Raw genomic sequence first — 54,516 nt, 5'->3', positions numbered from 1 at the left:
TACATATCAATCATGCATCTCAATTGTTTCGCTACTTTCATGTCACCAGCGCACGAATTTCAATTCTCACCAATGGGCAGGTTTACAAGTTTTTCACCGACCTGGACGCCCCCAACAAAATGGATGAGAAACCCTTCCTTGAGCTGGATCTGCTTGATATCGACGAGTATTCAGTGCCGGAGCTGACCAAGCTGACCAAGTCGTCCTTTGATGTCGAGTCGATTATCAGCGCGGCAGGCGAATTGAAATACGTTAGCCAGATCAAAAAGGTGATCGCCTCTCAGGTCAGCGAGCCTGACGATGACTTCGTCAAAGTATTTGCCTCGAGGGTCTATGAGGGGGTGATTACGCAAAAAGTCCGTGAGCAGTTTTACGAGTTGACTCGAAAAGCGGTGGGGCAATTTCTCAATGACCAGATCAATGACCGTCTCAAATCGGCCATGAGTGGAACCCTTCAGCCATCCCTTTCCACTGCCTCTACCTCTGGTGTGGGTAGCCCGGATAATGCTGAGGCAGATGTTGCGGGCGATAAGGTGTTGACGACGTTGGAGGAGCTTGAGGGGTATCACATCGTGCGGGCAGTGGTTCGCTCGGTGGTCGATGCCAAACGTATCGTTCAAAGAGACACTCAGAGTTACTTCGGTATCTTGCTTGACGATAACAACCGAAAACCGATCTGCCGGTTGCACTTCAACCGCTCACAAAAGTACATCGGGATTTTTGACGAGGACAAGAACGAGACCCGTCATCCGATCAGCTCAGTTGATGAAATCTACGAGTACTCCGAGCAGCTGAAAAAGACCGTCGGGTATTACGACTAAACATCTGCATTTGGTATGAGTTAAAAAAACCGGTGTTTTACGCCGGTTTCTTTATGTCTGACTCATTCCGTCAGCGTCACCTTGATCTCCCGCTGGAAGTACCCCAGCACCTGACACTCGGTGTTGACCAGCATGAAGCTGATGGTGCAGGTTTCGACGCCGGGTTTGAGGTGGGTAACGCGCCAGAAGTGATCGTCGGCCTGGTGGGTGACCGGCTGGCTGGGATTCTCCGGATCGAGGGCCGGGACGCACTGGCCTGGCTTGACCAGCAACTCGGGCGGCGACAGTACTCCGGCGGTGCCAATGGCGATCTTGTAGATCACGACGCTGTGCTCGGCGCGCAGGGCGATGGTGCGGCCACGAATCTGGAAGGCCTGGCCGATGCTGGCGACGATGCGCAATGTGCCGTTGGTGCTGCTGGCGTCTGGCAGGTGGGCGCCACCGAGGGCGAAAATGAAGCCCTGATCGATGGTGGTCGGATCGTCCGGTGTCTGGCTCGGTTGCGGGTAGCGCGAGAGTAGCGTCTCGGCGTCGACGATGAGTAACAGATGGGCCAGCACTGTTGCTGGAACTGAAGAGTCGGTGGACATCACGCTTTCCTTTCATGATGTTGGCGAGCAGCAACGGCTCCAGCTTGGGTGAGACATCCTGTTTCAGCCGGGGCGCTCGCAGGGCGGGTTGGCCCCTTGTCGCCAAGGGGCCGCTTGCATCAGTTGCGAATGGTGATGAACGGATCCCACGAGCAGCAACCGACGATCTGGCAGTTACGGTCCACGATCAGGAAGTTGAAGTGGTAGGTGACACTGCCGCAGGCCAGGGTTTCGGACGACCAGTAGTAGTTGTCCACTTTCTGACAGCTTGGCACCGACGGGTTGCTGGTGTTGGGGACGGCCACGCAGGCGGTGGCCTTGCGTGGAGTCGGGGTGGAAATCAGGTCGTTGCCCTGGCCACCGATGAACTTGTAGAACACCACCGCGGTTTCGAAACTCTGCGACAGGCTGGTTTCGCGCCAGCGGATCAGGTCGCCGACCTGGGCCTTGAGGTTGAGCTCACCACCGGCCTGGCCGCTGACGACGTTGTTCTGGTTGGTCACCATATAGACATGGTTGACGTCGATCAGCGTCGGCGCAGCCGGGTTCTTGCTGATGTTCGGGTAGTTTTTCAGGATGGTTTCAGTGTCGATCGAAACGAGAATATCCGTGACTCGAGACATGGTGAAGCTCCTTTTCAGAGTAAGTGTCCGGCGTCTGCCAGAGACAACAACGTGAATGCCTTGCGGCCGTTGCATGTGCGCACTTCCTTGCGGAACCCGTCTGTCACGGATACGAGCTGGCCTGGCTCCCTGCCTACTGTCTGACGGCCCGGGTTCCTTCCAACAGGCCGCGCCTGGACTATAGATCGCCCCCAGGAACTGTCAAAAAGGACAGCCTTGCTCGCGACAGGCGGTCATTTTTTGGCATAAGTACCGGCCGATTGGCGATAAGAAAGCGCCCTTCAAGAGCCGTTTGACGGATTGGCCTCAGCCGCCGATTTCCCGCAGGAATGCCGCTTGTGCCCGTGGGCAGGTGAGGATGCTGTAGCGCGTGGTGCGTGAGACTTTTTCGTCGCGAAAGCGCTGGTACACCGGCTGGAATACCCTGCGATCCAGGTTCGGGTGCTCCGCGTTCAGGTAGGTCTCGCAGAGCCGGTCGTAGTCCTGCTGCGAGATGAACCGCTGGAACCAGAAACGGTAGAAGTAACCCAGCAGGAAACCCAGGCTGAAGTCGCGGTCGAGTACCGAGTGGGCGCAGCACTCGAAGTCGATCAGGCGCAGCCGGCCATCGGCGGCCAGCAGAATGTTCTTAGGGTGTGGGTCCATGTGCACGAAGTCGTCGTCGAGCATCTGGCCGAACAGGCGAAAGATTTGCGGCAACAGCGTTTGCGCCTGCTCGGGATGGGCGAGCAACTGGTCGTCGACGCTGCGATGGTCCGGCCAGAAACCCACCAGCAAGTACTCGTCGCGCAGGAACGGAAAGCGCCCCTTGTAGCCGAATGCCGAGACCTGGGGCGAGAGGGCGGATTTGGCCGACACCACCGACAGGTTGATGAATTCATTGGTCAGGTCGTGCAGGCCGAAGCTGCGCTTGAGCCCGAGGAAGTTCTGCAGCTGCTTTTTCCAGTGGGTCAGGCGGTTGTGCTTGAGCACCCATTGGCGTTCGCCTTCGAGCAGGAACACGCCCCGGGTGTCTTCCGGGATATCCAGCGTCGGATAGTGCTCGGGCGATACAAAAAAACGGCGGATCAGCGGGGCCAGTTCCTGTCGATGGGAGGGATCGAAATGGAAGGTGATGCCATCGATCCGCTGCCGATGCAGCGTCCGGGTGAGGCTCCTGAGGTGAAGCATGTGGGGCTCCTGGTTGTGGACTGCGAACGAGGGGGAGCGGTGAACCGGCGCTGGGGCGCGAGCCGCAAGGGCGCGCATCATAATTCAACGTGGGCCCGGGCGTTGGCGAAATTCACCCGGGGGCCTTGTGTGCCCTGGCTAGAACACCGCCGCGGTTTCGAAGCTCTGCGACAGGCTGGTTTGGCGCCAGCGGATCAGACTGCTTTATCGACGAACACACACCTTCACACTCGAAAACAGAGTTTTTCTGGAGGGCCCTGGTACTCGGGTTTACCGTGGCTTGAGGAGCGCGACACAGGGAGCGCGAGCAGGCTCAGGAGTGAACACAATGTCCAGCGTTACCCAGTCCCGTGCGGTCGCTCTCTATCATCAGGCAGAAGACCTTTTTTTCTCGGCCATTTCACAACAGAACTGGCATTTTGATGACAGCCTTGCGGCGTACTGCACGGGGGTCGTCGCCAGCAGCCTGAACCTGCTGTTCGTCAAGCGACCGGGGCCGGATCTGGCGTCGGGGCTGCTTGCAGGCATCGGGTTTCTCGAGCGCGCGGGGCTGCCTTTTTGCGTGGTCGTGCACGATGAGCTGGTGGCGCAGGTCCGTGGCCTGCTGCTGGAGCAGCATTGGTTGGAAGGCGATAGAACCACGTCGATGTGGGTCGATCTGAGCGTCCATGAACTGCCACCGGATAGGGCTGCGCGCTTCGACATTCGCCGTACCGATGAGCAACTCGAGGATTGGGCCGGACCGGTGGAAAGTGCTTTCGAGTCGGGCGATGCGGGAGCGGGGCAATACCTGGCCCGGCACCGAGTGGCGCTGCAGAACGGCCAGCCGCTGGTGCATTTCACCCTGTATGAGCAGTCGCTGCCCGTCAGTTCGCTGACCCTGTCGTTGGGGCAGGCGGTGGCGCGTCTGGATGACATCGGCACCCGACCCGAGTACCAGGGCCGGGGCTACGCCAGCGCATTGATTCGACAGGCACTGGCGTATGCGAAAAACCAGGGGATGAGCCTATGTGTGCTGGAGGCCTCCCAGGAGGGGCTGTCGATCTACCGCAAGGCGGGTTTCGGCACGTTGTTCGAGTACACGACCTTCTACCGCGAGTGAGCAGAGGTGGGCAAACACCTCGCTCAATGCGCGGCATTCTGCCGGAACTGCCGCGGGCTGACGCCGGTCAGGGCCTTGAACTGGCGGCTGAAGGCACTGTGGTCGGTGTAGCCGCACTGCAGGGCGACATCGGTGATCGGCAGCTCGCCCTGCAGCAGGCGCGAGGCATGTTCCAGGCGCACCTTGTGGATCATCTGGCGCGGGGTGAGGTGGAAGATGCGCTTGCAGTAGCGTTCCAGCTGGGCGATGGACAAGTCGGCGATATGGGTCAGGTCGTCCAGGCGAATGGCTTCGTTGTAGTGCTCGCGGATATGCCGGTCCACCGCGGCCAGGCGTTCGTAGGCCGGGTGGGCATCGCGGGCGGCCTGCAGGTCGAGGGAGATGCCGGCCATGCCGATGATCCGCCCGTCGCGCCCGTGCAGCGGCAGTTTGTGGGTCAGGCACCAGCCGGGCTCGCGGCTGCCGTACAGGTGCAGTTCCAGCTGGCCCTTGATGGTGATGCCCTGGCGCAGCACGCGCTGGTCCTGCTCGGTGTAGACCGGGCCGAGCACCGCGGGAAACACCTCGGCCGAGGTCTTGCCCAACAGCGGCGCGACGTTCTTGAAGCCGCAGCGCTGGGCCAGGGTCAGGTTGGCGCTGAGGTAGCGGGCCTGCAGGTCCTTGATGAAAAACACCGCGTTGGGCAGGGTGTCGAGCAGTGGGAGTACCAGGGCCATGCTGTCCAGGAGGGCGTGGATGTCCTCGGGCCGATGGCTGGCGATGGCGTCGGGCAGGTGGTGCAGCTGAGCGGTGTCGATCATCGAGGGCTGCTCTTTTCAGGGGGCAGGGCGCGCCCCGCGACTGTGGGTCTATTCGTCGATCCTTGACGCTGCCGGAGCGTTGCCCGGCCTGGGGCTCATTTCATGCTGGGCGTCGGTAACTCCATCAGCAAGGTTTCGATCCGCGCCGGCACCAGGGGCGGCCTGGGTGTCGGCGGGTTCCAGCCGAACAGGGCCTGGGCCGCGGTGGCGCAGACCCGCCCCTGGCAGGCGCCCATGCCGCAGCGGCTGTGCAGCTTGGCTTGGTTCCAGTCCGCCTTGCCCGCCACCGCAGCGTAGGGCACATCCTCGCAGCGGCACAGCAGCGTATCAGGTCGCGCCAGGCGCAGAAGCTGCGGTTTGAGGGCGAAGGTTTCACGTACCCGGTCGGCGAAGGCCTGCCAATGGGCCCGGCGATGAGTCAGGGCGACGGCCTGTCGAGTCTGTCCGCTGGCGACCAGCCCGGCGATCTCGCCTTCGATCCTCGCCAGTTCGCTACCGCCGACCCCGGTGCATTCGCCCGCCGCGTAGACCTGGGCGAGGCTGGTGCCCTGGTAGCGGTCCACCGCGATGGCATTGCCCTGCAACTGACAACCCAGATGGCTGGCCAGGGCGGTGTTGGGCACCAGGCCGAAACCGCAGGCGAGGCGCTCGCAAGGGATTTCCCGAATCTGTTGGCCCTGCTGGATGCGCACCGCTTCCAGGCGCTGTTCGCCCAGGGCTTCGAGCACATGGGCGTTGCAGCGATAGGCCAGGGTCGCCAGCCCGGCGGCCTGGCCGAGCTTGGCCGGCCAGCGCCAGAGCCCGGCGGCGAAGGGCGCCAGGGCGCTGATGGGCGCCTGTTCCACCACCGCCTCGACCCGGGCGCCGGCCTGGCGGGCGCTGGCGGCGCTGGCCAGGAGCAGCGGCCCGCTGCCGGCGATGACCACCCGCTCGCCCGCCACCGGCAGGCCGTTTTTCAGCAGGGCCTGCAAGGCCCCCGCGCCCGTCACCCCGGGCAAGGTCCAGCCGGGGAAGGGCAGCAACAGTTCGCGGGCGCCGCAACAGAGGATCAGGCTCCGGTAGCGGACGAGCAGCGCCTGTTCGGTATTTTCCAGCAGCAGGGTATTGGCCCCGGCGCCGGCCACCACCCGGGTGCCCGGCAGGTAGCGCAGCCGGGGATGCTCCAGCACCTGCAAGGCTTCGCGCACGATAGCGCTGGGTGTGGCGCCGGGCCCCTGGCGCCAGATCTGGCCGCCGGGGCGCGGGTTGTCATCGAGCAGGACGATGGACTGTTCGCTGCGGCTCGCCGCCCTGGCCGCCGCCAGGCCTGCCGGGCCACTGCCGACGATCAGGATGTCGCAGTTCAGGTGCTGTGGGCTCATGGCGTGCGCTCCACGTGCATGCCTTCGCGGCACAGGGTCTGGCAGGCCAGTTGCCGCCGGCCGTCGATGGTCATGCGGCATTCCTGGCAGATGCCCATGCCACAGAAGGGCGCCCTGGGCTGGCCAGTGCAGGAGGTTCGGGTGCGCTCGTCGCCGCTGGCGGCGAGGGCGGCGGCCACGCTCAGGCCAGCGCCTACGCTCAGTGCCTGATGGTCCAGGTAGATGATCATGGGGCGGTTCCAGTCAGAGGGACATTCAGCTTGGGAAAGCGTTCGGGCCGGTAAGGATGGGCGTCGATGTCCGGGCGTTCGCCGAGCATCAGGCTGGTCAGCAGGCGGCCGCTGCCGGGGGCGGTGGTGACGCCCAGGCCTTCATGGCCGACCGCCAGCCACAGGCCTTTTTCCTGGGGATGTTGGCCGAGGATCGGCAGGCCGTCCGGGGTGGCGGCGCGAAAGCCGGTCCAGGCGCGGATGCCGTTCAACTGCGCCAGCGCCGGCAGATAGCTCACGGCCCGTTGCAACATCGGTGTCAGCACCTCGAGCTCGATGGCCGGGTCGAGGCTGTCGAACTGCCGGGACGAGCCGATCAGCAATTGCCCGGTCGGCCGCGGCTGCACATTGAACGCCACCGAGGTGCCGTTGCTGGCGTGGGCGCTGGCGGCGTAGCCGAGTTCCACCAGCTGGTGGGACACCTGTCGCGGGTAACGATCGGTAATCAGCAGGTGGCCCTTCTTCGCTCGCAACGGCAACTCCGGCAGCAGCTCGCGCGCCGCCAGACCATTGGCCAGTACCACGTACTCGGCCCGCAATACCCGGCCGTCCTCCAGTTCCACACGCTGGGCGGCGACGGCCCTGACGGTGGCGCGCTCGCAACGGATCCCCGGCGTCTCGTGCAGCAGCCAGTGGGCGGTGGCCGGGGCGTAGAGGATGCCGTCGCCGGGGATCTTCAAGGCCCCGCCAAGACCGCTGCGCAACATGGGTTCGAGTGCCGCCAGGGTGGCGCTGTCGAGCAGCTCGCCGGCCACGCCCTGTCGGGCCAGGGTGGCCTGTTTGGCCCGGGCCAGGTCCATTTCCACGGCGTTCGCGGCCAGCCACAGGGTGCCGCAATTGCGGTAGGCGCAGGCGGCCGGCAGGCGGGCGCGCAACGAGTTCCACAGGTTGATGGAGTAGTGACTCAGCGCCAGTTCGGCGCTGTTGTCGTCCATCGCCACCAGGTGCCCCATGCCTGCGCCGGTGGCGCCGCCGCTGGCGTTGTCGAGCACCCGCACCCGCAGCCCGCGGCGGGCCATTTCGTGGGCACAGGCGGCACCGACTATGCCGCCACCAATCACCAGGACATCGGCTTCGGCCGGCTCGCTCACGAGACGATGCCCCAGGCGAAGGGGTCGCTGTCTTCGATCAGCAAGGTGGCTTCGGCGCTGATATGGGCGCTGCCGCGAATGGTCGGGACTATCTGTTCGTCCACCTGCTCGTAGCTGGCGCTGAACTGGCTGCCGATCACGCTGGCCTGGCGCCAGGTCGCGCCGGGGGCCAGTTTGCCGTCGGCGGCCAGGCAGGCCAGCTTGGCGCTGGTGCCGGTGCCGCAGGGTGAACGGTCGTAGGCCTTGCCGGGGCACAGCACGAAGTTGCGGCTGTCGGCGCGCTCGTCGTCGGCGAACAGCTCGATATGGTCGATCACCCCGCCGTCGGCGCCACGGATGCCGGCGGCCTCCAGGGCTTCGCGCACGGCCCAGGTGTAGTGGGTCAGGGCCTCGACGTTGTCCAGGGCGATGCGCTGGCCATGCGCGCTGATCAGAAAGAACCAGTTGCCGCCCCAGGCGATATCGCCGCGCACCTGGCCATGGCCGGGCAGTTGCAGTTCGACGCCGCTGCGATAACGGTAGGCCGGCACGTTGCGCACGCTGACCGAGAGGTCGTCGTGCAGGGTGGCGCTGACGGTACCCACCGGGGTTTCGATGCGGTGCACGCCGGGGGCGATGCGGCCCAGGTGATAGAGCGAGCGCACCAGGCCGATGGTGCCGTGGCCGCACATGCCCAGGTAACCGCTGTTGTTGAAGAAGATCACCCCGGCGCAGGCATCCGCCGCCTGGGGCTCGCAGAGCAAGGCTCCCACCAGCACGTCGCTGCCCCGTGGTTCCAGCACGCAGGCGGTGCGCCAGTGGTCATGGTGTTGTTGCAGGACGGCCAGCCGTTCAGCCATCGAACCGCTGCCCAGATCGGGAAAGCCGTCGACCACCAGGCGAGTCGGCTCGCCCCCCGTATGTGAATCGATGACGTTTATTTTTTTCATGGCAGCACCTGACGGAAAGGGCCTACAGATTCACCCGGGAAAGGGCCGGATCGCTTGTCGGTTTTCTCTGCGGCGGATGACGAAATCGGCACAGCGTGGCTTCCCGCCAACCCTGTAGCCGCTGCCGAGGCACGAGGCTGCGATCGGCTGCGCAGCAGTCGTAAACCTGGCAATTCGGTCTGTCAGGGATACCGAGGACACAGGGCTGGCGGCCGCTTCGCGCCCGATCGCAGCCTCGTGCCTCGGCAGCGGCTACGGGTGTGCGGTGGGGGTGTCGGCGCAGGGAACAGCGCGGGGACGGTCCGGGGCGATTGGGCAAATATGCCGATTTCGTCTTGCTCGGGGAGGAAAAACCTCAAGCTGCGAGGCGGCGAAAGGCGGAATCTGTTTTTCGTTTTCAACGCCTGTCGGCCCCGACCGACTCACTAACAAGGACAACACCATGAGCCGTAAAGCCATCCACTGGAGCGGGGTATTCCCTGCCGTCAGCACCCAGTTCAAACCTGACTTTTCCCTGGACCTGGACGCCACCCACACCGTCATGCGCAACCTGGTGGCCGACGGGGTGTCGGGCCTGGTGGTGTGCGGCACCGTGGGCGAAAACACCTCGTTGAGCACCGCGGAAAAACTCTCGGTGATCGAGGTCGCCAAGGACGCCGCCGGTGGTCGCGTGCCGGTGATCGCCGGGATCGCCGAGTTCACCACCGAGTTCGCCCGTAACACCGTGCGCGAAGCGGCCAAGGTCGGCGTCGACGGGGTGATGGTGATGCCGGCCCTGGTGTATTCGGCCAAGTCCCATGAAACCGCCGCGCACTTTCGCGCCATCGCCACCGGCACCGACCTGCCGGTGATGGTTTACAACAACCCGCCGATCTACAAGAACGACGTCACTCCGGACGTGCTGATCGCCCTGCAGGACTGCGAAAACATCGTCTGCTTCAAGGACTCTTCCGGCGATACCCGGCGCTTTATCGACCTGCGCAATGCCGTGGGCGACCGCTTCGTGCTGTTCGCCGGCCTGGACGACGTGGTGGTGGAAAGCATCGCCGTCGGCGCCGAAGGCTGGGTCTCCGGCATGTCCAACGCCTTCCCGAAAGAGGGCGAGACCCTGTTCCGCCTGGCCAGGGAAAAACGCTTCGAAGAAGCCCTGGCCCTGTACCGCTGGTTCATGCCGCTGCTGCACCTGGACGCGCGTCCGGACCTGGTGCAGTGCATCAAGCTCTGCGAGGAACTGGTCGGCCGCGGTTCCTCGATCACCCGTCCGCCACGCCTGGCCTTGCAGGGCGAAACCCTGGCCGAGGTCAAGGCGATAGTCGCCAAGGCCCTGGCCGAGCGCCCGGCATTGCCGGACGTCGGTCTGTAAGCCACGTCGCCGGGCGTTCCCTTGCCCTGGGCGCGCCCGGCGCCTTGCGAAGAACAATCACTGTGTTTCCCCGCGTCGGCCGCCTGTGCGCAGGCGGCCGGGGCGAGATTCGCTCTGCCTATTCCAATAACTCAATAAGAAGGCGCGCCTATGTCAGGCCAAGGCAAATTCAAGAAACAGCTTTCTCTGGTTGACCTCACTTTCATTGGCCTGGGGGCGATCTTCGGCTCCGGCTGGTTGTTCGCCGCCAGCCATGTCTCGGCCATCGCCGGGCCGGCGGGGATCTTCTCCTGGCTGCTCGGCGGTTTCGCCGTCCTGCTGCTGGGCATCGTCTACTGCGAACTGGGCGCGGCACTGCCACGAGCGGGCGGGGTGGTGCGTTATCCGGTGTTCTCCCACGGGCCGCTCTTGGGCTACCTGATGGGCTTCATTACCCTGATCGCGTTTTCCAGCCTGGTGGCCATCGAGGTGGTGGCGGCGCGGCAATACGCGGCGGCGTGGTTTCCGGGGCTGACTCACGCCGGCTCCAGCAACCCGACCCTGCTCGGCTGGCTGGTGCAGTTCGCCTTGTTGTGCCTGTTCTTCTGGCTCAACTACTCCAGCGTCAAGACCTTCGCCAAGTCCAACAACCTCATCAGCCTGTTCAAGTTCGTGGTGCCGCTGTTGGTCATCGGCGTGCTGTTCAGCTTCTTCAAACCGGACAACTTCCATGTCCAGGGTTTTGCGCCCTTCGGCTTGTCCGGCATCGAAATGGCGGTGTCCGCCGGCGGCATCATCTTCGCCTACCTGGGCCTGACCCCGATCATTTCCGTGGCCAGCGAAGTGCGCAATCCGCAGCGCACCATTCCCATCGCGCTGATTCTCTCGGTGCTGCTGTCGACCCTGATCTACGGCCTGCTGCAACTGGCGTTCCTCGGCAGCATCCCCACTGAGATGCTGGCCAACGGCTGGAGCAGCATCAGCAAGGAATTCTCCCTGCCATACCGCGACATCGCCCTGACCCTGGGCGTCGGCTGGCTGGCCTACCTGGTGGTGGCGGACGCGGTCATTTCCCCCAGCGGTTGCGGCAACATCTATATGAATGCCACGCCGCGGGTGGTGTACGGCTGGGCGAAAACCGGGACCTTCTTCAAGATCTTCACCCGCATCGACGAGCAGTCCGGCATCCCGCGCCCGGCGCTGTGGCTGACCTTCGGCCTGTCGGTGTTCTGGACCTTGCCGTTCCCGTCCTGGGAAGCGCTGATCAATGTGGTGTCCGCGGCCCTGGTGCTGAGCTACGCGATTGCCCCGATCAGCGTGGCGGCGCTGCGCAAGAGCGCGCCGGACCTGCCGCGGCCGTTCCGGGTCAGCGGCTTCGGCGTGCTGGGGCCGGTGTCCTTCGTCATCGCCGCGCTGATCGTCTACTGGTCCGGCTGGAGCACGGTGTCCTGGCTGCTGGGCCTGCAGATCCTGATGTTCTTCATCTACCTGGGGTGCAAGCGCCTGGTGCCGACCGACCACCTGAGCCTGGGGGAGCAGGTGCGCTCGTCCCTGTGGCTGATCGCCTTTTACGCCCTGACCATGGTCATTTCCTGGCAGGGCAGCTTCGGCGGCAGTGGCAGCCTCACTCACCCCTACGACACCCTGGCCGTCACCCTCATGGCCCTGGGCATCTATTACTGGGGCGCCAATACCGGCGTGCCGAGCAGCAAACTGGTGCTCGAAGGGGCAGACGAATGACTGCTGTTCAGCTCATCCACTCAGATCACGCCATTTATTCAGGGAGATAACCCTATGCCTGTAACCGGACAATTGCTGATCGGCCAAACCCCCGTGCGTGGCGCCCACGGCGCAGTGCAGGCCCTGGCCGCCGCCACCGGCGAGGTCCTGGCACCGAGCTTCGGCGGTGCCGGGCCGCAAGACCTGGAGTGCGCCTGCGCCCTGGCCGATGCCGCGTTCGACCGCTATCGGGAAACCAGCCTGGAGCAACGGGCGGCGTTTCTGGAGAGCATCGCCGGCAACATCCTCGCCCTGGGCGACGAGCTGATCGAGCGCTGCATGGCCGAGACCGGCCTGCCCCGGGCCCGCCTGGAAGGCGAGCGCGGGCGCACCGTTGGCCAGTTGCGCCTGTTCGCCGCGGTGGTGCGCGACGGCAGCTTCCTGGAGGCGCGTATCGAGCCGGCCCAGCCCGAGCGCCAGCCCCTGCCCAAGGTGGACCTGCGTTTGCGCCAGATCGCCATCGGCCCGGTGGCGGTGTTCGGCGCCTCGAACTTTCCCCTGGCGTTTTCCGTGGCCGGCGGCGACACCGCCTCGGCCCTGGCCGCCGGTTGCCCAGTGGTGGTCAAGGCGCATTCGGCGCACCTCGGCACTTCGGAGCTGGTGGGGCAGGCGATCCAGCAGGCAGTGCACAGCCACGCTTTGCCGGAAGGGGTGTTTTCGCTGCTGTTCGACTCTGGCCGCAGCATCGGCCAGGGGCTGGTGGCGGATCGGCGGATCAAGGCGGTGGGTTTTACCGGTTCGCGCACTGGCGGCGTGGCGCTGATGAAGATCGCCGCGGCCCGTGAGGAACCGATCCCGGTCTATGCCGAAATGAGTTCGATCAACCCCGTGCTGCTGTTGGCCCATGGGCTGGCCGAGCGCGGCGCCGATATCGCCAGGGCCTTTGTCGGCTCCCTGACCCTGGGCGCCGGCCAGTTCTGTACCAACCCCGGGCTGGTCCTGGCGGTCGACAGCCCACCGCTGCGGGCATTCGAAGCCGCGGCGGCAGCGGCGCTCAAGGAGGCACCCGCGCAGACCATGCTCACGCCGGGCATCCATGCCAGCTACCGCCAGGGCGTCGAGCGGCTGCTGCAGCATTCCGAGGTGGAGAGGCTAGGGCAGGGCCATGACGGCGAGCGCTATCAGGCCCGAGCGGCCTTGTTCGCCACCTCGGCCGAGGCCTTCATGGCCCGGCCGCAGTTGCGGGAAGAGGTCTTCGGCCCGGCGTCGTTGATCGTGCGTTGCCGGGATACGGCGCAGATGAAGGCGCTGGTGGAGGGTCTGGAAGGTCAACTGACCATCGCCCTGCACCTGGGCGACGCCGATCATCCCCAGGCCCGTGAGCTGCTGCCATTGCTGGAGCGCAAGGCCGGGCGCCTGCTGGTCAACGGTTTCGGCACCGGGGTCGAGGTCGGCCATGCCATGGTCCATGGCGGTCCGTTCCCGGCCACTTCCGACCCCCGCACCACCTCGGTGGGCAGCCTGGCGATCCAGCGGTTCCTGCGTCCGGTGTCCTACCAGGACCTACCGCCAGGGTTGTTGCCACCGGCCTTGGGCAACGACAACCCGCTGCGCATCCCGCAACGCCTCAACGGCCTGCGTCCGACCTGAGCCGCCACCTATAGCCGCCGAAGGCTGCAGGCCTTCGGCGATCTCACTGTCAAATTCCTAGGGCCAGGAGTCTCCATGTCCGATCTCGTCACCCTTTCCCTCGCCGACGTCTATGCCCTGTCCCTCAAGGTCCTGACCCGTCACGGCCTGTCCGACGCCCATGCCCGGGCCATTGCCGAGGTCATCACCCAGGGGCAGCGCGACGAATGCCATTCCCACGGGGTGTACCGCCTGCTGGGTTGCGTGCGTTCGGTACGCGAGGGCAAGGTCGACCCGCTGGCCGAGCCGAGCCTGCGCCAGGTTTCCGCCGGCGTGCTGGAGGTGGATGCGCACTACGGTTATTCCTTGCTGGCGTTCCAGACCGGTCTTCCGTTGCTGGCGGAAAAGGCCCGTCGCCAGGGGCTCGCGGCCATGGCGATCAAGCGCTGTTTCCACTTCTCGGCGCTGTGGCCGGAGGTCGAAGCCATAGCCGCCGCGGGGCTGGTGGGCATCGCCATGAACCCCAGCCACAGCTGGGTGGCGCCGGCCGGTGGCAGCAAGCCGGTGTTCGGCACCAACCCGCTGGCCTTCGCCTGGCCGCGGCCCGGGGGCCAGCCGTTCGTGTTCGACTTCGCCACCAGCGCCATCGCCCGGGGCGATATCGAACTGCATGCGCGGCAGGGCAAAGCCATCCCCGAGCATTGGGCCATCGATGCCCAAGGCCGAGCCACCACCGATGCCCAGGCCGCCCTGCAAGGCGCCATGCAAACCTTCGGCGGCCACAAGGGGTCGGCCCTGGCGGCGATGATCGAACTGCTGGCCGGCGCCCTGATCGGCGACCTCACCAGCGCCGAGTCCATGGCCTTCGACGCCGGCGTCGGCGCCGCGCCCTGCCATGGCGAGTTGATCCTGGCGTTCGACCCCAAGGTGTTTCTGGGGGAGGACTACCCGCAAGGCCTGGAGCGCGCCGAACGACTGTTCACCGCCATCACCGCGCAAGGCGCCCGGTTGCCGTCGCAGCGACGCTTCGAGGCCCGGGCCCGCAGCGTGCAGCACGGCGTGCACATCCCTCGGGCGCTGTTCGATGATATTCAGGCGTTGTTGGACCAATAGTCGCGATTCTTATCGCGAGCTTGCTGGCGATAAGGTCGTTACAGACGTTGGTGTACCCAGATTAACGGTCTCTTGTTGAAGGCCGCTGTTATCGCGAACAAGCTCGCCTACAGAGAGGTGCCGTGACCGTTCAACAAGTGATCGTTTCAGTTTCAGGCTATGAATGGACGTCTTCTGGAATCGGCATGCCAATACAACGCTCGAATATCAAACTCAGAGGGTGATCATCACCGTGGAATGAGCTGATGTTGGCTGCAATCCACTCCTGTTGATCAACCGCCCACCAATCGATTTGATAGCCGGCGTTGACAATGATCCATTCGAAAAGGATGCGCTGGGTTCGCCCGTTGCCTTCTCTAAAGGGATGTAGGACGTTGAGCGTTCCGTAAGACTCGGCGCAGGCAATGATCAGGTGTTCACGTGAATAACCTTCAAACCAGCCTGCTGTCCTGAGCCGACTGAATTCTCTGGTCGCTTCCGGTTCGATGCGTTCCGGGATACAGAACTGATTGCCACCCTTACTTATCTTCACGGTTCTCAGTTCGCCTGCCCAACTGTAGATCTGCGAAAACAGCGTGTGATGGATGTCTTTCAAGGTTGCCAGGCTGTAGGGCGGCTCCTGGAATTCGAACTGCGTTGCGCACTTCTCGGTGAGATAACGTTCAGCCTCGTTGAGGTCTTGCTCGTCACGTAAATCCAGAAGGTTTTTCAGGACATCGGTTCCCGGGTAGCAATCCGGGTCATGGCCAACACCGTACTTGTCAATATTCACGCTTTGAGTTGTTGAACGGCTTTGAGCGCTGCTTGGCGGGAGGGCAGTTTGCATTCCTCATCGTTGATCGATGCGGAGAAACCTTCAAGGCGCAAACTGGCGCTGAAGTTGGATTTACGGTGCTTGGCGAAGTAGGCTTTTTTAGCTTGAAAACTCAGCTTTTCCATATCAGGCCCCTCTGTGCGAGTGATGTGAAAGTATAACCGAGCAGAAGTTACTTCGTTGCTATCGTTCATCGCTCGTATCAATCATTACCGAATACGGATATCCAGTTGATGAACCTGCATTTCGAAACCCCCAACCTGCTGCTGCGTCCACGCACCCTGGAACACTTCGAGGACTGCATCGCCATGGACCTCGATCCGCAGGTCACCCGTTACCTTCCTGGCTCCTGGGATGGCGGTCAGTGGCACCGCGATTTCGTGCGTTCGCGCATGGAACGCGACTTCGGCGAGTCCTGCGGCTATTGGGCGATCTTTGCCAAGTCCGCGCCGCAGGCGTTTCTCGGTTGGATATCGTTCATTCCCTACGAGGGCGTCGGCCCCGAGCTGGAAATGGGCTGGCGCCTGGTGCGGCGGGCGTGGGGCAGGGGGATTGCGTCCGAGGCGGCCGGGCGCATCGTCGAGCATGCCTTTCTCGGGGCCGGGGTCGAACGCATCGTGGCCGATGCCCATGCCTTGAACGAGGCCTCGCTGGGGGTGGCGCGCAAGCTCGGTTTTCGTTTTGTGCGCGATGGCGAGTTCGACGGGCTGCCGAGCAAGTTCTTCGAGATGACCCGGGCGGATTTCGTCGCGCGCAGGTCTTGATCTTGCGCTTGTGACTCCCCGCTGGTCGCCACTTCACGGTCGTCCTGTGCCTGCTGCTTTCAGGTTCAGCAAACAGACAGTCGCGAACTGCTAAAACAGGCCCCACGCCTGGCAGGAGCCGGGTGGTTGGAGGGGGCGTCATCAGCGGTTCAGAGGTCGGCGATTACGCCGGGGAGGCAGCATGTTGTTACGTTACACGGCTCTGGTGGCGGTGGTCGTAGTGGCCTCCGGATGTGTGCAGGAACGGGTGGTGCATGAGCGGCGCGTGGTCGAGCGCGAGGCGCCGGTGGCCTACGTCGAGGTGGTTGCGCCGCGGCCGCCGCCGGTACGGGTCATCGAAGTCGAGCCCATGCATCGCCCGGGTTATGTCTGGTCCCGGGCTTACTGGCACTGGGATGGCCGGCAGTATGTGGCGATCCATGGGCACTGGGAGACCTTACGTCCCGGTCACCATTATGTGCACCCGTACTGGGAGCCTCGCGGCGACGGCTGGCACCTGCATGCGGGTGGCTGGGCAGGTTGAGCACAGGCCAGCCCTGAAAAACGACCCGTACGGGTCGTTTTTCTTGCCCGGCAACTGCTGCTGGACTCAGGAGCGCCACGGGCCCTCGGGCAGTTCGACCTGGCGCTCCGCCGCCGCCAGGGCAGCCCGCAACCCTGCCTTATCCAGCGGGAAGCAATACGCCGGTTTGGCCCGTTCGAAGCGCCAGCTGTCCGCCAGGCTGCCGCCATCCACCGCGTCGAACCCCAGCTCGTCCAGCAGTTGCACCGCCTGCGCCTTGGCCTGGGGGTCATCGCCGGCGATGGGTAGGGCACGGCGATCGGGGGCGCCACCGGGGCGGGTGTCGGTCAGCAGGTCCTGGGCGAGGATGGCATTGAACGCTTTCACCACCCTGGCGCCCTCCAGGTGCTCGGCGAGCAACTGGCTGGTGGTGGTTTCAAAGCGGTCCAGGGCCTCGATCCGGCCGTCGCGGTCCGGGTAATAGTTGTTGGCGTCCAGCACCGTCTTGCCGGCCAGCAGGGCCGGGGGCAGGCTGCGGTAATGGGCCAGCGGAATGGCCACCACCACAAGTTCTGCAAAACCTATGGCGTCTTCGACGCTGCCGATGCGGCTGCCACGGATACCGCTGGCCACGCTGCTCAGGGTCTGTGGGCCGCGGGAGTTGCTGAGCATCACCTCATGCCCCGCCGCCAGGGCCAATTGCGCCACGGCGCGCCCGATGAATCCTGCTCCGATAATGCCGATACGCATGTCCATGCTCCGTTGAATAGGTCGAGCAGCTATGATGATTCGCTACTGAATGGCGATAAATAAGCGCCTGGTACTTGGTCTTGTTACTGGGAGTATTGAATGATGGATCGTCTCACCAGCATGGAGGCCTTTGTCGCCGCCGCCGAAAGTGGCTCCTACGCCCGGGCGGCGACCCGCCTGGGGCTGTCGCCGCAAATGGTCGCCAAGCATGTGACGGCCCTGGAGCAGCGGTTGGGCGCGCGCCTGCTCAACCGCACCACGCGCCGGCAGAGCCTGACCGAGCTGGGCAGCGCCTACCTCGAACGCTGCAAGCACATCCTTGGCGAAGCCCGGGCCGCCGATTCGCTGGCGCAGATCATGCACGCCACGCCCCGGGGCAAGCTGCGGGTCAGCGCGCCGGTGACCTTCGGTTCCTACAGCCTGATGCCGTTCGTCACGGCGTTCTTGCGCGAGCATCCGGAGGTGGAGATCGACCTGCACCTCACCGATCGCTACATCGACCTGGTGGAGGAGGGCTACGAAGCGGCCTTTCGCATCGGGCCACTGGCCGACTCCAGCCTGACCGCCCGGCCGCTGGCACCTTATCGCCTGATCGCCTGCGCCGCTCCGGCCTATCTCGAGGCCCGGGGCACGCCACGGGTGCCGGCCGATCTCGAACAGCATGAATGCCTGGGGTACGCCTACTGGTCGCGGCCGGCGGACCGTCACTGGCAGTTCCACCGCGATGGCCAGATGCATGAGGTGCAGGTGCGCAGCCGTCTGCAGGTCAACGAGAGCCGGGCCCTGCTGTCGGCGGCTGTGGACGGCTTCGGCATCGTCCTGGGGCCGGCGGACTTTCTCGAGCCAGCACGGGCGGCGGGGGAGTTGGTGCCGTTGCTGCCCGGTTATGAAGCGCCGAGTCGCGCCATGCATCTGCTGTACCGCGCCGACCGGCAGATGACCGCCAAGTTGCGGCACTTCATCGATGCGGCGATCGCTCGGTTTGGCGCCCGAGCTTCCGCCGAAGATCCCCGGAGCGCTCTAGATCAAAGGTCTTGAGGTTGTAGCTTTTTTGTAAACAATACCGTTCGTCCGACGGATGGGTTTGGCAATCGCCTGCCCGTCAGTCATTCTGGGGACCTGGATGTCGTAATGCCACTATCGCATCCAGCCCGCCGCCTCCCCCCGAGTCTCCCTGCGAATAGGTTGTTTATTGTGATGATCGCGTTATCCCGGCCTGAGGTTGTGTATGCCCGATAAGGCGGTTGCCGAGGAACGGCGCCTGGCCGCCCTGCATGCCCTGGAGTTGCTGGACACCGCCAGTTGCGAGCATTTCGACCGGATCTGCCACATGGCGGCCGAGTACTTCAGGGTGCCCACCGCCTTGATCACCCTGGTGGACCGCGATCGTCAGTGGTTCAAGTCGCGGGTCGGCTTCGAGGCGTCGCAGACGCCGATCGACCAGTCGTTCTGTGCGTTCACCGTGCAGGGTCGCGACGTGCTGGAGGTGCGCAACGCGGCGCGCGATCCACGTTTTTGCAACAACCCGTTGGTGGCTCGCGAGCAGGGTATCCGTTTCTATGCCGGGGCACCGTTGCTGACTTCGTCCGGGTATGCGATCGGCTGCCTGTGCATCATCGACAAGTCCGAGCAGCAGCTGAGCATCGTCGAGCGCCAACAGTTGCGGGACATGGCGGCGATGGTCATGGAGCAGGTCGAGCAGCGTCAGCGCCAGCGGCGTCGCGACCCGGTCAGCGGCCTGTGCAATCGCGAGCAGTTCCAGATCGACCTGCGGGACCTGGCCGAACATCATTCCGGCGAAAAACGCGTGCTGGTGCTGATCGATGCCCTGGACATGCAGGTGGCCCACGAACTGACCCTGGCCCTGGGGCTGGCGCCTTTCGAGACGCTCATCCGTTTTCTCGCGCTGCGCCTGAAGGCGTACCTGGGGCGGCATGTGCGGGTCTACCAGGTGTCGGTCAAACGCTTCGGCTTTCTATTGCCGGCACCGACGCGGGGGCTCGATCAATTGCTCGACGCGTTGGTCAGCCGCTTGCGCCGCCAGCCGCCGGGGCTGGGGTTCCCCATGATCCCCACAGTCTGCGCCGGAACCGTGGCGTTCGAGATCGATCCGCAGGCGGTGGACGATGTGCTGCGCAAGGCCATGTTCGCCCTGGAACTGGCCATGGCCAGGCGCAGTTTCTGGGCCCATTACGATGCCGGGCGCGATCACGCCCAGCGCCGGGCGTTCAACCTGGCCTCGGACCTCAAGGATGCCTTGCGCACGGGGCAGATCTACCTGATGTTCCAGCCGCGCTTCGCCCTGCCCGATGGCGCCCAGGTCAGCGCCGAGGCCTTGCTGCGCTGGGAACATCCGTGGCTGGGGCCGATCTCGCCGGCCGAGTTCATTCCGGTGATGGAGCGCAACGGCCTGATCCATCACGTGACCCGTTGGGTCGTCGATACGGTGTTGAGCCAGTTGCGCACCTGGCACCTGCCCGAGAGCTGCAAGCTGTCGATCAATCTGTCGCCCAGGGACTTCGAAGACCAGGACATCGCCGAGGTCATCCGCTGCGCCTGCAAGCTGCATTGCATCGATCCGCGGCGGCTCGAGGTGGAAATCACCGAAGGCGAGTGGCTGCGCTCCAACCCCAAGGTGCTGGCGCAACTGACCCGCATCCGCGACCTGGGCATGGACGTGGCCATCGACGATTTCGGCAGCGGCTACAGCAACTTCGCCTACCTGCATCAGATTCCGGCCAACGTGGTGAAACTCGACAAATCGATGATCACCGACCTGGAACGCAACACCCAGCATCAGAAGATCACCCGGTCGATCATCAGCCTGGCCCGGGAATTGGGTTATCGCACCGTGGCCGAGGGCATCGAGAGTTTCAGATGCCTGCAGATGCTGCATGCGTTCGGCTGCGACGAGGCCCAGGGCTATTTCCTCGCCAGGCCGATGCTGCAGGAGCGGTTCCTGGCCTGGAGCGCCAGCAACCGTTTTCCGTTGCGGCCTTGTGTCCAGGGAACGCCTGCCGTCCACCCGGGGCAATGAAACGCCCACAAAAAAACCGGTCGCTGAGGACCGGTTTTTTGATTGCATCCCTCGTCGGCAGGGCCTGACGCGGGACTTGAATGAAGTGGAGCGGGTGAAGGGAATCGAACCCTCGTTATCAGCTTGGGAAGCTGGAGTAATGCCATTATACGACACCCGCTCGGAGCGGCTGACTTTGTACCAGAAGTACGCGCCGATTTGAAGTTTTTCTTTGCCGGGTCTGCATTTGCGGGTCGGCGAAGGGGCAGGCAGGCGCCCACTCCGTCAACGCGGTGACAGGGCGAAGAACGCCCGACTGTCTGTCGCGAGCTAGCGCGCTCCTGTGGCAGGGAGCGGTTTGCTCGCGATGACGTCACTTCAGATAGCCAGCGCATGAAGGCCTTGCAGGTAGTGATAACGCGGGCGGCTTTCATGCTGGGTCGGCTTGAGAAAACCCAGCAGCGCGTTGCGGCTGTCCCGGCAGGCGGCCTTGTGTTCCATGTCGAGGAAGTGCCCGGCGGCCTGGATGGTGGTGAAGGTCGAATGCCGCACATGGTTGCCGAACAGCTTGGCGTCGTTGGCGCAGGTGTATTCGTCCCATTCACCGTTCATGAACAGCACCGGTACGTCGATGTTCTTCGCCGCTTTGATGTAGCACTGCCGATCGCTGTTGAGCACATGGCTGATGTGGAAGTGCATCTGCCCGTATTCGTGTTCGGCCAGGCTGCTGACGTGGCGATAGTTGAAGCGCTTGAACAACGACGGCAGGTGCTTGCCGATGGTCTCGTTGACCAGGTGCCCGACCCGTTGGCGGTCCAGGTTGCCGAGGTAACCGACGCCGCGTTCCAGGTAGTCGCGCATCGGCTCGTTGATCACCGGCGAGAACGAACTGATCACCGCCTTTTCGATACGCCGCGGGCGGTGCGCCAGGGCGATCAGTGTCGGCGCGCTGCCCCAGGAAAAGGACATCACGTGCTCGGCGGCGAAGTGGTCGATCAGCTCCAGCAGGATTTGCCCCTCGATCTCCTTGGTGAGCATTTTCTCGTGCTTGTTGTGGGCTTTCGAACGACCGGCGTAAGGCTGGTCGTAGAGCACCACATTGAATTGCGGGTGCAGGTTTTTCACGGTCTGGGCAAATGACGCAGTGGTAGCCAGCGAGCCGTTGACCAGGATGATGGTCTTTTCTGCGGCATCTGCGCGATAGAACTCCGTGTAAACCCGATACTGACCTTGTATATCCAGCACAGCGATTTCTGGCCTCATGTCATAAGACTCCTGGCAAGCGGGTATGCGCGCATCCGAGGGTGCACGAGATTTGTGACAGGTAGGCATATGCCTGGAATCTTTTGGCCCATGTCGATCCGTGACAGCTGGTCGACGGGTGTTGTTATAGGCGGGCGATTTGCCGGAATGCAGGAATGAGCACAGGAGGCTCGAACGGCAAAAGATTTCTTAGAAGTATGTTCGTGACTCATCGGTCACATTTCGGCCGACGGACTGATTCAAGCAGGGAGTCGGCTGTCTCGCAAGTGCCGTTGGTAAATTGTTCTACAACTTCGGCTGAATGGTCATGGAGTCGTCGATGGCTTACAGCGGCTACCGAAATTGTCGGCGCTCAGATCCAGTGGATTTCTTCATCGCTCAGCGGCCGGTACTCGCCGGGCGCCAGGTTTGCATCGAGGGTCAGCGGCCCCATGCGTTCGCGGTGCAGGCGCAGCACCTTGTTGTCGAAGTGGCCGAACATGCGCTTGACCTGGTGATAACGCCCTTCGACGATGCTCAGCCGCGCGCACCGCGGGCCGAGAACCTGCAACTCGGCGGGCAGGGTGGTGAGGTCCTCGAAGGCGAAATACAGCCCCCGGGCGAAGGTCTCGGCGTATTCCGGGCCGATGTCCCGTTCGGTCTCGACGTAGTAGCGCTTCGGCAGCTTGGTCCGCGGCTGGGTCAGGCGCCGCGACCAGCTGCCGTCGTTGGTGAGGATCAGCAGGCCGGTGGTGTTGTAGTCCAGGCGTCCGGCGATATGCAGTTCGTGCTTGTCCGGTTCGTCCAGCAGATCGAGCACCGTGCGGTGTTCGGGATCGCGGGTGGCGCTGACGCAACCCATGGGTTTGTGCAGCATGAAATAACGCGGCGGCTTGCCGGCCTGCAGCACTTCGTCGTCGAGCTCGACCCGGCTGAATTCCCGGACCTCGGCATGGGGGTCGCCGACCACCTGGCCATCGATACGGATGCGCTTCTGCACCAGCAACAGGCGTACCTGCTGACGGTTGAAACGGGGCAGGTTACTGAGGAAGCGGTCAACGCGCATGGCTATCGGCAGTCGGGCAAAGGCCGCGCATCTTACGGGATCGGCCGGGCGGCCGCTTGCAGTTGCGCCTCGACCTGGGCGCAGCGCGGGCACAGGCAGGAGCGATCGCGCAGTTCCGGCGGCAGGGCCTGGAGCACCGCCGGGTCGATGCTCACGCCATAGCACCAGCAGGCCCGGTCGGCGGTGCGCGGGTCGGCCAGGGTGCAGTCGTTGCGGGCGCCGCAGGCGGGGCAGAGGTTGGGGCTGTTCATGGTCGGATCATTCATGGCTGGAGTGGGGCATTTCCACGCAGGTCCGGTTACGCCCGGTCTGCTTGGCACGATACAGCGCATGGTCGGCCCGTGACAGCAGGCTGTGCAAGGTGTCGTCGGCCTGCAGCGTGGTCAGGCCGATGCTGACGGTCAAGTGCAGGGTCTTGTCTTCATAGGCATAGCGTTGTCGTTCGATCAGCAGGCGGATCTTCTCGGCAATCTTCAGCGCCGTGGCGCTGTCGGTGTCCTTGAGCAGCACGATGAACTCTTCGCCGCCCCAACGGCAAACGATATCGGACTGCCGCAGGCAGCTCTGCAGGTGCCGGGCGAACCCGCTCAGCACCTGGTCGCCGGCGAGGTGGCCATGGGTGTCGTTGAGGCGCTTGAAGTGGTCCAGGTCCAGCAGCAGGGCGGTCAGCGGCTCGGGTTCACGCAGGGCCTCGTGCATGGCCTGGGCCGCCAGCAGGTCGAAGCCGCGGCGGTTGGGCAGGCCGGTGAGGCTGTCGAGGGTGGCCTGGGCTTCGATCCTGCGCTGGTAGCGCCCGATCACGCGATTGAGCAGGACCAGCACGATCAGGGTGATGACCAGGCAGATCAGCAGGTTGAGGTACAGCGAGCGGCGGATGTCGCCCAGGGCGCTGTCTTCGCGCTTGTCGACGAACAGGTACCAGTTCAGCTCGGGAATGAAGCGCACGTTGAGAAAGTGCCGCTGGCCCCGGTCGCCGTATTCGTAGTCGCCGCTGTGGGGCTCGGCCAGCCTGGCCTCCAGGTCGTGCAGGGTGGCCAGTTCGCGCACCGGCTGGCCGACCCGGGCGCCCTGCGGGCCGCCTTCGGCCCCGGTGAGGACGATCCGGCCCTGGGTGTCGACGAAATACACACTGCGCTGATAACGCTGCTGGTAGCGGTCGATCAGCTTGACCACCGCGTCCACGCTCAGGCCGACACCGGCGACGCCGATGAAGTTGTTCTGGTAGTCGTAGACTTTGTAGTTGATGAAAAACGTCAGGTTGTTCTGGTTGGCCTGGTCCGGATCGACATTGATCTCGTACGGGGCGGCCATGTCGCGTACGCGGAAATACCAGACGTCGCGGGGGGTATCGGGGGCGATTTTTCTCAGCACGCCCGTGGCGTGGTAGTAGGTCAGGGTGCTGTTGGAGACGAAGAAGGCGGTGTAGGCGCCGTAGTGGGTCATCACCTCGTTGAGGTAACGGGTCATCTGCCCGGGGTCGCGTTCGCCGCCCACCACCCAGTCGCGCATGAAGGTATCGCGGGCCATCATCGAGGAAATCAGGATCGGCCGTACCAGGTCTTTCTGGATCTCCGAATACACGGTGTCGGAGGTCAGCGGCAGTTCGGTGTTGACGATGTTGTCGCGGATCGAGGTGCGCGAGACGTAATAGCTGAGAAACGAGGTGGCCAGGAAACCGCAGCCCAGCAGTGCGATGAGCGTGACGAGCAACGAGCGTCGCGAATACAGGGGGGAACTCAGCGGCATGGCGACTCCGTGGCAGTGACCCGTTGCAAGCATTCTAGTGTCGGCGCCGCTGAATAGCTGCGTCATTTACCCAGGAACGATACGGCGCCCGAGGCAGGCTTTTCATGACCGCTGTCCCTGGCGATCGGCGGGTGAAAGAGGGGCATTTACCGGCTGCATTCCGCCTGCGGATTTGCCGTCGCCCAACCCTCTGCAGGGGGCGTGGCCGATCGACCCTCGATGGGCTGGAGACCTTTGAATACGGGCCTTTCATGGATCCAAAATCCCTCGTGGCGACTTGTATCAAGGTGTAACAGAAAACGCACCGGAACGGGTTTTCGCGGTCAGATATTTCGTCAGCCAGAACATCCTTGGCTGCCGCCGGCCAGCGTCGCTGGCATGGCTCTTCTGCGGTCCAGGAGGCCGCCATGTATCGTCGAATTCTGCTCACTGCGTTCCTGGGGCTGGCTCTTTCTGCCTGCGTTCCCTACTACGAGGACGGTTACTACAGCTCTGAGGTCTATACGACACCGGCGCCGGTCTACTACGGCGGCTCCTACTATTCTTCCGGGCGCGGCTATTACTACGCACCGCGTTATTACCAGCCAGCGCCTCGCTACTATCAACCAACGCCTCGCTACTACCAGCCCAAGTCCTATCAACCCAGGTACTACGAGCCCAAGTACTACCAGCATCAGTACCAGATGGCACCGCGTTACTATCAGACGGCGCCGCAGACCCGTGGCTGGGACGGCCATCGCCAGGGCTGGGGCAACGATGATCGGCGCTACGACGGTCGCCGTGACCATGATGGCTGGCGTGGCGGTCGAGACGGGGGCGATCGCGGGCACGACGATCACCGCCGTGACCGTAACGACCGCTGATTGGCGGACCACCCACAAGCGGCGCCTGGAGCGCCGCTTTTTCATGTCGTTGCTTCAGAACTCCGACAGGTCCGCCAAGGGGTGACGGCCTTCCCAGGCCTTGTGGAAATGCGCCTCCACCACGGCATCGGGGACGCTGTTGATGTCTGGCCAGTGCCAGTGGGGTTTGTGGTCCTTGTCGATCAGGCGTGCCCGCACCCCTTCACTGAATTCCGGATGCCGGCAGCAGTTCAGGCTCAGGGTGTATTCCATCTGAAACACCTGCGCCAGGGACAGGTACCGGGCCCGGCGGATCTGTTCCCAGACCAGGCAGGCGGTCAGCGGGCAGCCCGCGTTGAGGGTCTTCGCCGCTCGGGCCAGCAGGGTATCCGGGTGATCGTGCAACTGGCTGATGGCCCGCCAGGCACCGCGTACGTCGCTGACATCCAGCCACTCGTCGATCCGCTGGCGCCGTGGCAGCCACTGGGCCTCGGGCATGTACTCCAGGGCCTCCTGCTGCAGGGCCTTGAGCAGGCTGTTGAGCTGCATCGATGTCTGTTCCTGCCAGTTGAGTTGCAACAGCCCGTCGATCAGCGCTTCTTGCTGGTCGTCCCGCAGGAAGCGGTCGGCCAGGTCCAGGTCGATGGCGTCGCGGCCGTTCATATGGGCGCCGGTCAGGCCGAGGAACAGCCCGAGCTTGCCCGGCAGGCGCGAGAGGAACCAACTGGCGCCGACATCCGGGTACAGGCCGATGCTGATCTCCGGCATCGCCAGGCGGGTGCTCGGCGTGACGATGCGGATGCTGGCGCCCTGCAGCAGGCCCATGCCGCCGCCGAGCACATAGCCGTGGCCCCAGCAGATCAGCGGTTTCGGGTAGGTGTGCAGGTGGTAGTCGAGACGGTATTCCGCGGCGAAGAACTGCGCGGCCAGCGGTGGCACTTCGCCGCGGTGCTCCAGGCAGGCCTGGACCAGGCTGCGCACTTCGCCGCCGGCGCAAAAGGCCTTGGCGCCCTTGCCGCGCAACAGCACGCAGACCACCTGCGGGTCCTTGGCCCAGGCTGCCAGCCGGTCGCTCAGCAGGTGGATCATCGGCAGGGACAGGGCATTGAGGGAGGGTTCGGCATCCAGGCTGGCGATACCGATGCGCGCGCCGTCGGTGCCGGTGAGTTCTTCGAAGTGCAGATTCATCGTGACCTCGATCGGGAATTTGAGCGTTCAGTATGATCGTTGTAGGCGAAAGTGCTGGTTCTGCGTCAGATCAATTGACAAGCGTGGTGGGCTTTCCTAGGGTGCGCCCATTGATTTTTCCGGGTGCAACCATGACCGCTGACGACCGTATCAAACTCGAACCGAGCTGGAAGCAGGCCCTGCGTGCCGAATTCGATCAGCCTTACATGGCGGAGTTGCGCGAGTTCCTGCGCCAGGAATATGCCGCCGGCAAGGAGATCTACCCGCCGGGCCCGCTGATCTTCAATGCGCTGAATTCGACACCGCTGGACAAGGTCAAGGTGGTGATCCTCGGCCAGGACCCTTACCACGGTCCGGGCCAGGCCCACGGCTTGTGCTTCTCGGTGCAGCCGGGCGTACCGGCGCCGCCGTCTTTGGTGAACATTTATAAAGAGCTCAAGCGCGACCTGAACATCGACATCCCCAACCACGGTTACCTGCAGAGCTGGGCCGACCAGGGCGTGCTGATGCTCAACACCACCATGACCGTGCAGCGGGCCAACGCCGCGTCCCACGCAGGGAAGGGCTGGCAGTACTTCACCGACCGGATCATCGAAGTGGTGAGCCAGCACCAGCCGCACCTGGTGTTCCTGCTGTGGGGTTCCCATGCCCAGAGCAAGCAGAAGCTGATCGACACCACCAAGCACCTGGTGCTGACCTCGGTCCACCCGTCGCCCCTGTCGGCTTATCGCGGCTTTATCGGCTGCGGGCATTTCAGCCGCGCCAACAAGTACCTCGAGCAGAACGGCGAAGCGCCGATCGAATGGCGCTTGCCGCCAGTCTGAGAGGGTGTTGAGGCCCTATCGCGGGCAAGCCTCGCTCCTACAGAAGCACGCGTTGCAGGAGCGAGGCTTGCCCGCGATAAAGGCACCTCGGTCGATCAGACCGAATCCGCTGGTCGGTTCCAACGCCGGAACAACGGCTCGGCCAGAAACAGCACGAACAGCAAACGCATCACTTGCATCGCCGTCACCAGCGGCACCGACAGTTGCAGGGTCTCGGCCGTCAGGCTCATTTCCGCGATGCCGCCGGGCATCATGCCCAACGTCAGCGAACGCAGGTCCAGGTGGGTCAGGGCGCTCAGGGCCACGGCCGCGAGGCTGGCGATCAGCATGGTCAGCGCCGTGCCGATCAAGGTGCGGCCCATGAACGATGGGGCGCGGCGGAAGAACTGGCGATTGAAGTGGCAGCCCAGGCCGCTGCCGATCAGCCACTGGCCGATCTGGCTGCCGCCGTCCGGCAGGCCAATCTGCAGGTCCCAGCCGATACTGACCGCGGCGCTGACCAGCAGCGGCCCGAACAGCCAGGGGTTGGGCTGGCGCAGACGCTGCCAGATCCAGGCGAGCAGGGCGCCCGCCGGAAACAACAGGGCCAGCCAGCGCCAATCGACGCTGGCCGGATGCAATTGCGGCACGCCTTCACCGAGCAGGTACTTGAAGGCCGCCGGTACACACAGGACCACCACCAGCACCCGCAGGCTCTGTCCGGCCGCGACCCGGCTGAGCACCGCGCCGTTGCGGGCGCCGAGGTTGACCATCTCGCCGGAGCCGCCCGGCATGCTGGAGAAGAACGCGGTGGCCCGGTCCTCGCCGGTGCGCCGCAGCAGCCAGACCCCGACCACGCTGGACAGGCTGGTGACCAGCGCGCCGAAGAAGATCAGGCCGAAGTGGCCCATGACCTGCTCCATCACCAGTGGGGTGAAGTGCAGGCCGATACCGATGCCGACTACCCATTGCCCACATTTGCGGCCGCCGGGGATTTCCGCCAGTTGCCAGGGCGTCAGGCAGCGCACCAGGATGATCGCCAGCAACGAGCCGACCATCCACGGCAGCGGCCAGCCGACCTGGCTGGCGAGGTAACCGCCAACCAGGCCGACCAGGGGCGTGCCCCACCACTGTTTGAAGGTGACCTCAGACATCGGCCACGGTGCGTTGCGGGGCCGAGCGCTTGCGCCAGATGCGCAGCAGCGGTACCAGGAGCATGACGGCGACCAGAGCCCAGACCCCGAGGGTGATCGAGCTGGACCAGAGGATGTCCAGTGCACCGTTGGAGATCGACAGGGCGCGCCGCAGGTTCTGCTCCATCAGCCCGCCGAGAATGAAGCCCAGCAGCACCGGCGACAGCGGGAAATCCAGCTTGCGCAGGATGTAGCCGAAGATGCCGATGCCGACCATCAGGAACAGGTCGAAGGTGGTGGCGTGCACCGCGTAGACGCCGATCGCGGTGATGATCGCGATCATCGGCACCAGGGCCCAGTTCGGCACGGCGAGGATGCGGGTGAAGACGCGGATCATCGGGATGTTGAGGATCACCAGCATGACGTTGGCGATGAACAACGAAGCGATCAGGCCCCAGACGATATCCGGCTGTTGCTGGAACAGCAGCGGGCCCGGGGTGATGTTGTACAGCGACAGGGCGCCGATCATCACTGCGGTGGTGCCCGAACCCGGAACGCCGAGGGTCAGCATCGGCACCAGCGCGCCGCAGGCCTCGGCACCGATGGCGGTTTCCGGGGCGGCGAGGCCACGCTTGTCGCCCTGGCCGAATTTACCGCTGGGGCCGGCGATGCGTTTCTCGGTCATGTAGGCCACGGCGCTGGCCAGGGTGGCACCGGCACCGGGCAGTACGCCCATGACAAAACCCAGCACGCCGCAGCGCAGGTTCACCACGAACACCGAGGCGGCTTCCTTGAAGTTGAACAGCATCCGCCCGGTGGCCTTGAAGGCTTCCTGGCCGCGGTGGGTCTTTTCCAGCAGCAACAGGATTTCGCTGACGGAGAACAGGCCCAGCACCAGCACTACGAACTGAATGCCGTCGGTGAGGTGGATGTTATCCCCGGTGAAGCGGTACACGCCGCTGTTGGCGTCGATGCCGACGGTCGACAGGAACAGCCCGATCAGCGCCGCGATAAAGGTCTTGATCGGCCTGTCGCCGGCCATGCCGCCGAGGCAGACAATGGCGAACACCATCAGCACGAAGTATTCCGCCGGGCCGAAGGCGATCGCCCATTTCGCCAGGATCGGTGCGAACACCACCATGCCGCAGGTGGCGATCAGGGCACCGATGAACGAGCTCCAGGCCGACAGCGACAGGGCCACCCCGGCCAGCCCCTGGCGGGCCATCGGGTAGCCGTCGAGGGTGGTCATCACGGTGGAGGCTTCACCGGGGATGTTCAGCAGGATCGAGCTGATCCGGCCGCCGTATTCGCAACCCAGGTACACCGCCGCCAGCAGGATCAGCGCCGATTCCGGCGGCAGGCCGAGGGCGAAGGCGATCGGGATCAGCAGCGCGACCCCGTTGATCGGCCCGAGCCCTGGCAGCAGGCCGACGATAGTGCCGATCAGGGTGCCGCTGAGGGCGGTGACCAGGTTGTACGGGGTCAGGGCGACGCCGAAACCGTGGCTCAAGTAACCGAGAGTATCCATTTCAGTTCTCCAGAACGTCGAGCAAGCCCAGGGGCAGCGGAACGTCCATGACTTTGTCGAACAGCAGGTACAGGCCGATGCTCATCAAGCCGATGATGACGGCGCTTGGCAGCCAGCGTCCGCCGTACAGGCGCGCCATCGGAATGCCGATCAGGATGCTGCTGAGAATGAAGCCCAGGGGTTCGAAGAGACCGGCGAAGACCAGCAGCAACAGCACGCAGCGGCCGATCTTGTTGAGGGTCTCGCGGTCCAGCGGCGGTTCGTCTTCGCTGTGCTTGATGGGCGAGGGACGGAACAGCATGTAGACCAGCGCCAGGCCCATCAGCCCCAGCATCAGCAGGGGAAAGGCACGCGGTCCGATCGGTTCGTAGGAAAACGGTGCCTGGTACGGCCAGGCCATCAGCATCAGGCCGACGCACGCCAGCAGCAGCACCGAGGCGAAAATGCGTTGTACGAGCATGAGAGACTCCTGGGCCCCGCCCCCGCGATAGGGGCAGGACCACTAGACAGGGGCGATTACTGGATCAGGCCGAACTCTCGGGCCAGGGTCTTGTAGTCGGCCACCTGTTTCTTCACGTAGGCGTCCAGTTCCGGGCCGGTCATGGCGAAGGGGAAGAGCTCGCGCTGGTCGCGCAGCTTGGCGAACTCCTCGGAAGCCAGCAGCTTGTCGAAGGCCGCTTTCCACCAGGCGTAGTCTTCGTCGCTGACTTTCGGCCCGAGGTAGAAGCCGCGCACCACTGGCCAGACGATGTCGTAGCCCTGCTCCTTGGCGGTGGGGATGTCCTTCATTTCCGGTTCGTCGAGGCGTTTTTCGGCAAACACCGCCAGCAGGCGCATGTCGCCGCTCTGGATGTGCGGCATGGAGTCGGAGATGTCGGTACTGCCGACCTGGATATGCCCGCCCAGCAGCGCGGTGGCGATTTCGCCGCCGCCTTCCAGGGCCACGTAGCGCAGGTCGCGCGGGTTGATCCCGGCGGCCTTGGCGATCAGCGCGGTCTGCATCCAGTCCTGGCTGCCGACGGTGCCGCCGGAGCCGATCACCACCGAGCTCGGGTCTTTTTTCAGCGCCTTGACCAGGTCGTCGAGGGTCTTGTACGGGGAGTCGCTCTTCACCGCGATGGCGCCGTAGCTGGTGCCGACCGCGGCCAGCCAGCGCACCGCGCTTTCATCGAAACGGCCGAACTTGCCCTGGGCCAGGTTCAGCAGCGAACCGCTGGACCAGGCCACCAGCGTGCCGGCGTCGGCCGGACGCTGGGCCACCACGGCGTTGTAGGCCACGGCGCCGACGCCGCCGGGCATGTAGGTCACGCGCATCGGTTTGGTCAGCAACTTTTCGTTGACCAGCGCGCTTTGCGCCAGTTTGCAGGTCAGGTCGAAACCGCCGCCGGGGGAGGCCGGGGCGATGCATTCCGGGCGCTTGGGTTCGGCGCTGGCAGCGAACAGTTGACCGGCGAACAGCACACAGCCGGCGGCGAGGGCCAATTTACGCAGTGATGGGTTCATGCTTGTCTCCACAGGAGTTGTTGTTGTGTATTGCATGCCTGGACCTCCGGCGGGCATCCGCGCCCGCGAAGGTCCACCGATCGGTTACCAGAGCGCCAGGCTGTAGCTCACCAGCAGGCGCACTTCATCCGCGTCGCGCGCCGAATAGTTGGAGCGGTAGGTGGCGTTGCGCAGGCGCACCGCGACGTCCTTGAAGGTGCCGCTTTGCACCACGTACTTGATCTCGGTGTTGCGTTCCCATTCCTTGCCGGTGTCGCCGTTTTTCAGGGCGATGTTGTCACCGCTCAGGTAGCGGGTCATGAAGGTCAGGCCGGGGATGCCGAGCTTGCCGAAGTCATAGTCGTAGCGGGCTTGCCAGGAGCGTTCTTCGGCGCCAGCGAAGTCGTTGATCTGCACGAAGTTGACCAGGTACGGGTCGGCCCCGTCGACATAGGGGAAAGCACTGTCGCCGGACATGTGCTGATAGCCGGCGCTGAGTTTATGCCCGTTCAGGGCGTAGCTCACCAGGCCGTTGAGGGATTTGTTGTCGATCTTGCCGCCACGGGCCTGGCCTTGGTCGTCGCTGACGGCGAAGCGCAGGTCGCTGGCGAAGGTGCCCGGGCCCAGCGCCTGGGACGTGAGCAGGCCGAAGAAGTGCTGGTTGTAGACCTCGGCGAGCTGGGCGAAGTGGTAGCTGCCGGTGATCTTGTCGGTGAACTTGTAGTCCAGGCCGCCGAAGTCGAAGTGCTTGCCGGCGACGGTGCCGGCGAAGCGGCTGTTCTTGTTGTTGAGGGCGATGTCCTCGAAGTCGGTGCTGTCGCGATCCTTGGCTTTCTCCAGGCGGCCGCCGGTGAAGGTCAGGTTCTTGATTTCCTTGGAGGTCAGCAGGCCGCCCTCGAAGGTCTGCGGCAGGATGCGCCCGTCGTTGGGCTTGAGGATCGGCAGTTCGGGGATCAGGCTGCCGATCTTCAGTTCGGTGGCGGAGACCTTCACTTTGCCGGTCAGGCCGAGTTTGGAGTACTCGTCGGCGGCGCGCCCGTTGTCGTGGGTCGGCAGCAGGCCGGTGCCGGTGCGGTCGGGGCTGGAGTCGAGCTTGATGCCGAGCATGCCCAGGGCGTCGACGCCGAAGCCCACGGTGCCGTCGGTGTAGCCCGATTGCAGGTTGAGCATGAAGCCCTGGGCCCATTCGTCGCGCTTGGATTGCTGGGCACTGGTGCCGCTGCGGAAGTCGCGATTGAAGTACATGTTGCGGGTTTCGAGGGTGGCGCTGCTGTCTTCGAAGAAGGCGGCCTGGCTGATCGGCGAGAAGCCGGCGAGGGCGGCGGCACTGGCGAGGGCGGTGTGGCTCAGACGGGAAAAACGAACAGGCTGGCGGGCCTGAGGCTGCATGGACAGCATCGTGTTGTACTCCGTTTATTGTTCTTATTGGCGAAAACGCTTCGAGGCGTTTTTCGGGGCGCTACCGGGAGGCAGCCACGGAAGTCGAAACAATCCGTAACAGGACTCTAAAGGGACAACCTTTCGCTAACCTTTCAGCAGACTTTCACGGTTTTCGGGCTTCACAGCGGCGGTCACGGCGGTAAACTCCGCGGCACTAAAAAGTGCCGTCGATCCCTGAACGAGGTAGGAAATCCATGCGCGTGCTTCTCGTCGAAGACCATCTGCAGCTGGCTGAAAGTGTCGCCCAGGCGCTCAAGAGCACCGGTTTGACCGTGGATGTGCTGCACGATGGCGTCGCCGCGGACCTGGCCCTGGGCAGCGAGGACTACGCCATGGCGATCCTCGATGTGGGCCTGCCGCGCCTGGATGGTTTCGAGGTGCTGGCGCGCCTGCGCGCCCGGGGCAAGAACCTGCCGGTGCTGATGCTGACCGCGCGCAGCGATGTGAAGGACCGGGTCCACGGTCTTAACCTGGGGGCGGACGACTACCTGGCCAAGCCTTTCGAACTGACCGAGTTGGAAGCGCGGGTCAAGGCCCTGCTGCGGCGCAGCGTGCTCGGCGGCGAGCGGGTGCAGCGCTGCGGCGTGCTGGCCTACGACCTGGATACCCGGCGCTTCACCCTCGGTGAAGAGCTGCTGACCCTGACCTCCCGCGAGCAGGCGGTGCTCGAGGCACTGATCGCCCGGCCGGGGCGGGTCATGAGCAAGGAGCAACTGGCGTCCCAGGTGTTCGGCCTGGACGAAGAGGCCAGCCCGGACGCTATCGAGATCTATGTCCATCGCTTGCGCAAGAAGCTCGACGGCCAGCCGGTGGCCATCGTGACCTTCCGCGGCCTCGGCTACCTGCTGGAAAGCCGCGATGCATAGGCCCAGCAGTCTGCGCTGGCGCCTGCTGTGGAACCTGGCGCTGCTGCTGGTGGTACTGATGCTGGCCAGCGGCCTGAGCGCCTACTGGAACGGCCGCGAGGCGGCGGACACCGCTTACGACCGGACCCTGCTGGCCTCGGCCCGGACCATCGCCGCCGGCTTGTCCCAGCGCGACGGCAGCCTCAGCGCCAATGTGCCCTATGTCGCCCTCGATACCTTCGCCTACGACAGTGCCGGGCGGATCTATTACCAGGTCAACGACATCCACCAGCAGCTGATTTCCGGTTACGAAAACCTTCCCGGCCCGCCGCCGGGCACGCCGCGCACCGACGATTATCCGGCATTGGCGCGCTTCTACGACGCCACCTACCAGGGGCAGAACGTGCGGGTGGTGAGCCTGCTCAAGGCGGTCAGCGAGCCGAACATGAACGGCATGGCGGAGATCCGCGTGGCCGAGACCGACGAGGCGCGGGTCAGCATGGCGCGCAGCCTGATGGCCGACACCTTGCTGCGCCTGGGGATGCTGGCCATCGGTGCCTTGTTGCTGGTGTGGTTCGCGGTCAGTGCCGCGCTGCGTCCGCTGGAGCGTCTGCGTGGCGCGGTGGAAGAGCGTCAGCCAGACGACTTGCGGCCATTGCCGCTGGTCGAGGTGCAGCGCGAGCTGTGGCCGTTGGTGCGGGCGCTCAATCACTTCACCGAGCGTCTGCGCGGGCAGTTCGAGCGTCAGGCGCAGTTCATCGCCGATGCCGCTCACGAACTGCGTACCCCGCTGGCGGCGCTCAAGGCGCGTCTGGAACTGGGACTGCGTTCCTCTGAGCCCGAGACCTGGCGCACCACGCTGGAAAGCGCTGCCCAGGGCACCGACCGCCTGACCCACCTGGCCAATCAGTTGCTGTCCCTGGCGCGGATCGAAAACGGTGCCCGGGCGATTGCCGAGGGCGGGGCGCAGTTGCTCGATCTCAGCCAGCTGGCCCGTGAATTGGGCATGGCCATGGCGCCATTGGCCCACGCCCGGGGCATCGCCCTGGCCCTGGAAGCGGACGAACCGGTCTGGCTACGGGGCGAACCGACGCTCTTGAACGAACTGTTGAGCAACCTGGTGGACAACGCCCTGGCCCACACCAAACCGGGGGGCAACGTGATCCTGCGGGTCAGTGCCCCGGCGGTACTGGAAGTGGAGGACGACGGTCCGGGTATTCCCCTGGAGGACCGCGACCGGGTATTCGAGCGCTTCTATCGGCGCAACCCCCATGTCGCCGGTTCCGGCCTGGGCCTGGCGATCGTCGGCGAAATCTGCCGCGCCCACCTGGCGCAGATCAGCCTGCACGACGGTGCGCAGGCAGGGCTGAAGGTGCGGGTGAGTTTCAACGCGGGTTAGCGGCTGGCCGCGCAGGCGAGGGTGTTCAGTAGAACATCGACTGCGATTCGGCCAGATCGCCGCACATCACCTTGTTTTCAGGGTCGATGCCGAGCTTTTTGAAAGCCGGCACGCTGAGGGCGTCGATTCTTGCCAGTGGGTGATCGCTGTCCTTGTGGCAGTAGAGGGTTGCGACCTGCACCAGGTCGACGTAATCCAGGCTGTCGGACTGGCGCTTGAAGTCCAGGTACTGCCCCGGCAATTTGGCCAGTTGTTCTGGAAACTCCCAGACCTGCAGCAGCTTGTCCCCCAGCAACGGGTGGATGCGCTCGATCACATGGTTGAGGCTGACGGGGTCGGACAGCAGCTCATAGTGATCTTCCGCGTAGGTCAGGATCGGCAGCACGCCGATCTGATGCACCAGCCCGCCGAGGGCCGCCTGATCGGGTTTCAACTGGGTGTGGCTGCGGCACAGGGCATAGCTGACCCCGGCCACTTCCAGGCTTTTGCGCCAGACGTCGTGCATTTTCTGCGCCACCACCTCCGAGCGGGCATGGAAAATCTGCTCCATGACCAGGCCGATGGCCAGGTTGCTGCTGTAGTTGACGCCCAGCCGGGTAATCGCGGTATGCAGGTCGGTGACTTCCTGGGTGGCGCGCAGCAGCGGGCTGTTGACCACTTTGATCAGTCGCGCCGACAGCGCCGTATCGCGGCCAATCACTTTACTCAGGGTGCTGACACTGATTTCCGGATCTTCAGCGGCCCGGCGAATCTGCATGGCCACTTCCGGTAACGTTGGCAGAACCAGGTCATCGTTATCGATGGCCTCAACCAAATCCTGTTGGACCTTATCCGCCAGCTCACTCATTTCTGTTCTCTAGGGTATTGCAGGAAGTTGCTGCGCTCAGCGCTGGATTTCCCGATCGCGATCCAGCTGGTAAGGCAGGTCCAGCAGCTGCAGCCCGGGACCTTCGAGCGCGCCAAGATGGAGGTTGCCATCCTCCACTGCTTCGGCTTGCAGTACGGCCAGGAGTTCAATGTTCTGTTCGGCCCGGGCGGCGATCACCACCTCGCCGATGGAACTGCCGTGGGTCGGGGAGAACAGCGCGGTGCCGGGTTCCGGCAGCTCATCGGCGTCCAGGGCCACACGGTAGAGGCGACGTTTGAGTTTGCCCAGGTATTGCATGCGCGCGACGATTTCCTGGCCGGTGTAGCAGCCTTTCTTGAAGCTGACGCCGCCGATGGCCTGCAGATTGAGCATTTGCGGAATGAACAGCTCGCGGGTCTGCGGCATGACCTGGCCGATGCCGGCGCGGATCTGGCCCAGCAGCCACTGGTTGAGGTCGCCTTCGGGCAGTTGCGCGGCCAGCGTCCGGTGCAGGCTTTCAGCCCGGTCTGCCGCTACCCAGAGTTCGGCCCGATCCGCTGAAACGCGAATGGCGATCAGGCCGTCGTTACGCGCGACGGCGCCATCTTCCGCCGGCAGTTCCAGGCCCAGGCCGGTCAGCAGCGCATTGGCGTGGCTCAGACCGAAGCGCGCCCACAGGGCAGTTTCGTCGCCGAGCTTGGCCTTGGAGAACACCGCGTATTTTTTCAGGTCCGCCAGTTGCGGCTCCAGCAGCTCGGTGGCCATGGCCAGCAGGCAGCCGTCGCCTTCGAGCAGGATGCGAAAACTCGATTGCATGCGGCCTTTCTGGGTGCAACGGGCACCCAGGCTGGATTGGCTGTCGCTGAGGTAATTGAGGTTGCAGGTCAGCTGGCCCTGAAGGAACTTGCCGGCATCGGGGCCGCGAACGGCGAGAACGCCTTCGTGGGACAGGGCGCAGAAAAAAGCGGAATCAGCCATGGGTCATCGCAGGGTAAAAAGTCTGGCGAACATCATAAGGTGACGCCCTCGAAATGGGTAGTTCACAAAGGATGGGTGGTGCGCGACCAAAGCCGACTGTTCTGGGGACCGCCGGGCTGTATACTTGCGCTCTATTTGAGGAGCGCTCCATGGTCGAAGATGTTGAACTGAACCGTCTCTACTGGCACAGCCGCCGCGGCATGCTGGAACTGGACGTGTTGCTGGTGCCATTCGTGAAGGAAGTCTATCCGCACTTGAACGCTGTCGATCGCGCCTGCTACGTCAGGCTGCTCGAATGCGAAGATCAGGACATGTTCGGCTGGTTCATGGAACGCTCCGAATCCTCGGATCCCGAGCTGCAGCGCATGGTGCGCATGATCCTGGACCGTGTTCAGCCCAAGTAACACCTTCGAATGCCGCTGGCAGCCTTCCAGGCATTTGCTGGCGGCCTATCTCCTGGCCCAGTTGTTCGCCCTGGGCGCCTTGCTGATGCTCGACATTCCGCCCTGGGCTCGTCTGCTCGGGGGGCTGGTGTGCCTGGGCCACGGCGCCTGGGCGCTGCCACGGCAGATTCTGCTGAGTCACCCTTCGGCCTTCAGTGGTCTGCGTCGCGATGCCGATGGCTGGCAGCTATGGCGCGCCGGGCAGGGCTGGCAGCCGGTGCAGCTGCGCCCTGACAGCCTGGCCTTGCCCATGCTGGTGGTGCTGCGTTTTCGCCTGCCGGGTGAGCGCTGGGTGAGGTCGGTCTGCGTGCCGCGGGATGCGCAGGCGGCCGATGTGCATCGGCGCCTGCGCGTGCGGCTCAAGTTCAGCCGCCGTAGGTGGGCGGCACCAGGATAGTGTCCAGGGCTTCGGGCAGCAGGTCCGGGTAGTCGAGGGTGTAATGCAGGCCCCGGCTTTCCTTGCGTTCCATGGCGGAACGAATCATCAGTTCGGCCACCTGGGCCAGGTTGCGCAGCTCGATCAGGTCGCGGCTGACCTTGTAGTTGCTGTAGAACTCATCGATTTCGTCCAGCAGTAGGCGCACCCGGTGCTCAGCCCGTTGCAGGCGCTTGTTGGTGCGCACGATACCCACATAGTCCCACATGAATCGCCGTAGTTCGTCCCAGTTGTGCGCAATGATCACGTCCTCGTCGGAGTCGGTGACCTGGCTGGCGTCCCAGGCAGGCAGGGCGATCGGGATGGCGATCTGCGGCAGTTGCTGGAGGATGTCGGCGGCCGCGGAACGGGCGTAGACGAAGCACTCCAGCAGCGAGTTGCTGGCCATGCGGTTGGCGCCGTGCAGGCCGGTGAAGCTGGTTTCGCCGATGGCATACAGGCCTGGCACGTCGGTGCGGCCCTGCTGGTCGACCATTACCCCGCCGCAGGTGTAGTGCGCGGCCGGTACCACCGGGATCGGCTGCTTGGTGATGTCGATGGAAAATTCCAGGCAGCGCTCGTACACGGTCGGGAAGTGGCTCTTGATGAAGGCTTCCGGCTTGTGGCTGATGTCCAGGTACACGCAGTCGATACCCAGGCGCTTCATTTCATGGTCGATGGCCCGGGCGACGATATCCCGGGGCGCCAGTTCGGCCCGCGGGTCGAAACGTGGCATGAAGCGTTCGCCGTTGGGCAGCTTCAGCAGGGCGCCTTCGCCACGCAGGGCTTCGGTGATCAGGAAACTTTTGGCCTGGGGATGGTAGAGGCAGGTCGGGTGGAACTGATTGAACTCCAGGTTGGCCACCCGGCACCCCGAACGCCAGGCCATGGCGATGCCATCGCCACAGGCGCCATCGGGGTTGCTGGTATAGAGGTAGACCTTGGCGGCGCCGCCGGAAGCGAGGATGACGAAGCGAGCGCCGTAGGTATCGACTTCGCCGGTGGCGCGATTGAGCACATAGGCGCCCAGGCAGCGATCGCCCTCCAGGCCGAGGCGCTTTTCGGTGATCAGGTCGACGGCGACCCGTTGGTCCAGCAGTTCGATATTCGAGCGCTGCCGGGCCTGATTCAGCAAGGTCTTGAAGATGGCCGCGCCGGTGGCGTCGGCGGCATGGATGATGCGGCGATGACTGTGGCCGCCTTCTCGGGTCAGGTGAAACTCGAAACCGCCGTCGTCATTGCCCGATTGTTCGTCCCGGGTGAAGGGGACGCCTTGATCGATCAGCCATTGAATCGCCTCGCGGCTATGCTCGACGGTAAACCGTACCGCCTCTTCATGGCACAGGCCGCCCCCGGCATTGAGGGTGTCGTCGACGTGGGATTCGACGGTGTCGGTGTCGTCCAGCACAGCCGCGACGCCACCCTGAGCCCAATAGGTCGAGCCATTGGCGAGGTCGCCCTTGCTCAATATGGCAATGCGCAGATGGCCGGGTAAGGTCAGCGCCAGGCTCAAACCGGCAGCGCCGCTGCCAATCACCAGAACATCGTGTTGAAACTGTTGGCTCATGTGGAGATTCCGCTCAAAAGCGACCCGGGTCGGGGTTGGCGCGAGACGCCTGGATCGGCGAGTCAAGGCAGCCATGCAGCCCACTAGTATATAGAGGGGGGGATCGGCACAATAGCCGGGCCTTCGTGGCATTATGAAATTATGGGTGCGGGAAAGGCGGTTTTCCGAGGCCGTGGCGGATGCTTCGATTTATCCGTCAAGTCGGCGAACTGGCGACTGTATCGAAGATGTAGCGACCTTTTTCTCTTCATGGTTACACAATGTTCGCTCTGCACGACTATAAAGATTGGGAACTTTTGGTACGGCCCCAAACTCAATAGAAGGTTGCCTGACAGAAGGGACAGCGTCGGTTTCATGCATGATTTGTGTCGCAGTCATGCAGCTCGATTCGACGACAGGATTATTCGCGCAGCCGGCCTCGCCCGTGCTGCGTTTTTCGTGCGTGCCAAAGTCAGAGCCCGCAGGAAACTTGCTTGGAGGGGGAGAACTTTTGCGAAAAGCCCGAGTCTATGTTTGCAAGCCTGATCGTTTAGTTATGCAAGCCTTCTCCGAGCTTATCGAGGAGTGTTCATGCTAACCCAGGAAGAGGATCAGCAGCTGGTCGAGCGCGTTCAGCGTGGCGACAAGCGAGCGTTCGATCTGCTAGTGCTGAAATACCAGCACAAAATTCTCGGGTTGATCGTGCGTTTCGTGCACGACACCCATGAAGCCCAGGATGTTGCACAGGAAGCCTTTATCAAGGCTTACCGCGCGCTTGGTAATTTCCGCGGCGACAGTGCGTTTTATACGTGGCTGTACCGTATCGCCATCAACACGGCGAAGAACTATCTGGTTTCACGCGGCCGCCGGCCGCCGGATAGCGATGTCAGTTCCGAGGATGCGGAGTTCTACGATGGCGATCATGGCCTCAAGGATCTCGAATCGCCGGAGCGTGTATTGCTGCGGGATGAGATCGAAGGCACCGTCCATCGAACCATTCAGCAACTGCCGGAAGATTTGCGTACGGCTTTAACTTTACGTGAATTCGATGGTCTGAGTTACGAGGACATTGCGAGCGTCATGCAGTGTCCGGTGGGTACCGTGCGCTCCCGGATTTTCCGCGCCCGGGAGGCCATCGATAAAGCCCTGCAGCCGTTGTTGCAGGAAACCTGAGACAGCGGCGACAGCCAAGAGAGGAACCGCCATGAGTCGTGAAGCCCTGCAGGAATCGCTGTCCGCGGTGATGGATAACGAAGCGGACGAACTGGAATTGCGTCGGGTATTGAATGCCGTCGACGAAGTGGAAACCCGCGAGACCTGGGCCCGTTACCAGATTGCCCGTGCGGCCATGCACAAAGAGTTGCTGCTTCCGCGTCTGGATATCGCCGCGGCCGTTTCTGCTGCGCTGGCTGACGAAGCTGTACCGGCCAAACCTGCTCGTAGCCCATGGCGCAGCCTGGGTCGCCTGGCCGTTGCCGCATCGGTGACCGTTGCCGTGTTGGCGGGGGTTCGTCTGTACAATCAGGACGAGATCGCTGGCGTCGAGCTGGCACAGCAATCGAACCAGCCAACCCTGGCTGCTCCTCAAGTAAAAGGCCCAGCTGTATTGGCCGGCTACAATGAGAGTTCGGAAGCCACGGGTCCTATGGCCAATGGTGTATTGCAAGGTCAGCCAGGCTGGCACGATCAGCGTCTGCCAAGCTACTTGCGTCAGCATGCTCAACAAGCTGCACTGAAGGGCACGGAAAGCGCTCTGCCTTATGCTCGTGCGGCGAGCCTGGAAAACCGTTAAGGAGGATCATGCGCGCCATCCCTCTACTCTCGCTCCTGCTCAGTGGCTGGTTCATCGTTCCAGCTCACGCCGACGAAGCTCAGGACTGGTTGAAGCGTCTTGGGCAAGCGGAACAGCAGCAAAGCTTCCAGGGTACTTTCGTCTACGAGCGTAACGGTAGTTTTTCTACCCATAACATCTGGCATCGCGTCCAGGATGGTCAGGTCCGTGAGCGGCTGATTCAGCTCGACGGTTCCGCTCAAGAGGTGGTGCGTATCGATGGGCGTACCCAATGTGTCAGCGGTACGCTGGTGGCCGGTCTGGGGGATGCCCCCAACTCTTCGGCCCACTCCCTCGATCCAGAAAAGCTCAAGAATTGGTACGACCTTGCCGTCATCGGCAAGTCACGTGTGGCGGGGCGTGCGGCGGTCATTATTGCCCTGACCCCGCGCGACCAGCACCGTTATGGTTTTGAATTGCATCTGGACCGCGAGACGGGTCTGCCGCTGAAATCGTTGCTGTTGAACGATAAGGGGCAGTTGCTCGAGCGCTTCCAGTTCACTCGCCTGGATACCGCGGATGTGCCGCGCGATAGCGAGTTGCAGGCCAGCGCCGAATGCAAGGCCGTCGCTCTCGACAGCGACAAGGCTTCCGCGGTGAAGGCCGCGCAGACCTGGCATTCGGACTGGCTGCCGCCAGGTTTCGAGCTGACCAGCAGCAGTGCGCGCAAGGATCCCGAGACCAAGACGATGGTCAACAGTCTGATGTATGACGACGGTCTGGCCCGCTTCTCGGTATTCCTCGAACCGCTCAATGGCGCGACGGTGACCGACACCCGCACCCAGTTGGGCCCGACCGTGGCGGTATCTCGGCGTCTGACTACCCCCGAAGGCGAAATGATGGTGACGGTGGTGGGTGAGATACCTATCGGCACCGCCGAGCGGATTGCCTTGTCGATGCGTACCGACGCCACTGCGCCCAAGGCGCAGTGAGGAGTGCTCTCCGGGCGTTCTTCATCGAGCGTTAATGTTGGTTGTGTAAGAGGTCTGCAATACCGGCTCTGCAATCGAGATACTTAAATGTTCGGTGAAGATTTTCATTTGCAAAACCCCCTGTTTTTTCTTATAGGTCAGAACCACTAGGTTCTGGCCTTGTCGTTTCCGGAACAAAAGTACTGCATGAGTCGCTCGGTATTTCTTGTTCCCTATCGCTTAACCACGCTCGTTGCAATGGGAGCCGTATGTCGATACCACGTTTGAAATCCTATCTCTCCATTTTCGCTACTGTGCTAGTGCTCGGTCAGGCCGTTACCGCACAGGCGGCGGAGCTGCCTGACTTCACGCAACTGGTCGAGCAGGCTTCGCCGGCGGTGGTCAACATCAGTACCACGCAGAAGCTGCCGGACCGCAAGGTTTCCGCGCAGATGCCCGACCTGGAAGGGTTGCCGCCGATGCTGCGCGAGTTCTTCGAGCGGGGTATGCCGCAGCAGCCGCGCTCGCCACGGGGCGATCGTCAGCGCGAAGCCCAATCCCTGGGTTCGGGCTTCATCATCTCGGCGGACGGTTACATCCTGACCAACAACCATGTGATCGCCGATGCGGATGAAATCCTCGTGCGCCTGGCCGATCGCAGCGAACTGAAAGCCAAGCTGATCGGTACCGACCCACGTTCCGACGTGGCGCTGCTGAAGATCGATGGCAAGGACCTGCCGGTGCTGAAATTGGGCAAATCCCAGGACCTGAAAGCCGGTCAGTGGGTGGTGGCTATCGGCTCGCCTTTCGGTTTCGACCACACCGTGACCCAGGGCATCGTCAGCGCCATCGGTCGCAGCCTGCCGAACGAAAACTATGTGCCGTTCATCCAGACCGACGTGCCGATCAACCCGGGCAACTCCGGTGGTCCGCTGTTCAACCTGGCCGGTGAAGTGGTGGGTATCAACTCGCAGATCTACACCCGTTCCGGTGGCTTCATGGGCGTGTCCTTCGCGATCCCGATCGATGTCGCCATGGATGTTTCCAACCAGCTGAAAGCCGGTGGCAAGGTCAGCCGTGGCTGGCTGGGCGTGGTCATCCAGGAAGTGAACAAGGACCTGGCGGAATCCTTCGGCTTGGAGAAACCGGCCGGTGCGCTGGTGGCGCAGATCCAGGACAACGGTCCGGCGGCCAAGGGTGGCCTGCAGGTCGGCGACGTGATCCTGAGCATGAATGGTCAGCCTATCGTCATGTCGGCGGACCTGCCGCACCTGGTGGGTGCCCTCAAGGCGGGCGCGAAAGCCAATCTGGAAGTGATTCGCGACGGCAAGCGCAAGAACATCGAGCTGACCGTGGGTGCGATTCCGGACGAAGACCAGGCCCTGGACGCCATCGGCAAGCCCGGTGCCGAGCGCAGCAGCAACCGTCTGGGTGTCGCGGTGGTCGAGCTGACCGACGAGCAGAAGAAAACCTACGACATCAAGGGCGGTGTAGTGATCAAGGAAGTGCAGGACGGCCCAGCCGCGCTGATCGGTCTGCAGCCAGGCGATGTGATCACTCACCTGAATAACCAGGCGATCACTTCGGCCAAGAACTTCACCGAAATCGCCCAGGCACTGCCGAAGAACCGTTCGGTGTCGATGCGAGTCCTGCGCCAAGGGCGTGCCAGCTTCATTACCTTCAAGCTGGCCGAGTAATCCGTATCGCGGGTTGATCGCGCAATAAAAAAGCCCGCCTCGAAAGAGGCGGGCTTTTTTGTGGGCGCAGCAGGCTCAGCGCATCATGTCCTTGACCATCTGCTCCTGGTCCATCAGCTCGCGCTGACGAGCGTCGATCCGCGAAGACAGGGGGAAGTTGCTGCCGGCGCGGCGTTTGGCGAAATCCAGCTGCTGGATCGCCTGGCGATAGTCCCCGACCAGGGCAAAGTACTCGGCCCGTGCCTGGTGCAGGCCGATTATATTGCCGGACAAGCCGCGGGTTTCCGCCACGGAGTACCACACGTCCGGATCGTCGGGGCGGGTCTTGAGCAGACTTTCCAGGGCTTTTTCGGCGTCTGCCGGGCGATTCTGCTTGAGCAGCAGGTCGACCCTGACCTGGTTCAGTGGGTAGTTGCCCGGGTACTGCGCAAGCATTTTGTCCACCCGCGCCTGGGCATCCGCGAAGCGGCTGGTGGCGGTGTCCAGGTCTACCTGGGCCAGGTTGTAGGTAATGTCGTTGGGTTGCTTGGCCAGCAGCTGCTTCAGGTTTTCCCGGGCGTCGTTGAACTGGCTGCCCTTGATCTGGGCAATGGCCAGGCCATAGCGAGCGATGTCGTTTTTCGGGTTTTCGTCGAGTTGGGCACGAAAACGCTTGGCGCCCATGCCGGGGGACTCTTCGTAGATCAGTTGCACCCGGGCGCGGATCAACTGGTAGCGCAGGCTGTCTTCCTTGCCGCCGGCCTTGGCCTGTTCGGCGCGGTTACGGGTGTCGGCGATCCGCGATTCGGTGACCGGGTGAGTCAGCAGGAATTCCGGTGGCTTGGCGTCGAAGCGGTACTGACGCATCAGGCGCTCGAACATGGTCGGCATGGAGCGTGGGTCATAACCGGCTTTTTCCAGGTTGAGAATGCCGATACGGTCGGCTTCCTGCTCGTTCTGCCGGGAAAAGCGCCGTTGTTCCTGGATGGCCGCGGCCTGGGTGCCGGCGATGGCCGCGAAACCAGCGTCACCGCCACCCGCCGCGGCAAGCACGATACCGGCCAGCAGGGCGGCCATCATCGGCACCTGCATGCGCTGCGAGGCTTCGACGCCGCGGGCGAAGTGGCGTTGCGACAAGTGGGCCAGTTCGTGGGCCAGCACCGAGGCATATTCGCCTTCGGTCTGGGCGTTGAGGAACAGGCCGCCGTTGACTCCGACAATGCCCCCGGGGGCGGCAAAGGCATTGAGTTGCGGGCTGTTGATCAGGATGAATTCGAGGCGCCGGTCGTTGACCTGGCTGGTCTCGACCAGTTTATAGACGCTGGTTTCGACGTAATCCTTGAGCTGCGGGTCGTTGAGTTGCGAAACCTGGCTGCGCAGCAGCGCCAGCCAGGCGCGGCCCAGTTGGTATTCCTGTTGTGGCGAGACAATGGCAGAACTGGCATCACCGAGTGACGGCAGGTCGTCGGCGAAGCCTGGTGAGGCGAGCAGGCAAGCGAGCGTCAGCAGGGTAGGGCGCAAAAAAGTCATGCACAAAGCCTTAGTCGACAAAGAGTCTACTGTAGCCGGACACCAGGCCTTGGACCAGATATTCTAGGCACCTCGACGACCCTCCCGGAGTGACGCAATGACTGATGCAGTAGCCCACGACGCCGAGCTCGATGCCAGCGGCCTGAACTGTCCGTTGCCACTGCTCAAGGCCAAGATGGAGCTCAATCGCCTGGCCAGTGGCGCAGTGCTCAAGGTGATCGCCACGGACGCCGGCTCCCAGCGCGACTTTCGCACTTTTGCCCGTCTGGCCGGTCATACCCTGCTTCGCGAGGAAGACGAAGCCGGGGTCTATCGTTACTGGCTGAAGAAGGCCTGAACAGGCCCGGAAATCACTAAGGATCATCGATGTTCAAGGTTTTACGCGACTGGGTTCAGCGCTACTTCTCCGACGAGGAGGCCGTGGTACTGGCCGTTCTGTTGTTCCTGGCCTTCACCGCGGTGCTGACCCTGGGCGGCATGCTCGCGCCCGTGCTGGCGGGGATGGTGCTGGCTTACCTGATGCAGGGGCTGGTGTTGACCCTGGAGCGCTGGCGCTTGCCCGGAGGTGCCGCGGTGGGCCTGGTCTTCGCCCTGTTCATGGGGCTGCTGCTGGTGTTCATCGTGGTCGTCGTACCGCTGCTGTGGCACCAGGTGATCACCTTGTTCAATGAGTTGCCGGGAATGTTCGCCAAGTGGCAATCGCTGCTTTTGCTGCTGCCGGAGCGTTATCCGCACCTGGTGTCCGACGAGCAGGTGTTGCGGGCGATCGAGGTGGTGCGCGGCGAGATCGGCAAGTTCGGCCAGTGGGCGCTGACCTTCTCGCTGTCCAGCCTGCCGTTGCTGGTCAACATGATGATTTATCTGGTGCTGGTGCCGATCCTGGTGTTTTTCTTCCTCAAGGATCGGGTCATGATCAGTCAGTGGGTGCGTGGTTACCTGCCGCGCGAGCGGACCTTGATCACCCGGGTGGCCCAGGAAATGAACCGGCAGATCGCCAACTACATCCGTGGCAAGGTGATCGAGATCGTCATTTGCGGCGGGGTGACGTATATCGCCTTCGTGACCCTGGGGCTGAACTACGCGGCCCTGCTGGCGTTGCTGGTGGGGATTTCGGTGGTGGTGCCCTATGTCGGCGCGGTGGTGGTGACCGTCCCGGTGACCTTGATTGCCTTGTTCCAGTGGGGCTGGAGCGATCAGTTCATCTATCTGATGGCGGTCTACGGGATCATTCAGGTCCTGGACGGCAACGTGCTGGTACCGCTGCTGTTTTCCGAGGCGGTGAACCTGCACCCGGTGGCAATCATCTGTGCGGTGCTGCTGTTCGGCGGGTTGTGGGGGTTCTGGGGGGTGTTTTTCGCCATTCCCCTGGCCACCCTGTTCAAGGCGGTACTGGATGCCTGGCCGCGTAAAGAGCCGGTCGTGGCGCCCTTGCTCTAGAACCGTTCTGCTCTGGAAATGAAAGGGGCGGCTGAATCAGCCGCCCCTTTTCATTCTGTTGCCAGGCTCAGGCCTTGTTCAGCGCCTGGGCGGCAGCCAGTACCGCATCCACGTGCCCCGGCACCTTCACGCCGCGCCATTCCTGGCGCAGCACGCCGTCCTGGTCGATCAGGAAGGTGCTGCGGTCGACGCCCATGTATTCCTTGCCATAGAGCTTCTTCAGTTTGATCACGTCGAACAGCTGGCAGACGGCTTCGTCCTTGTCACTGATCAGCTCGAAGGGGAATTCCTGCTTGCACTTGAAGTTCTCGTGGGACTTCAGACTATCGCGGGAGACGCCGAACACTTCGGTATTGGCGGCCTTGAACGCAGCGTATTGATCGCGAAAGCCCTGACCTTCGGTGGTGCAGCCCGGGGTGCTGTCCTTGGGATAGAAGTAGATCACCACCTGCTTGCCCTTGAGCGCGGCCAGGCTGACGGTCTGACCGCTGGTGGCCGGGGCTTCGAAGTGGGCGACAGGTTGGTCGATGGCAACGGCCATGGGAGCTTCCTTACATTGGGTTCTGTGGGCGCCAGGGTTCGATCAGCGCATCGAGGTTCAGCGCGTCGGCAAAGTCCAGGAACTGATCGCGCAGCCAACTGATCTGGGTGCCGGCCGGCAGGGTCACGGTAAAGGTGGCGTTGAGCATGGTGCCGCCGGTCTGTGGGGCCTGATAGGTATCGCAGGTCAGGTTTTCCAGCTCGATATGGTGGTCGATGAAGAACTGGCACAGCTCGTTGACGATGTCCGGGCGATAGGCGGCGCTGACGTAGGCCACATAAGGCAGGGCCTGCGGCCGATTGTCCAGGGCCGCGCTGCGTACCACGTTGACGGTGAAGGCGTATTTCTTCGCCAGCGACGGCAGGCCGGCCTCCAGGCGCGCCAGGGCATCCCAACTGCCGGAAACCTCCAGGATCAGCGCGCTGCACTCGCCATGGCGAGTCAGGCGGGAGGTCACCACGGCGCAGCGATTTTCATGGCTGGCGCGGCACAGGACGTTGGTCAGCTCCATGGGGTTGGCGCCGAGGGCACTGATGACAAGGAATTGTTCGCGAACTGTGGGGGTGGACATGCAGCATTCCTAAAGCGATGAGCGGTCGATACTTTTTGCAGGCTCGAGTACGGGGTAAAGCTTCGGATGCGGCTCCGGAGGCCCTGAACCGCCGGGTTGCGGCGTGCTCCGTTGAGGCTGGAGCGAGGGGCGGCAACGCGGGATTGGGGCTTCGGATGCCGAAAAGGGAGGCTGGAACCCGGCGTACAAGCTGGTCAGTAGCGATCAAAGTCTGAAGGGTAGCGAAATCCATCGCTCAGGGGAATGCTCGCAGCGCGGTACTTCGCTTGTGCAAGCATCTTGGCGCCAGTACCATTACCGCTCTCTTTTTCCGGCAGGAGCGGTTGCATGATTGCGGGCAGTATGGTGGCACTGGTCACACCCATGGATGCACAGGGTCGTCTTGACTGGGACAGCCTGAGCAAACTGGTGGACTTCCACCTGCAAGAGGGCACCAACGCCATTGTCGCGGTCGGTACTACAGGTGAGTCCGCTACCCTCGATGTGAACGAACACATCGAGGTGATTCGTCGTGTGGTCGCTCAGGTCGCAGGGCGTATTCCGGTGATTGCCGGTACCGGCGCCAACTCGACGCGCGAAGCGATCGAACTGACCACCAATGCGAAGATCGCCGGTGCCGACGCGTGCCTGCTGGTGACCCCGTATTACAACAAGCCGACGCAAGAAGGCCTGTATCAGCATTTCCGTGCCATCGCCGAAGCTGTCGATATCCCGCAGATCCTCTACAACGTGCCGGGCCGCACCGCTTGCGACATGCAGGCTGAAACCGTGATCCGCCTGTCGACCGTGCCGAACATCATCGGCATCAAGGAAGCCACCGGCGACCTGCAGCGCGCCAAGGACATCATGGCCGGCGTGAGCAGCGATTTCCTGGTGTATTCCGGCGACGACGCCACCGCCGTCGAACTGATCCTGCTGGGCGGCAAGGGCAATATCTCGGTGACCGCCAACGTGGCGCCCAAGGCCATGAGCGAGATGTGCGCCGCCGCGATGCGGGGCGATGCCGCCACTGCCCGGGCGATCCACGAGAAGCTGATGCCGCTCAACAAGACCCTGTTTATCGAATCCAACCCTATTCCCGTGAAATGGGCCCTGTGCGAAATGGGCTTGATGGCAAACGGTATCCGTCTGCCGCTCACCTGGCTCAGTGCTGCCTGTCACGAACCGCTGCGGCAGGCCATGCGCCAGTCCGGCGTATTGGTTTAATTGAGGAAGTACTACGCATGAAGCGATTGGCCGGACTTTCCGCACTTGCCTTGATTATCTCCAGCACCAGTGGCTGCGGATGGATCTGGGGGCCGGAAGGTTACTTCCGCGACCGCGGTAGCGATTACCTGCAGGCGCAACAGACCGCTCCGATGCAACTGCCGCCGGATGTCAGCACCTCCAAGCGTCTCGACCCACTGTTGCCGATCCCGCGCAACGTGGCCGACGACACCGTCAAGGGCGAATACATCGTGCCGCGTCCGCAGCCGTTGGGCTCGGTGGCCGATGCCAGCGACTACACCCTGCAGAAGAGCGGCGATTCGCGTTGGGTCATGGCCCAGCACTCCCCGGCCGAAGTCTGGCCGGTGGCGATGCAGTTCTTCCAGGACAACGGTTTCCGTATTGACGAACAACGTCCGCAGACCGGCGAGTTCACCACCGCCTGGCAGCGTTCCGACGAACTCTCCGCGTCCATGGCCAAGCGCCTGGGCAGCGTGGGTTCGGCCGATAACGAAACCCGTGTACGGGTGCGTATCGAGCCAGGCGTGCAGCGCAATACCAGTGAAGTCTACGTGGTCAGCGCCGAGCGTCCTGCCGGCAGCACTTCCAGCGTCGATTTCACCAACCGCTCGGTCAACACTAGCCTGGATGCCGCGCTGGTCGACGAAATGCTCGCCAGCATGAGCCGCAGCTCCGAGAAGGGCGGTTCGGTGTCCCTGTTGGCCGCGCGTGATTTCGATACCCCTAGCCGTGTCAGCCTGACCGAAGACGGCAGCGGCAACGTGGTGCTCTACCTCGGCGAAGACCTCGATCGCGCCTGGTCGAGCGTCGGCCGCGCGCTGGAGCAGGGCGAATGGCGCGTTGAAGACATCAACCGCAGCCTGGGCCTGTACTACATCAACCTGGCGGAAAAAGCCCAGAAGAAAAACGACGAGCCAGGTTTCTTTGGCAAGTTGTTCGGCAGCACCCCGGCCAAGGAAGAAGTCGAAGCCCGCGCCGAGCGTTATCAGGTTCGCCTGAGCAAGGTGGGCGACAACGTCCAGGTCACCGTCGAGAAGGACATCAACACCGTTGCCCCGGCTGAAGTGGCGCGCAAGGTGTTGAGCGTGATTCAGGACAACCTGGGCTGATCCGATGCGTTTCGCCGTTCTCGGCAGTGGTAGTCAAGGGAATGGCACGCTGATAGCCAGTGACGACACCTACGTCCTGGTGGATTGTGGTTTCTCCCTGCGGGAAACCGAGCGGCGCCTGCTGCGCCTGGGGGTAGACCCCGCGCAGCTGAGCGCGATCCTGGTAACCCACGAACATGCCGACCACGTGCATGGCGTGGGTTTGCTGTCTCGGCGCTACAATTTACCGGTCTACCTCAGTCGCGGCACCTTGCGTGGGATGCGCAAACCGGTGGACCCCGCGGGCTTTCTCGCCGGTGGCGAAACGCTTCAGGTCGGCGCCTTGAGCATCGATGTAACCGGCGTCGCTCACGATGCGCTGGAGCCTGTGCAGTATGTGTTCAGTGATGGTCAGCGGCGTTTCGGCCTGTTGACCGACCTGGGTTCCTACTGTGACACGGTGATCGACCGCTATCGCGGGCTGGATGCCTTGATGATCGAGGCCAATCACTGCCGGGATATGCTGGCGCGAGGTTACTACCCGTATTTCCTCAAGCAGCGGGTTGGCGGGGAAAGGGGACATTTGAACAACCACCAGGCCGCCAGCCTGGTGGCCGAGTTGGGCTGGCAAGACCTGCAACATCTGGTGCTGGCCCATCTGAGCAGCAAGAACAACCTGCCGCAGCTGGCCCGGCAATGTTTTGTCGACACCCTCGGGTGCGACCCGGACTGGCTGCAACTGGCCGATCAAGATTCAGGGCTCGACTGGCGACATATCGCCTAGCCCACCTACTTAGCAAGCGGAGCCCATCATGGAAAAACGTGAAGAACTCTACCGTGGCAAAGCCAAATCGGTTTACAAGACCGACGACGCCGACCGCCTGGTCCTGCTGTTTCGCAACGACACCTCGGCGTTCGACGGCAAGCGTATCGAGCAGCTCGATCGCAAAGGCATGGTGAACAACAAGTTCAATGCCTTCATCATGCAGAAGCTCGAAGAGGCCGGCGTGCCGACCCAATTCGACAAGCTGCTGGGCGACAACGAGTGCCTGGTGAAGAAGCTGGACATGATCCCGGTCGAATGCGTCGTGCGTAACTATGCCGCTGGCAGCCTGGTCAAGCGCCTGGGTGTGGAAGAGGGCCTGAAGCTCAATCCTTATACCTTCGAACTGTTCCTGAAGGACGACGCCAAGGGCGACCCGTTCATCAATGAATCCCACGTCGTGGCGTTCGGCTGGGGCACCGCCGAGCAGTTGGCGCGCATGAAAGAGCTGTCGCTCAAGGTCAACGAAGTCCTGAGCAAGCTGTTCGACGATGCCGGCCTGCTGCTGGTGGACTTCAAGCTGGAGTTCGGCGTATTCAGCGACGGTTCCATCGTGCTGGGTGACGAATTCAGCCCGGACGGCTGCCGCCTCTGGGACAAGGACACCAAGAAGAAGATGGACAAGGACCGCTTCCGTCAGGGCCTCGGTGATGTGATCGAAGCCTACGAAGAAGTCGCCAACCGTCTGGGTGTACCGCTGTAATCGACGCAACCGACTGATAGCACGGAAAAAATTTGCTCGAGGGGCTTCGCTTCGGGCAAAGGTGCTGTTATGATGCGCGCCGTTGGAGAGATGCCAGAGTGGCCGAATGGGACGGATTCGAAATCCGTTGTACCTTCGCGGGTACCTAGGGTTCGAATCCCTATCTCTCCGCCATATTTAACGAAAAGCCCCGTTTTTACGGGGCTTTTTCGTTTCTGGCTGTTTTTGTTCCTCCGCTTGTTCCCCATCTGGGGGGTGAAGAATCCTTGCCGGGTCCGATGCATCAGGCCATCAGCGTATGCTCCGCATCCCCGAACCAGGCCCGCACCATATCGGGGGCGGGCGTGCCAATGTTGTCCAGCACCGTCACGTCGACGAAGTTCTTGCCGTTGTTGGCGCCATCGGCGTCCACCTGCACCGTGATGTTGTTGCCGGACTGCACCAGTTGGACAAAGTCGGACACCTGGCTGGTGCCGCTGACAAAGTTGGCCTTGAGCAGCGCGGAGAGGTCGATCGTGTCACCTGCGGCGAAGTTGTAGTCGAGGACATGGTCGCCGCCTTCATTCAGGTTGAGGTAGGCGAACACGTCGGCTCCCGCGCCACCACTGAGCGTGTCCTCGCCGCCACGACCCACGATGATGTCGTTGCCGTCGCCGCCACTGAGCGTGTCCGCGGACATGCTGCCCACCAGTGTGCCGCTGGGGCCTCCGTGGTAACTGACGCGGGTGCCGGCCGCGCCGCCGTCGGTGGCCAGGAAGTCGTCCACCGAGTAGTGCCCCAGCAGGTTCACCCTGGCTTGATGCGTGCCGTCATCCACCGTCAGCAGGCCACCGCTGCCCGAGGCGTTGGCGGTGTAGCTGAGCTGGGTGTTGGCACCGAACGCGAGATCGCCGAACGTCAGCAAGTCATCGTTTTCAAGGCCGAGGATGCCGATCAGCGAATCCGCTGCTTGAGCTTGTGCGATCACCAGTGAGCCCGCGCCTTCGCCGTGGAAGGCGACGGACACTTGTGCGGCACCGTCGAAAGTCAGGCTGGTGTTGCCGTCGAGGGTCGCGCTGCCATTGCCGGTCACGTCGGCCAGCAGGTGCAGGCTGCCACCGTTGGCCCACAGGTGGCCGGTGTTTTCGACCGCACTGGCCACCGTCATGCCGCCTGCGCCTGTGGACTCCAGCACCCCGCCGTTGCTGATGGTGTGGCTGCCGGTGTCGACCACCAGGCTGTTCAAGCCGTTGGCCAGGATCAGCCCGGTATTGACCAGTGCCATCTGCCCGCCGCCCAACTGGCCGGCGCCGGAAATGCGGTTGTCGACGTTGGTCAGCACCGTGTCGGCGCTGCCGCCGAAAATCATGTTGTGTGCATTGTCGGATAGCAGCACCTGGCCGCCACCGGTCAGGGTCGCGCCACGGAACAGAATCTCAAGGCTGGTCTGGTTGCCGGCGGAGTCGAGTTCGATGATGCCGCTGTTCTGGATGCTGCCACCGAACGGCATGATCGCGCCGTCGGCAATGCTGAGGATGCCGGTGTTGTGGGTGACCGGGTCCGCATCGAACTGGAAGTTCGCTGCGCTCAAGTGCGCCGCGTCGACACCTTCGAGGGTGACCGTCTGGCCGGAACCGATATTGACCAGCGCATTGCCGTTTGCGTCGTGGGTGAGGCCCAAGTCAGCAAAGCCGGTGACACCTGTGAAGCCGATCAAGTCGATCTTGTCCGCCGTGATATCGAAGTTGTAGATATGGTTATTACCGATCGGCTGGGCGAAGACGAAAGTGTCGGCACCGGATGAGCCGGTCAGGTTGTCGTCAGCGGACAAGGCGAAGATCGGCGCGCCCGGGGCATAGGCTTCGACGTTGTTGAACACGTAGGCGCTTGCGCTGCTGCCATCACTGTTGCTCCAGTACAGGTTGATATCGAGCACCAACGCACCCGCGAAATCACTTGGGGTTGTCACGGTCAATGCGCCGGGATCGTTGGTCTGCACGGTCCAGGTGCCGTCGCCATTGTCGGTTCCTGCGTTGAACACCCACCCCGACGGAACACCGCTGATGGCCACCGTTACAGGACCGTTGAGGTCGGTCAGTGGCATCTTGAGGGCCAGGTTGATGGGGGTGCCGGCAACGCCTGCCGGAAGGTTTGCGCTGCTGCCGGCAGCGCCCAGATTACCCGCCAGGTCGGTATAGCTGTTGGCGGCAACGTCGACTTTCACGCTACCGCCCAGCGTTCTGGTCAGCGTCGCGGTGTAGGTATCGCCGTCGACCTGGGTAAAGTTACTGAAGGTTCCGCGGGGCGTTCCGCTGGATGCAGTCACCGAGACATCCGAGAGGCTGAAGCCGGTCACGGTCTCACTGAACTGGAAGGTGACGGTCGACATTGAGCCGATCGAGCTCCCTAAGGCCGTCCCCGTCACGGTCACCGTCGGCGGCACGGTATCCACGGGCGTTTCAACCACGTTCTGCACGTTTACCGTAATGGTCTGCGTGTCGGTTCCGCCATTGCCGTCGGAGACCTGAACGTCCACAACGTAGGCATTGTCGCCGTCGGTACCGCCAATATCCTGGGGATTCTCGTAATCGGGCGCCGAGTTGAACGTCAGCACGCCGCTCGAACTGATCGAGAACTTGCTGAAGTCCGTCCCGGCCGTGTTCAGGATCGAGTAGCTCAGCGTCTGCGCCGGTAGATCGGCATCGCTCGCCGTCACCGTCGTGACGGCCGTGGTGTTCTCCGCGACGTTGACCGACGCCGTCGCACCAGCGCCGTTGGAGGTGATCACCGGGCTGTTGTCGTTGACCCCCGTCACGCTTACCGCGATCGCCTGGTCGTCGAACAGCGCGCC

Annotated in this window: 54 protein-coding genes and 2 tRNA genes (1 of these 56 only partly in view); 27 read left to right on the top strand and 29 right to left on the bottom strand. The window is 63.3% G+C overall.

Translation table 11 applies throughout. The annotated features are described in order from the left end of the window. Positions 1-821: the 3' portion of a type I restriction endonuclease gene (locus tag ACQKQA_RS08770; protein ID WP_427555601.1), read on the top strand. The gene continues 265 nt to the left of window position 1, outside the view; the window shows 821 of its 1,086 coding nt (coding positions 266-1,086); the start codon falls outside the window, past its left edge; its stop codon occupies positions 819-821. A gap of 62 nt (positions 822-883) precedes the next feature. Here the strand turns inward: ACQKQA_RS08770 and ACQKQA_RS08765 are convergent, their stop codons facing one another. The 3 genes from ACQKQA_RS08765 to ACQKQA_RS08755 all read right to left on the bottom strand — a co-directional run bounded on the left by ACQKQA_RS08765 (position 884) and on the right by ACQKQA_RS08755 (position 3,204). Further along, the gene (locus ACQKQA_RS08765) at positions 884-1,411 is read right to left on the bottom strand and encodes an AidA/PixA family protein (RefSeq protein ID WP_427555598.1); all 528 of its coding nucleotides are present in this window, start codon (positions 1,409-1,411) and stop codon (positions 884-886) included. Between the two features lie 119 nt (positions 1,412-1,530). After that, positions 1,531-2,034, bottom strand: a complete 504-nt coding sequence (locus ACQKQA_RS08760; protein WP_427555596.1) for an inclusion body family protein — start codon at positions 2,032-2,034, stop codon at positions 1,531-1,533. Positions 2,035-2,340: 306 nt separating this feature from the next. Continuing rightward, the gene (locus ACQKQA_RS08755) at positions 2,341-3,204 is read right to left on the bottom strand and encodes a phosphotransferase family protein (protein WP_427555593.1); all 864 of its coding nucleotides are present in this window, start codon (positions 3,202-3,204) and stop codon (positions 2,341-2,343) included. A gap of 328 nt (positions 3,205-3,532) precedes the next feature. On the opposite strand from ACQKQA_RS08755, the gene ACQKQA_RS08750 reads away from it, so the two are divergent. After that, positions 3,533-4,306, top strand: a complete 774-nt coding sequence (locus ACQKQA_RS08750) for a GNAT family N-acetyltransferase (protein WP_427555590.1) — start codon at positions 3,533-3,535, stop codon at positions 4,304-4,306. 23 nt (positions 4,307-4,329) lie between these two features. Here the strand turns inward: ACQKQA_RS08750 and ACQKQA_RS08745 are convergent, their stop codons facing one another. The 5 genes from ACQKQA_RS08745 to ACQKQA_RS08725 all read right to left on the bottom strand — a co-directional run bounded on the left by ACQKQA_RS08745 (position 4,330) and on the right by ACQKQA_RS08725 (position 8,756). Then, entirely contained in the window at positions 4,330-5,106 is a 777-nt protein-coding gene (locus ACQKQA_RS08745; protein WP_427555588.1) for a helix-turn-helix domain-containing protein, read from the bottom strand. Positions 5,107-5,201: 95 nt separating this feature from the next. Next, a complete protein-coding gene (locus ACQKQA_RS08740; RefSeq protein ID WP_427555586.1) occupies positions 5,202-6,467 on the bottom strand; it encodes an FAD-dependent oxidoreductase in 1,266 nt (421 codons plus the stop codon). Continuing rightward, positions 6,464-6,697: a 2Fe-2S iron-sulfur cluster-binding protein gene (locus ACQKQA_RS08735; RefSeq protein WP_427555583.1), complete on the bottom strand. Its 234-nt coding sequence runs from the start codon at positions 6,695-6,697 to the stop codon at positions 6,464-6,466. Before ACQKQA_RS08735 ends, ACQKQA_RS08740 begins: the two co-directional genes overlap by 4 nt. Then, positions 6,694-7,827 (bottom strand): NAD(P)/FAD-dependent oxidoreductase, encoded by a 1,134-nt coding sequence (locus ACQKQA_RS08730; protein WP_427555581.1) that lies wholly within the window; start codon positions 7,825-7,827, stop codon positions 6,694-6,696. Before ACQKQA_RS08730 ends, ACQKQA_RS08735 begins: the two co-directional genes overlap by 4 nt. Then, positions 7,824-8,756, bottom strand: coding sequence for a 4-hydroxyproline epimerase (locus tag ACQKQA_RS08725; RefSeq protein ID WP_427555578.1), 933 nt, complete (start codon positions 8,754-8,756; stop codon positions 7,824-7,826). Before ACQKQA_RS08725 ends, ACQKQA_RS08730 begins: the two co-directional genes overlap by 4 nt. 442 nt (positions 8,757-9,198) lie before the next feature. Here ACQKQA_RS08725 and ACQKQA_RS08720 point away from each other — a divergent pair, with 442 nt between their 5' ends. From ACQKQA_RS08720 to ACQKQA_RS08705, 4 genes are all read left to right on the top strand, one after another. After that, positions 9,199-10,119, top strand: coding sequence for a dihydrodipicolinate synthase family protein (locus ACQKQA_RS08720; protein WP_427555576.1), 921 nt, complete (start codon positions 9,199-9,201; stop codon positions 10,117-10,119). Positions 10,120-10,269: 150 nt separating this feature from the next. Continuing rightward, positions 10,270-11,838, top strand: coding sequence for an APC family permease (locus ACQKQA_RS08715; protein ID WP_427555574.1), 1,569 nt, complete (start codon positions 10,270-10,272; stop codon positions 11,836-11,838). A 54-nt stretch (positions 11,839-11,892) separates the two neighbouring features. After that, complete coding sequence (locus ACQKQA_RS08710) at positions 11,893-13,467, top strand: aldehyde dehydrogenase (NADP(+)) (protein ID WP_427555571.1); 1,575 nt, start codon at positions 11,893-11,895, stop codon at positions 13,465-13,467. A gap of 75 nt (positions 13,468-13,542) precedes the next feature. Beyond that, the gene (locus ACQKQA_RS08705; protein ID WP_427555569.1) at positions 13,543-14,559 is read left to right on the top strand and encodes an Ldh family oxidoreductase; all 1,017 of its coding nucleotides are present in this window, start codon (positions 13,543-13,545) and stop codon (positions 14,557-14,559) included. A 157-nt stretch (positions 14,560-14,716) separates the two neighbouring features. Here the strand turns inward: ACQKQA_RS08705 and ACQKQA_RS08700 are convergent, their stop codons facing one another. Together ACQKQA_RS08700 and ACQKQA_RS08695 are read right to left on the bottom strand one after the other, a co-directional pair. Continuing rightward, a complete protein-coding gene (locus ACQKQA_RS08700; RefSeq protein WP_427555567.1) occupies positions 14,717-15,331 on the bottom strand; it encodes a Fic/DOC family protein in 615 nt (204 codons plus the stop codon). After that, positions 15,328-15,498 carry a YhfG family protein gene (locus ACQKQA_RS08695; RefSeq protein WP_427555566.1) on the bottom strand — a complete coding sequence of 57 codons (171 nt, stop codon included), beginning with the start codon at positions 15,496-15,498 and terminating at the stop codon, positions 15,328-15,330. The genes ACQKQA_RS08700 and ACQKQA_RS08695 overlap by 4 nt, the downstream gene beginning before the upstream one ends. 108 nt (positions 15,499-15,606) lie before the next feature. On the opposite strand from ACQKQA_RS08695, the gene ACQKQA_RS08690 reads away from it, so the two are divergent. Continuing rightward, positions 15,607-16,137 carry a GNAT family N-acetyltransferase gene (locus ACQKQA_RS08690; RefSeq protein WP_427555563.1) on the top strand — a complete coding sequence of 177 codons (531 nt, stop codon included), beginning with the start codon at positions 15,607-15,609 and terminating at the stop codon, positions 16,135-16,137. Positions 16,138-16,318: 181 nt separating this feature from the next. Next, the gene (locus ACQKQA_RS08685) at positions 16,319-16,660 is read left to right on the top strand and encodes a YXWGXW repeat-containing protein (RefSeq protein ID WP_427555560.1); all 342 of its coding nucleotides are present in this window, start codon (positions 16,319-16,321) and stop codon (positions 16,658-16,660) included. A 66-nt stretch (positions 16,661-16,726) separates the two neighbouring features. On the opposite strand, the gene ACQKQA_RS08680 is transcribed toward ACQKQA_RS08685, so the two are convergent. Next, positions 16,727-17,389: an NADPH-dependent F420 reductase gene (locus ACQKQA_RS08680; RefSeq protein WP_427555557.1), complete on the bottom strand. Its 663-nt coding sequence runs from the start codon at positions 17,387-17,389 to the stop codon at positions 16,727-16,729. A gap of 102 nt (positions 17,390-17,491) precedes the next feature. Between ACQKQA_RS08680 and ACQKQA_RS08675 the strand changes: the two genes are divergently transcribed. Then, positions 17,492-18,427 (top strand): LysR family transcriptional regulator, encoded by a 936-nt coding sequence (locus ACQKQA_RS08675; RefSeq protein WP_427555715.1) that lies wholly within the window; start codon positions 17,492-17,494, stop codon positions 18,425-18,427. A gap of 190 nt (positions 18,428-18,617) precedes the next feature. Then, a complete protein-coding gene (locus ACQKQA_RS08670; protein ID WP_427555554.1) occupies positions 18,618-20,426 on the top strand; it encodes an EAL domain-containing protein in 1,809 nt (602 codons plus the stop codon). Positions 20,427-20,512: 86 nt separating this feature from the next. On the opposite strand, the gene ACQKQA_RS08665 is transcribed toward ACQKQA_RS08670, so the two are convergent. The 5 genes from ACQKQA_RS08665 to ACQKQA_RS08645 form a co-directional block, all read right to left on the bottom strand. Then, a tRNA-Gly gene (locus ACQKQA_RS08665) sits at positions 20,513-20,586 on the bottom strand. A gap of 197 nt (positions 20,587-20,783) precedes the next feature. Continuing rightward, entirely contained in the window at positions 20,784-21,668 is an 885-nt protein-coding gene (locus ACQKQA_RS08660; protein WP_427555552.1) for an alpha/beta fold hydrolase, read from the bottom strand. A gap of 352 nt (positions 21,669-22,020) precedes the next feature. Beyond that, positions 22,021-22,713 (bottom strand): pseudouridine synthase, encoded by a 693-nt coding sequence (locus ACQKQA_RS08655; protein ID WP_427555550.1) that lies wholly within the window; start codon positions 22,711-22,713, stop codon positions 22,021-22,023. A 32-nt stretch (positions 22,714-22,745) separates the two neighbouring features. After that, a complete protein-coding gene (locus ACQKQA_RS08650) occupies positions 22,746-22,964 on the bottom strand; it encodes a cysteine-rich CWC family protein (RefSeq protein WP_427555546.1) in 219 nt (72 codons plus the stop codon). Positions 22,965-22,971: 7 nt separating this feature from the next. Further along, the gene (locus ACQKQA_RS08645; RefSeq protein WP_427555544.1) at positions 22,972-24,459 is read right to left on the bottom strand and encodes a sensor domain-containing diguanylate cyclase; all 1,488 of its coding nucleotides are present in this window, start codon (positions 24,457-24,459) and stop codon (positions 22,972-22,974) included. A 407-nt stretch (positions 24,460-24,866) separates the two neighbouring features. Between ACQKQA_RS08645 and ACQKQA_RS08640 the strand changes: the two genes are divergently transcribed. Beyond that, positions 24,867-25,322 carry a hypothetical protein gene (locus ACQKQA_RS08640; RefSeq protein WP_427555541.1) on the top strand — a complete coding sequence of 152 codons (456 nt, stop codon included), beginning with the start codon at positions 24,867-24,869 and terminating at the stop codon, positions 25,320-25,322. Positions 25,323-25,376: 54 nt separating this feature from the next. Here the strand turns inward: ACQKQA_RS08640 and ACQKQA_RS08635 are convergent, their stop codons facing one another. Further along, positions 25,377-26,489: an enoyl-CoA hydratase/isomerase family protein gene (locus tag ACQKQA_RS08635; RefSeq protein ID WP_427555538.1), complete on the bottom strand. Its 1,113-nt coding sequence runs from the start codon at positions 26,487-26,489 to the stop codon at positions 25,377-25,379. A gap of 131 nt (positions 26,490-26,620) precedes the next feature. Here ACQKQA_RS08635 and ung point away from each other — a divergent pair, with 131 nt between their 5' ends. Beyond that, a complete protein-coding gene (gene ung, locus ACQKQA_RS08630; protein WP_427555536.1) occupies positions 26,621-27,313 on the top strand; it encodes a uracil-DNA glycosylase in 693 nt (230 codons plus the stop codon). Positions 27,314-27,408: 95 nt separating this feature from the next. Here the strand turns inward: ung and ACQKQA_RS08625 are convergent, their stop codons facing one another. The 5 genes from ACQKQA_RS08625 to ACQKQA_RS08605 form a co-directional block, all read right to left on the bottom strand. Further along, positions 27,409-28,446, bottom strand: a complete 1,038-nt coding sequence (locus ACQKQA_RS08625; RefSeq protein WP_427555534.1) for an AbrB family transcriptional regulator — start codon at positions 28,444-28,446, stop codon at positions 27,409-27,411. Then, complete coding sequence (locus tag ACQKQA_RS08620) at positions 28,439-29,953, bottom strand: tripartite tricarboxylate transporter permease (RefSeq protein WP_427555532.1); 1,515 nt, start codon at positions 29,951-29,953, stop codon at positions 28,439-28,441. Before ACQKQA_RS08620 ends, ACQKQA_RS08625 begins: the two co-directional genes overlap by 8 nt. A 1-nt stretch (position 29,954) precedes the next feature. Beyond that, positions 29,955-30,413, bottom strand: coding sequence for a tripartite tricarboxylate transporter TctB family protein (locus ACQKQA_RS08615; protein ID WP_427555529.1), 459 nt, complete (start codon positions 30,411-30,413; stop codon positions 29,955-29,957). Positions 30,414-30,469: 56 nt separating this feature from the next. Next, entirely contained in the window at positions 30,470-31,456 is a 987-nt protein-coding gene (locus ACQKQA_RS08610; RefSeq protein WP_427555527.1) for a Bug family tripartite tricarboxylate transporter substrate binding protein, read from the bottom strand. An 84-nt stretch (positions 31,457-31,540) separates the two neighbouring features. Next, on the bottom strand, positions 31,541-32,833 hold the full coding sequence (locus tag ACQKQA_RS08605) for an OprD family porin (protein ID WP_427555524.1): 1,293 nt from the start codon (positions 32,831-32,833) through the stop codon (positions 31,541-31,543). Between the two features lie 236 nt (positions 32,834-33,069). On the opposite strand from ACQKQA_RS08605, the gene ACQKQA_RS08600 reads away from it, so the two are divergent. Both ACQKQA_RS08600 and ACQKQA_RS08595 read left to right on the top strand, forming a co-directional pair. Next, a complete protein-coding gene (locus ACQKQA_RS08600; protein ID WP_009042580.1) occupies positions 33,070-33,741 on the top strand; it encodes a response regulator in 672 nt (223 codons plus the stop codon). Continuing rightward, positions 33,734-35,119, top strand: coding sequence for a sensor histidine kinase (locus ACQKQA_RS08595; RefSeq protein WP_427555520.1), 1,386 nt, complete (start codon positions 33,734-33,736; stop codon positions 35,117-35,119). Before ACQKQA_RS08600 ends, ACQKQA_RS08595 begins: the two co-directional genes overlap by 8 nt. Positions 35,120-35,144: 25 nt before the next feature. Here the strand turns inward: ACQKQA_RS08595 and ACQKQA_RS08590 are convergent, their stop codons facing one another. Both ACQKQA_RS08590 and ACQKQA_RS08585 read right to left on the bottom strand, forming a co-directional pair. Further along, positions 35,145-35,966, bottom strand: coding sequence for an HDOD domain-containing protein (locus tag ACQKQA_RS08590; protein ID WP_427555517.1), 822 nt, complete (start codon positions 35,964-35,966; stop codon positions 35,145-35,147). Between the two features lie 36 nt (positions 35,967-36,002). Then, on the bottom strand, positions 36,003-36,944 hold the full coding sequence (locus tag ACQKQA_RS08585; RefSeq protein WP_427555514.1) for a YgfZ/GcvT domain-containing protein: 942 nt from the start codon (positions 36,942-36,944) through the stop codon (positions 36,003-36,005). 149 nt (positions 36,945-37,093) lie between these two features. Here ACQKQA_RS08585 and ACQKQA_RS08580 point away from each other — a divergent pair, with 149 nt between their 5' ends. Both ACQKQA_RS08580 and ACQKQA_RS08575 read left to right on the top strand, forming a co-directional pair. Beyond that, a complete protein-coding gene (locus tag ACQKQA_RS08580) occupies positions 37,094-37,348 on the top strand; it encodes a succinate dehydrogenase assembly factor 2 (protein ID WP_427555512.1) in 255 nt (84 codons plus the stop codon). Further along, positions 37,332-37,784: a protein YgfX gene (locus ACQKQA_RS08575; protein WP_427555509.1), complete on the top strand. Its 453-nt coding sequence runs from the start codon at positions 37,332-37,334 to the stop codon at positions 37,782-37,784. Before ACQKQA_RS08580 ends, ACQKQA_RS08575 begins: the two co-directional genes overlap by 17 nt. Here the strand turns inward: ACQKQA_RS08575 and nadB are convergent. Next, a complete protein-coding gene (gene nadB / locus ACQKQA_RS08570) occupies positions 37,753-39,369 on the bottom strand; it encodes an L-aspartate oxidase (protein ID WP_427555506.1) in 1,617 nt (538 codons plus the stop codon). The genes ACQKQA_RS08575 and nadB overlap by 32 nt on opposite strands. Before the next feature lie 570 nt (positions 39,370-39,939). On the opposite strand from nadB, the gene rpoE reads away from it, so the two are divergent. From rpoE to ACQKQA_RS08550, 4 genes are all read left to right on the top strand, one after another. Continuing rightward, the gene (rpoE, locus tag ACQKQA_RS08565; RefSeq protein ID WP_427555503.1) at positions 39,940-40,521 is read left to right on the top strand and encodes an RNA polymerase sigma factor RpoE; all 582 of its coding nucleotides are present in this window, start codon (positions 39,940-39,942) and stop codon (positions 40,519-40,521) included. A gap of 31 nt (positions 40,522-40,552) precedes the next feature. Continuing rightward, entirely contained in the window at positions 40,553-41,140 is a 588-nt protein-coding gene (locus ACQKQA_RS08560; protein ID WP_427555500.1) for a sigma-E factor negative regulatory protein, read from the top strand. 8 nt (positions 41,141-41,148) lie between these two features. After that, on the top strand, positions 41,149-42,111 hold the full coding sequence (locus tag ACQKQA_RS08555) for a MucB/RseB C-terminal domain-containing protein (RefSeq protein WP_427555497.1): 963 nt from the start codon (positions 41,149-41,151) through the stop codon (positions 42,109-42,111). Between the two features lie 248 nt (positions 42,112-42,359). Beyond that, positions 42,360-43,787, top strand: a complete 1,428-nt coding sequence (locus ACQKQA_RS08550; RefSeq protein WP_427555495.1) for a DegQ family serine endoprotease — start codon at positions 42,360-42,362, stop codon at positions 43,785-43,787. Between the two features lie 75 nt (positions 43,788-43,862). Here ACQKQA_RS08550 and ACQKQA_RS08545 read toward each other — a convergent pair whose 3' ends face one another. Further along, entirely contained in the window at positions 43,863-45,296 is a 1,434-nt protein-coding gene (locus ACQKQA_RS08545; RefSeq protein ID WP_427555493.1) for a M48 family metalloprotease, read from the bottom strand. Positions 45,297-45,393: 97 nt separating this feature from the next. Here ACQKQA_RS08545 and ACQKQA_RS08540 point away from each other — a divergent pair, with 97 nt between their 5' ends. Both ACQKQA_RS08540 and ACQKQA_RS08535 read left to right on the top strand, forming a co-directional pair. Beyond that, positions 45,394-45,633, top strand: coding sequence for a sulfurtransferase TusA family protein (locus ACQKQA_RS08540; RefSeq protein ID WP_007930235.1), 240 nt, complete (start codon positions 45,394-45,396; stop codon positions 45,631-45,633). A 29-nt stretch (positions 45,634-45,662) separates the two neighbouring features. Beyond that, the gene (locus ACQKQA_RS08535; protein WP_427555489.1) at positions 45,663-46,733 is read left to right on the top strand and encodes an AI-2E family transporter; all 1,071 of its coding nucleotides are present in this window, start codon (positions 45,663-45,665) and stop codon (positions 46,731-46,733) included. 67 nt (positions 46,734-46,800) lie between these two features. On the opposite strand, the gene ACQKQA_RS08530 is transcribed toward ACQKQA_RS08535, so the two are convergent. Beyond that, complete coding sequence (locus ACQKQA_RS08530) at positions 46,801-47,274, bottom strand: peroxiredoxin (protein WP_427555487.1); 474 nt, start codon at positions 47,272-47,274, stop codon at positions 46,801-46,803. A 10-nt stretch (positions 47,275-47,284) separates the two neighbouring features. After that, complete coding sequence (locus ACQKQA_RS08525; RefSeq protein WP_427555484.1) at positions 47,285-47,845, bottom strand: glycine cleavage system protein R; 561 nt, start codon at positions 47,843-47,845, stop codon at positions 47,285-47,287. Positions 47,846-48,172: 327 nt separating this feature from the next. On the opposite strand from ACQKQA_RS08525, the gene dapA reads away from it, so the two are divergent. The 5 genes from dapA (at position 48,173) to ACQKQA_RS08500 (ending at position 51,860) form a co-directional block, all read left to right on the top strand. Then, positions 48,173-49,051: a 4-hydroxy-tetrahydrodipicolinate synthase gene (gene dapA, locus ACQKQA_RS08520; RefSeq protein WP_427555483.1), complete on the top strand. Its 879-nt coding sequence runs from the start codon at positions 48,173-48,175 to the stop codon at positions 49,049-49,051. Positions 49,052-49,068: 17 nt separating this feature from the next. Next, positions 49,069-50,181 (top strand): outer membrane protein assembly factor BamC, encoded by a 1,113-nt coding sequence (gene bamC, locus ACQKQA_RS08515; RefSeq protein ID WP_427555481.1) that lies wholly within the window; start codon positions 49,069-49,071, stop codon positions 50,179-50,181. A 4-nt stretch (positions 50,182-50,185) separates the two neighbouring features. After that, entirely contained in the window at positions 50,186-50,944 is a 759-nt protein-coding gene (locus ACQKQA_RS08510) for an MBL fold metallo-hydrolase (protein ID WP_427555479.1), read from the top strand. A 28-nt stretch (positions 50,945-50,972) separates the two neighbouring features. Further along, a complete protein-coding gene (purC, locus tag ACQKQA_RS08505) occupies positions 50,973-51,686 on the top strand; it encodes a phosphoribosylaminoimidazolesuccinocarboxamide synthase (RefSeq protein WP_124349872.1) in 714 nt (237 codons plus the stop codon). 84 nt (positions 51,687-51,770) lie between these two features. Then, positions 51,771-51,860 (top strand) — tRNA-Ser (locus tag ACQKQA_RS08500). A 109-nt stretch (positions 51,861-51,969) separates the two neighbouring features. Here the strand turns inward: ACQKQA_RS08500 and ACQKQA_RS08495 are convergent. Continuing rightward, positions 51,970-54,516, bottom strand: a 2,547-nt coding sequence (locus tag ACQKQA_RS08495; protein WP_427555475.1) for an Ig-like domain-containing protein, incomplete at its 5' end; no start/stop codon positions are given.

It is taken from the genome of Pseudomonas sp. NPDC089530, assembly GCF_050280705.1.
Taxonomy (GTDB): Bacteria; Pseudomonadota; Gammaproteobacteria; order Pseudomonadales; family Pseudomonadaceae; genus Aquipseudomonas.
Note: the sequence above shows the minus strand (reverse complement) of the source record. Positions and strands in the feature narration are given on the sequence as shown.

Excerpts from the sequence above, each read along its gene's own strand:
- ACQKQA_RS08620 (WP_427555532.1), bottom strand. The coding sequence starts at position 29,953 with ATGGATACTCTCGGTTACTTGAGCCACGGTTTCGGCGTCGCCCTGACC.
- ACQKQA_RS08535 (WP_427555489.1), top strand. The coding sequence starts at position 45,663 with ATGTTCAAGGTTTTACGCGACTGGGTTCAGCGCTACTTCTCCGACGAG.
- dapA (WP_427555483.1), top strand. The coding sequence starts at position 48,173 with ATGATTGCGGGCAGTATGGTGGCACTGGTCACACCCATGGATGCACAG.
- bamC (WP_427555481.1), top strand. The coding sequence starts at position 49,069 with ATGAAGCGATTGGCCGGACTTTCCGCACTTGCCTTGATTATCTCCAGC.
- ACQKQA_RS08695 (WP_427555566.1), bottom strand. The coding sequence starts at position 15,498 with ATGGAAAAGCTGAGTTTTCAAGCTAAAAAAGCCTACTTCGCCAAGCAC.
- ACQKQA_RS08610 (WP_427555527.1), bottom strand. The coding sequence starts at position 31,456 with ATGAACCCATCACTGCGTAAATTGGCCCTCGCCGCCGGCTGTGTGCTG.
- ACQKQA_RS08540 (WP_007930235.1), top strand. The coding sequence starts at position 45,394 with ATGACTGATGCAGTAGCCCACGACGCCGAGCTCGATGCCAGCGGCCTG.
- ACQKQA_RS08710 (WP_427555571.1), top strand. The coding sequence starts at position 11,893 with ATGCCTGTAACCGGACAATTGCTGATCGGCCAAACCCCCGTGCGTGGC.
- ACQKQA_RS08720 (WP_427555576.1), top strand. The coding sequence starts at position 9,199 with ATGAGCCGTAAAGCCATCCACTGGAGCGGGGTATTCCCTGCCGTCAGC.
- ACQKQA_RS08525 (WP_427555484.1), bottom strand. The coding sequence starts at position 47,845 with ATGTCCACCCCCACAGTTCGCGAACAATTCCTTGTCATCAGTGCCCTC.
- ACQKQA_RS08600 (WP_009042580.1), top strand. The coding sequence starts at position 33,070 with ATGCGCGTGCTTCTCGTCGAAGACCATCTGCAGCTGGCTGAAAGTGTC.
- purC (WP_124349872.1), top strand. The coding sequence starts at position 50,973 with ATGGAAAAACGTGAAGAACTCTACCGTGGCAAAGCCAAATCGGTTTAC.
- ACQKQA_RS08735 (WP_427555583.1), bottom strand. The coding sequence starts at position 6,697 with ATGATCATCTACCTGGACCATCAGGCACTGAGCGTAGGCGCTGGCCTG.
- ACQKQA_RS08750 (WP_427555590.1), top strand. The coding sequence starts at position 3,533 with ATGTCCAGCGTTACCCAGTCCCGTGCGGTCGCTCTCTATCATCAGGCA.
- ung (WP_427555536.1), top strand. The coding sequence starts at position 26,621 with ATGACCGCTGACGACCGTATCAAACTCGAACCGAGCTGGAAGCAGGCC.
- ACQKQA_RS08595 (WP_427555520.1), top strand. The coding sequence starts at position 33,734 with ATGCATAGGCCCAGCAGTCTGCGCTGGCGCCTGCTGTGGAACCTGGCG.
- ACQKQA_RS08625 (WP_427555534.1), bottom strand. The coding sequence starts at position 28,446 with ATGTCTGAGGTCACCTTCAAACAGTGGTGGGGCACGCCCCTGGTCGGC.
- ACQKQA_RS08705 (WP_427555569.1), top strand. The coding sequence starts at position 13,543 with ATGTCCGATCTCGTCACCCTTTCCCTCGCCGACGTCTATGCCCTGTCC.
- nadB (WP_427555506.1), bottom strand. The coding sequence starts at position 39,369 with ATGAGCCAACAGTTTCAACACGATGTTCTGGTGATTGGCAGCGGCGCT.
- ACQKQA_RS08680 (WP_427555557.1), bottom strand. The coding sequence starts at position 17,389 with ATGCGTATCGGCATTATCGGAGCAGGATTCATCGGGCGCGCCGTGGCG.
- ACQKQA_RS08585 (WP_427555514.1), bottom strand. The coding sequence starts at position 36,944 with ATGGCTGATTCCGCTTTTTTCTGCGCCCTGTCCCACGAAGGCGTTCTC.
- ACQKQA_RS08740 (WP_427555586.1), bottom strand. The coding sequence starts at position 6,467 with ATGAGCCCACAGCACCTGAACTGCGACATCCTGATCGTCGGCAGTGGC.
- ACQKQA_RS08530 (WP_427555487.1), bottom strand. The coding sequence starts at position 47,274 with ATGGCCGTTGCCATCGACCAACCTGTCGCCCACTTCGAAGCCCCGGCC.
- ACQKQA_RS08675 (WP_427555715.1), top strand. The coding sequence starts at position 17,492 with ATGGATCGTCTCACCAGCATGGAGGCCTTTGTCGCCGCCGCCGAAAGT.
- ACQKQA_RS08725 (WP_427555578.1), bottom strand. The coding sequence starts at position 8,756 with ATGAAAAAAATAAACGTCATCGATTCACATACGGGGGGCGAGCCGACT.
- ACQKQA_RS08650 (WP_427555546.1), bottom strand. The coding sequence starts at position 22,964 with ATGAACAGCCCCAACCTCTGCCCCGCCTGCGGCGCCCGCAACGACTGC.
- ACQKQA_RS08510 (WP_427555479.1), top strand. The coding sequence starts at position 50,186 with ATGCGTTTCGCCGTTCTCGGCAGTGGTAGTCAAGGGAATGGCACGCTG.
- ACQKQA_RS08580 (WP_427555512.1), top strand. The coding sequence starts at position 37,094 with ATGGTCGAAGATGTTGAACTGAACCGTCTCTACTGGCACAGCCGCCGC.
- ACQKQA_RS08670 (WP_427555554.1), top strand. The coding sequence starts at position 18,618 with ATGCCCGATAAGGCGGTTGCCGAGGAACGGCGCCTGGCCGCCCTGCAT.
- ACQKQA_RS08555 (WP_427555497.1), top strand. The coding sequence starts at position 41,149 with ATGCGCGCCATCCCTCTACTCTCGCTCCTGCTCAGTGGCTGGTTCATC.
- ACQKQA_RS08760 (WP_427555596.1), bottom strand. The coding sequence starts at position 2,034 with ATGTCTCGAGTCACGGATATTCTCGTTTCGATCGACACTGAAACCATC.
- ACQKQA_RS08685 (WP_427555560.1), top strand. The coding sequence starts at position 16,319 with ATGTTGTTACGTTACACGGCTCTGGTGGCGGTGGTCGTAGTGGCCTCC.
- ACQKQA_RS08690 (WP_427555563.1), top strand. The coding sequence starts at position 15,607 with ATGAACCTGCATTTCGAAACCCCCAACCTGCTGCTGCGTCCACGCACC.
- ACQKQA_RS08640 (WP_427555541.1), top strand. The coding sequence starts at position 24,867 with ATGTATCGTCGAATTCTGCTCACTGCGTTCCTGGGGCTGGCTCTTTCT.
- ACQKQA_RS08605 (WP_427555524.1), bottom strand. The coding sequence starts at position 32,833 with ATGCTGTCCATGCAGCCTCAGGCCCGCCAGCCTGTTCGTTTTTCCCGT.
- ACQKQA_RS08655 (WP_427555550.1), bottom strand. The coding sequence starts at position 22,713 with ATGCGCGTTGACCGCTTCCTCAGTAACCTGCCCCGTTTCAACCGTCAG.
- ACQKQA_RS08660 (WP_427555552.1), bottom strand. The coding sequence starts at position 21,668 with ATGAGGCCAGAAATCGCTGTGCTGGATATACAAGGTCAGTATCGGGTT.
- ACQKQA_RS08745 (WP_427555588.1), bottom strand. The coding sequence starts at position 5,106 with ATGATCGACACCGCTCAGCTGCACCACCTGCCCGACGCCATCGCCAGC.
- ACQKQA_RS08545 (WP_427555493.1), bottom strand. The coding sequence starts at position 45,296 with ATGACTTTTTTGCGCCCTACCCTGCTGACGCTCGCTTGCCTGCTCGCC.
- ACQKQA_RS08590 (WP_427555517.1), bottom strand. The coding sequence starts at position 35,966 with ATGAGTGAGCTGGCGGATAAGGTCCAACAGGATTTGGTTGAGGCCATC.
- ACQKQA_RS08615 (WP_427555529.1), bottom strand. The coding sequence starts at position 30,413 with ATGCTCGTACAACGCATTTTCGCCTCGGTGCTGCTGCTGGCGTGCGTC.
- ACQKQA_RS08560 (WP_427555500.1), top strand. The coding sequence starts at position 40,553 with ATGAGTCGTGAAGCCCTGCAGGAATCGCTGTCCGCGGTGATGGATAAC.
- ACQKQA_RS08765 (WP_427555598.1), bottom strand. The coding sequence starts at position 1,411 with ATGTCCACCGACTCTTCAGTTCCAGCAACAGTGCTGGCCCATCTGTTA.
- ACQKQA_RS08645 (WP_427555544.1), bottom strand. The coding sequence starts at position 24,459 with ATGCCGCTGAGTTCCCCCCTGTATTCGCGACGCTCGTTGCTCGTCACG.
- ACQKQA_RS08715 (WP_427555574.1), top strand. The coding sequence starts at position 10,270 with ATGTCAGGCCAAGGCAAATTCAAGAAACAGCTTTCTCTGGTTGACCTC.
- ACQKQA_RS08635 (WP_427555538.1), bottom strand. The coding sequence starts at position 26,489 with ATGAATCTGCACTTCGAAGAACTCACCGGCACCGACGGCGCGCGCATC.
- ACQKQA_RS08755 (WP_427555593.1), bottom strand. The coding sequence starts at position 3,204 with ATGCTTCACCTCAGGAGCCTCACCCGGACGCTGCATCGGCAGCGGATC.
- rpoE (WP_427555503.1), top strand. The coding sequence starts at position 39,940 with ATGCTAACCCAGGAAGAGGATCAGCAGCTGGTCGAGCGCGTTCAGCGT.
- ACQKQA_RS08550 (WP_427555495.1), top strand. The coding sequence starts at position 42,360 with ATGTCGATACCACGTTTGAAATCCTATCTCTCCATTTTCGCTACTGTG.